At 70.4% G+C, this 40,929-nt stretch carries 35 protein-coding genes and 1 pseudogene; 9 read left to right on the top strand and 27 right to left on the bottom strand.

Annotated elements, in window-relative coordinates; genetic code table 11:
• The 7 genes and pseudogenes from ACE3T5_RS11340 to rodA all read right to left on the bottom strand — a co-directional run.
• Window positions 1-403 (bottom strand): annotated as a pseudogene (locus tag ACE3T5_RS11340) (3-deoxy-7-phosphoheptulonate synthase); the annotation flags it as partial.
• A gap of 229 nt (window positions 404-632) precedes the next feature.
• Entirely contained in the window at window positions 633-1,202 is a 570-nt protein-coding gene (locus ACE3T5_RS11335) for a hypothetical protein (protein ID WP_374667614.1), read from the bottom strand.
• An 11-nt stretch (window positions 1,203-1,213) separates the two neighbouring features.
• Window positions 1,214-2,674, bottom strand: coding sequence for a metalloprotease TldD (gene tldD / locus ACE3T5_RS11330; protein ID WP_374667612.1), 1,461 nt, complete (start codon window positions 2,672-2,674; stop codon window positions 1,214-1,216).
• A 64-nt stretch (window positions 2,675-2,738) separates the two neighbouring features.
• A complete protein-coding gene (locus ACE3T5_RS11325; protein WP_374667610.1) occupies window positions 2,739-4,847 on the bottom strand; it encodes a protein kinase in 2,109 nt (702 codons plus the stop codon).
• Between the two features lie 100 nt (window positions 4,848-4,947).
• Entirely contained in the window at window positions 4,948-6,522 is a 1,575-nt protein-coding gene (locus ACE3T5_RS11320; protein ID WP_374667608.1) for an ABC transporter substrate-binding protein, read from the bottom strand.
• Between the two features lie 66 nt (window positions 6,523-6,588).
• Entirely contained in the window at window positions 6,589-7,491 is a 903-nt protein-coding gene (locus ACE3T5_RS11315; protein ID WP_374667606.1) for an NAD(P)-dependent oxidoreductase, read from the bottom strand.
• Entirely contained in the window at window positions 7,488-8,642 is a 1,155-nt protein-coding gene (rodA, locus tag ACE3T5_RS11310; protein ID WP_374667604.1) for a rod shape-determining protein RodA, read from the bottom strand. The genes ACE3T5_RS11315 and rodA overlap by 4 nt, the downstream gene beginning before the upstream one ends.
• Window positions 8,643-8,685: 43 nt before the next feature.
• On the opposite strand from rodA, the gene ACE3T5_RS11305 reads away from it, so the two are divergent.
• The 9 genes from ACE3T5_RS11305 (at window position 8,686) to ACE3T5_RS11265 (ending at window position 18,281) form a co-directional block, all read left to right on the top strand.
• Complete coding sequence (locus ACE3T5_RS11305) at window positions 8,686-9,303, top strand: YqiA/YcfP family alpha/beta fold hydrolase (protein WP_374667602.1); 618 nt, start codon at window positions 8,686-8,688, stop codon at window positions 9,301-9,303.
• Between the two features lie 25 nt (window positions 9,304-9,328).
• Window positions 9,329-11,383 carry a ribonuclease catalytic domain-containing protein gene (locus ACE3T5_RS11300; protein WP_374667600.1) on the top strand — a complete coding sequence of 685 codons (2,055 nt, stop codon included), beginning with the start codon at window positions 9,329-9,331 and terminating at the stop codon, window positions 11,381-11,383.
• A gap of 18 nt (window positions 11,384-11,401) precedes the next feature.
• Window positions 11,402-12,250, top strand: a complete 849-nt coding sequence (locus ACE3T5_RS11295; RefSeq protein WP_374667616.1) for an energy transducer TonB — start codon at window positions 11,402-11,404, stop codon at window positions 12,248-12,250.
• A 9-nt stretch (window positions 12,251-12,259) separates the two neighbouring features.
• The gene (gene aroE / locus ACE3T5_RS11290) at window positions 12,260-13,093 is read left to right on the top strand and encodes a shikimate dehydrogenase (RefSeq protein WP_374667598.1); all 834 of its coding nucleotides are present in this window, start codon (window positions 12,260-12,262) and stop codon (window positions 13,091-13,093) included.
• Entirely contained in the window at window positions 13,090-13,821 is a 732-nt protein-coding gene (gene mtgA, locus ACE3T5_RS11285; RefSeq protein WP_374667596.1) for a monofunctional biosynthetic peptidoglycan transglycosylase, read from the top strand. The genes aroE and mtgA overlap by 4 nt, the downstream gene beginning before the upstream one ends.
• On the top strand, window positions 13,818-14,450 hold the full coding sequence (locus ACE3T5_RS11280) for a lysophospholipid acyltransferase family protein (protein WP_374667594.1): 633 nt from the start codon (window positions 13,818-13,820) through the stop codon (window positions 14,448-14,450). The genes mtgA and ACE3T5_RS11280 overlap by 4 nt, the downstream gene beginning before the upstream one ends.
• A gap of 13 nt (window positions 14,451-14,463) precedes the next feature.
• Entirely contained in the window at window positions 14,464-15,465 is a 1,002-nt protein-coding gene (locus ACE3T5_RS11275; protein ID WP_374667592.1) for a phosphatidate cytidylyltransferase, read from the top strand.
• 3 nt (window positions 15,466-15,468) lie between these two features.
• Window positions 15,469-16,020, top strand: a complete 552-nt coding sequence (gene ruvC, locus ACE3T5_RS11270) for a crossover junction endodeoxyribonuclease RuvC (RefSeq protein WP_374667590.1) — start codon at window positions 15,469-15,471, stop codon at window positions 16,018-16,020.
• A gap of 71 nt (window positions 16,021-16,091) precedes the next feature.
• Entirely contained in the window at window positions 16,092-18,281 is a 2,190-nt protein-coding gene (locus ACE3T5_RS11265) for a prolyl oligopeptidase family serine peptidase (protein WP_374667588.1), read from the top strand.
• Window positions 18,282-18,305: 24 nt separating this feature from the next.
• On the opposite strand, the gene ACE3T5_RS11260 is transcribed toward ACE3T5_RS11265, so the two are convergent.
• From ACE3T5_RS11260 to ACE3T5_RS11165, 20 genes are all read right to left on the bottom strand, one after another.
• Window positions 18,306-18,482 (bottom strand): hypothetical protein, encoded by a 177-nt coding sequence (locus ACE3T5_RS11260; RefSeq protein WP_374667586.1) that lies wholly within the window; start codon window positions 18,480-18,482, stop codon window positions 18,306-18,308.
• A gap of 10 nt (window positions 18,483-18,492) precedes the next feature.
• Complete coding sequence (gene lpxC, locus ACE3T5_RS11255; RefSeq protein WP_374667584.1) at window positions 18,493-19,416, bottom strand: UDP-3-O-acyl-N-acetylglucosamine deacetylase; 924 nt, start codon at window positions 19,414-19,416, stop codon at window positions 18,493-18,495.
• Between the two features lie 443 nt (window positions 19,417-19,859).
• Window positions 19,860-21,104, bottom strand: a complete 1,245-nt coding sequence (gene ftsZ / locus ACE3T5_RS11250) for a cell division protein FtsZ (RefSeq protein WP_374667582.1) — start codon at window positions 21,102-21,104, stop codon at window positions 19,860-19,862.
• 145 nt (window positions 21,105-21,249) lie between these two features.
• On the bottom strand, window positions 21,250-22,479 hold the full coding sequence (gene ftsA, locus ACE3T5_RS11245; protein WP_374667580.1) for a cell division protein FtsA: 1,230 nt from the start codon (window positions 22,477-22,479) through the stop codon (window positions 21,250-21,252).
• 18 nt (window positions 22,480-22,497) lie between these two features.
• Window positions 22,498-23,286: a cell division protein FtsQ/DivIB gene (locus tag ACE3T5_RS11240; protein WP_374667578.1), complete on the bottom strand. Its 789-nt coding sequence runs from the start codon at window positions 23,284-23,286 to the stop codon at window positions 22,498-22,500.
• Window positions 23,283-24,245, bottom strand: coding sequence for a D-alanine--D-alanine ligase (locus ACE3T5_RS11235; RefSeq protein ID WP_374667575.1), 963 nt, complete (start codon window positions 24,243-24,245; stop codon window positions 23,283-23,285). Before ACE3T5_RS11235 ends, ACE3T5_RS11240 begins: the two co-directional genes overlap by 4 nt.
• Window positions 24,242-25,648 (bottom strand): UDP-N-acetylmuramate--L-alanine ligase, encoded by a 1,407-nt coding sequence (murC, locus tag ACE3T5_RS11230; protein ID WP_374667573.1) that lies wholly within the window; start codon window positions 25,646-25,648, stop codon window positions 24,242-24,244. The genes ACE3T5_RS11235 and murC overlap by 4 nt, the downstream gene beginning before the upstream one ends.
• Before the next feature lie 37 nt (window positions 25,649-25,685).
• On the bottom strand, window positions 25,686-26,747 hold the full coding sequence (murG, locus tag ACE3T5_RS11225) for an undecaprenyldiphospho-muramoylpentapeptide beta-N-acetylglucosaminyltransferase (RefSeq protein WP_374667571.1): 1,062 nt from the start codon (window positions 26,745-26,747) through the stop codon (window positions 25,686-25,688).
• The gene (gene ftsW / locus ACE3T5_RS11220; protein WP_374667569.1) at window positions 26,744-27,952 is read right to left on the bottom strand and encodes a putative lipid II flippase FtsW; all 1,209 of its coding nucleotides are present in this window, start codon (window positions 27,950-27,952) and stop codon (window positions 26,744-26,746) included. The genes murG and ftsW overlap by 4 nt, the downstream gene beginning before the upstream one ends.
• Entirely contained in the window at window positions 27,949-29,460 is a 1,512-nt protein-coding gene (gene murD, locus ACE3T5_RS11215; RefSeq protein WP_374667567.1) for a UDP-N-acetylmuramoyl-L-alanine--D-glutamate ligase, read from the bottom strand. Before murD ends, ftsW begins: the two co-directional genes overlap by 4 nt.
• A gap of 5 nt (window positions 29,461-29,465) precedes the next feature.
• Window positions 29,466-30,644 carry a phospho-N-acetylmuramoyl-pentapeptide-transferase gene (gene mraY / locus ACE3T5_RS11210; RefSeq protein ID WP_374667565.1) on the bottom strand — a complete coding sequence of 393 codons (1,179 nt, stop codon included), beginning with the start codon at window positions 30,642-30,644 and terminating at the stop codon, window positions 29,466-29,468.
• The gene (gene murF, locus ACE3T5_RS11205) at window positions 30,634-32,034 is read right to left on the bottom strand and encodes a UDP-N-acetylmuramoyl-tripeptide--D-alanyl-D-alanine ligase (RefSeq protein WP_374667563.1); all 1,401 of its coding nucleotides are present in this window, start codon (window positions 32,032-32,034) and stop codon (window positions 30,634-30,636) included. Before murF ends, mraY begins: the two co-directional genes overlap by 11 nt.
• The gene (locus tag ACE3T5_RS11200) at window positions 32,031-33,518 is read right to left on the bottom strand and encodes a UDP-N-acetylmuramoyl-L-alanyl-D-glutamate--2,6-diaminopimelate ligase (RefSeq protein WP_374667561.1); all 1,488 of its coding nucleotides are present in this window, start codon (window positions 33,516-33,518) and stop codon (window positions 32,031-32,033) included. Before ACE3T5_RS11200 ends, murF begins: the two co-directional genes overlap by 4 nt.
• Window positions 33,518-35,257, bottom strand: a complete 1,740-nt coding sequence (locus tag ACE3T5_RS11195; protein ID WP_374667559.1) for a peptidoglycan D,D-transpeptidase FtsI family protein — start codon at window positions 35,255-35,257, stop codon at window positions 33,518-33,520. Before ACE3T5_RS11195 ends, ACE3T5_RS11200 begins: the two co-directional genes overlap by 1 nt.
• Complete coding sequence (gene ftsL / locus ACE3T5_RS11190; protein WP_374667557.1) at window positions 35,254-35,541, bottom strand: cell division protein FtsL; 288 nt, start codon at window positions 35,539-35,541, stop codon at window positions 35,254-35,256. Before ftsL ends, ACE3T5_RS11195 begins: the two co-directional genes overlap by 4 nt.
• The gene (gene rsmH, locus ACE3T5_RS11185) at window positions 35,538-36,461 is read right to left on the bottom strand and encodes a 16S rRNA (cytosine(1402)-N(4))-methyltransferase RsmH (RefSeq protein ID WP_374667555.1); all 924 of its coding nucleotides are present in this window, start codon (window positions 36,459-36,461) and stop codon (window positions 35,538-35,540) included. The genes ftsL and rsmH overlap by 4 nt, the downstream gene beginning before the upstream one ends.
• Window positions 36,462-36,470: 9 nt before the next feature.
• On the bottom strand, window positions 36,471-36,899 hold the full coding sequence (mraZ, locus tag ACE3T5_RS11180; protein ID WP_374667553.1) for a division/cell wall cluster transcriptional repressor MraZ: 429 nt from the start codon (window positions 36,897-36,899) through the stop codon (window positions 36,471-36,473).
• A gap of 246 nt (window positions 36,900-37,145) precedes the next feature.
• Window positions 37,146-38,498, bottom strand: coding sequence for an ATP-dependent protease ATPase subunit HslU (hslU, locus tag ACE3T5_RS11175; RefSeq protein WP_374667551.1), 1,353 nt, complete (start codon window positions 38,496-38,498; stop codon window positions 37,146-37,148).
• Window positions 38,453-39,004 carry an ATP-dependent protease subunit HslV gene (gene hslV, locus ACE3T5_RS11170; protein ID WP_374667549.1) on the bottom strand — a complete coding sequence of 184 codons (552 nt, stop codon included), beginning with the start codon at window positions 39,002-39,004 and terminating at the stop codon, window positions 38,453-38,455. Before hslV ends, hslU begins: the two co-directional genes overlap by 46 nt.
• Before the next feature lie 117 nt (window positions 39,005-39,121).
• Window positions 39,122-40,929: STAS domain-containing protein (locus ACE3T5_RS11165; protein ID WP_374667547.1), on the bottom strand; the 1,808-nt coding region annotated here is incomplete at its 5' end.

Here is a 40,929-nt window from a genome sequence, read left to right as displayed (position 1 = left end):
TCTCGTCGAGGTAGGGGTCGTTGATCAGGCCCTTCCAGCCGACCGTGGTGCGCGGCTTCTCGAAGTACACGCGCATCACCACCTCCAGCGTGTCCTTGTGCTTCTCGCGCGCCTCCTTCAGGCGGCGCGCGTAGTCCAGCGCGGCGGCCGGGTCGTGGATCGAGCACGGCCCGATCACCACCAGCAGGCGGTCGTCCTTGCCGTGCATGATGTCCTGGATCGACCGGCGGGTGCGCGTGATCAGGGCCTCCACCGCGGTGCCGCGGATCGGGAAGAAGCGGATCAGGTGTTCGGGAGGGGGCAGCACGGTGATGTCCTTGATGCGTTGGTCGTCGGTCTGGCTGGTCTTGTCGACGGGGCGCGCATACCAGGCATCGGCGGCGGCAGTGGCTTTGGCGGTCATGGACGGGTTTCTCCGTGGGGGGTCTTTGTGAAGCGCCCAAGAAAAAACCGCCGGGGTGGCCGGCGGTTTTTTCGAGGTTCTTTGCGTTTGTCGCGGGTACGCTCAGATCTCTCTTCCGCCGGGGGCGCTGGAGAACCAAAAGTAGCCAAAGAAGAAGGCGCGAACGGGACGCATGCGTGCAATGTAGCACAGCAGGCCGCATGGCCGGCTGCCGGCGCGGGCCGGCGTGTCAAAGCCGCAACTTCTGCCACCACTGCAGGGCGCGCTCGACCTGCGGCTCGGTCGCCGCGGCGGGCCCCGGGCCCGGACCGGTCTCGGGCGCCTCACTGGCCAGCCACTGCTCGTACATGTCGATCAGCAGCAAGCCCTCGCCCAGCGTGCGCCAGGCGACCAGCTCGAAATCCTCCGGCGAGAGCGGCAGTTCGCGCTGGGCGGCGCCGCCCTGCAGCAGCCACTGGCCGATCAGCACCCGCAGGTTGTTCAGGGCCTGCAGGTAGGCCGGGTACTCGTACAGGCCGCGCCAGGCCAGGCCCAGGTTGACGACCATGGCCCGATGGTCCCGCAGCACGGTCATCAGGTCCATCAGCATCGGCGCCACGGCTTCGCGGTTGCGGTCCTCCCGCAGGCGCTGCACGATGGCCTCGACCTGCGCGGCGAGTTCACCCATGCCCTCGGAGAAGATGCGCGTGTCCTCGTCGGCGACCGCGCTGCGCAGGAAGTGGCTGAGCTCCCCGAACGTGTGGATGCTCGGCAGGTTCGTGTTCGGGTCGATCGGCAGGCGGGCGGACTTGCGGCTCACCGGGCCAGTATTCAGGCCGTGCCGCCGACCGTCAAGCCGTCGATGCGCAGGGTGGGCTGGCCCACGCCCACCGGCACGCTCTGGCCTTCCTTGCCGCAGGTGCCCACGCCGGTGTCGAGCCGCATGTCGTTGCCGATCATCGACACCCGGGTCAGCGCGTCCGGGCCGTTGCCCACGATGGTGGCGCCCTTCACCGGGTACTGGATGCGACCGTTCTCGACCCAGAAGGCCTCGCTCGCGGAGAACACGAACTTGCCGGAGGTGATGTCCACCTGGCCGCCGCCGAAATTGGTGGCGTACAGCCCGCGCTGGATGCTGGCCACGATCTCCTGCGGATCCTTGTCGCCGCCCAGCATGTAGGTGTTGGTCATGCGGGGCATGGGGATGTGGGCATAGCTCTCGCGCCGGCCATTGCCGGTGGGCGCCACCTTCATCAGGCGCGCGTTCATCGCGTCCTGGATGTAGCCGCGCAGGATGCCGTCCTCGATCAGCACGTTGCGCTGCGTGGCATGGCCCTCGTCGTCCACGTTGAGCGAGCCGCGGCGGTCGGCGATGGTGCCGTCGTCGAGCACGGTCACGCCCCTGGCCGCCACGCGCTCGCCGATGCGTCCGCTGAACGCGCTGGAGCCCTTGCGGTTGAAGTCACCCTCCAGGCCATGGCCCACCGCCTCGTGCAGCAGCACGCCGGGCCAGCCCGGGCCCAGCACCACCGTCATCTCGCCGGCCGGGGCCGGGCGGGACTCGAGGTTGGTGAGCGCGGCACCGACGGCATCGTCGACGTACGACTGCAGGCGAGCCGTGTCGAAGTAGGCCAGGCCGAAGCGGCCACCGCCACCGGCGGAGCCCATCTCGCGTCGGCCGTTCTGCTCGGCGATGACCGTGACCGACAGGCGCACCCGCGGCCGCACATCGGCCGCCAGCGTGCCATCGGCGCGCGCCACCAGCACCACGTCGTGCTCGGCGGCCAGGCCGGCCATCACCTGCACGATGCGCGGGTCCTTGGCGCGCGCCATGCGTTCGGCCTGCTCCAGCAGCGCCACCTTGGCGGTGCTGTCCAGCGTGCCGATCGGATCCACGCCGGGGTAGAGCGAGCGGCTCGGCGCCACGCGGTGGGCCGGCAGCTTCACCCGCGCGGTGCGGCTGGCACTGGCAATGGCGCGCACGGTGCGCGCGGCGTCCAGCAAGGAGGCCTCGGAGATGTCGTCCGAGTAGGCGAAGGCGGTCTTCTCGCCGCTCACGGCGCGCACGCCCACGCCCTGGTCGATGCTGAAGCTGCCGGTCTTGACGATGCCCTCCTCCAGGCTCCAGCCCTCGCTGCGGGTGGACTGGAAGTACAGATCGGCGTCGTCGACACGATGCGCCCGGATCTCGGCCAGGGCACGCGCCAGGTGCGATTCGTCCAGGCCGAAGGGTTCCAGCAGCAGCGCGCGGGCCGTGGCCAGACGCTCGAGGGTGGGTTCTCGGGAGATCATTGATTCATTGTAGGGCGGGCACCCAGACCCTGCGGCCACGCGGGGCGGCGCGCCCCGGGCCGCCTCAGGCAGCGGGCGGACGGGCCGGCGCCTGGCTGGCGCCCGCCACGGTGCGCAACAGCGAGCGCTGCGCCAGCGCCTCCAGCAGGGCGGCAGCCGAGGGATAGCGGTCCTCGGGGCGCTTGGCCATCAGCCGCTCCACGATCGGCTGCAGGCCTTCGTGCTCCAGCGGCAGCTTGGGCGTGGGTGCCGTGAGGTGCCGCGCCAGCAGCTGCTCCAGCGAGTCGGCGCGGTAGGGCCGCTGGCCGGTGAGCATCTCGAACATCATCACGCCCAGGCTGTACAGGTCGGTGGCGGGCGTCACGCCATGGCCGGTGGCCTGCTCCGGGCTCAGGTAGTAGGGCGTGCCCACGACGTCGCCATGGCGCGTCTCGGTCAGCGGGGTGTTCTCCGCCTGCATCGACTTGGCCACGCCGAAATCGGCCAGCGCCACCGTGCCGTCGACGCGGATCATGATGTTCTCGGGCTTCAGGTCCCGGTGCACGATGCCGCGCTCGTGGATGGCCTGCAGGGCCTGCGTGACCTGGGTCAGCACGTCCAGCACGCGCTCCTTGGTCATCGGGCCGCGGTTGAGCTCCTTGCGCAGGTCGCCGCACTCGAAATACTCCATCGCGATGTACGCGTGGTCGTCGGTGAAGCCCTGGTCGTAGATGCGGATGACGTGCGGATCGTGGATGCGCGAGAGCAGCGCGTATTCCTGGATGAAGCGCGACAGGTTCTCGCCGGCGGTCTTGCCCGCGGCCTCCAGCACCTTCAGCACCACCGGCAGGCCGTCTTCCTCGCGCACCGCCAAGTAGACCTCGGTCATGCCGCCGGAGCCGATCTTGCGGGTGAGGCGATAGCCCTTGAGCCGCAGCGGCGACTCCCCGGGGTGGAAGCTGTGGTCCTTGAACTTGGACAGCTGGTTGCTCAGCGCGCCCTTGACGGCCCGCGCGGTGATCTCGGAGTTGACCTGCACCGCGGCGCGGATCTCGGCCGCGCGCTCGGTCAGCGTGGCCATGCCGTGGCGCTTGTCGTCCAGGTTGGTGACCAGGCCGGTGATCTCGGCCACGTCGACCCACCCATTGCGCCCCCGCACCTCGATCGACGTCATGCCCCCGGTCTGCACGCCCTCGCCCGACGCGTTCAGCGTGGCGTGGCTGGCCACCACGGTCCAGCCCAGCTCCTTGCTGGCGGCCTCCAGGCGGGCCGCGGTGTTGACCGTGTCGCCGATGGGCGTGGTCTCGCGGTTCTGCATGGTGCCCAGGCGGCAGATCGTGACTTCGCCCGTGTGCAGGCCCACGCCGATGGCAAACGGCGGCAGGCCGCGCTGGGCGAAGCGCTGCTCCAGCCAGCTGCGGAACTCATGCGTGGCCAGTGCCATGGCCAGCGCCGCCGAGACGGCCCGGCGCGCGGCCGGCAGCGGCGAGCCGCCGGCGGTGTCGGAGAACACGGCCATCAGGCCGTCGCCGATGAACTTGAGGTGCCGGCCGCCGTTGGTGAGCACCGGCTCGCAGGTGCGCTCGAAGTAGCGCGTCAGCAGCTCGGCGACCTCGCTGGAACTCAGCTTCTCGGCCAGCGAGGTGAAGTTGCGGATGTCGGAGAACAGCACCGTGGCCTGGATCACCTGGTCGGCCACCGCGCCTTCGGGCGCGTCCAGGCCGAAGCGGTCGGTCACGTGCATCCCGCCCAGGCTCTGGGTGAAGGCCTGGCGCAGGTTTTCCTCGCGCAGCTGCACGGCGGTCTGGATCGAGTCCTCGATGCGCCCGCGCTTCCTGAGCAGGCTGCCCAGCGCCTCCAGCAGCTCGACGCGGGTGAAGGGCTTGGCCAGGTAGTCGTCGGCGCCGGCCGTCATGCCGCGGCGCATGCTGGCGCGGTCGTCCAGCGCGGTGAGCAGCATGAAGGGGGTGGTGGCCAGCACCGGATCGGCGCGCACGGCCTCCAGCAGGGCGAAGCCGTCCATCTCGGGCATGCTGATGTCGCTGATCACCACGTCCGGGGCCACCTGGCGCATGCGTTCCAGCCCCTCGCGGCCGTTCACCGCGGAGGCGATGTCATACCCCTCCAGCTTCAGGAGCCGGACGATGTTGGTACGAATCGCGTCGTCGTCCTCGACGATCAGGATGGTGGTCATGGGACGGGCGGTCGCACCAGCGCGACACCGCCTCGTGCACCGAGTGTAGCGGCTGCGGGCGCCCGGTGGCGGCCAGCCGGACGGCCCGGCCGCCGGAGCGTCAGCGCGGCCCCACGGTCACCCACTGCCATTCGAGCCAGTTGTCGGCACGATGGACGACGTTCACGTTGGCGCGCGCCGCCCAGGGGATGACCTGCCGGTGCAGGGGGATGTGGTGCACCTGCTCGTTGTGCTCCTTCAGCGCGGCCTTGACGAGCTGCTCGCGCTTGGCCGGATCGGGCTCCTTGCCGGAGGCGACCGCCAGTTCGTCGAGCTTCGGGTTCTTGAAGTTGCCCCAGTTGTAGTAGCCCACCCCGCCCTCGCCGCGCGAGCGCATGATGGGCGTGAGCGTGGTCTCGGCATCGGTGATGGCGCCGCCCCAGCCCAGCATGTACATCGACACGTCCAGCTTCTCGGCCTTGGGGAAGTAGGTGGCGCGCGGCTGCGCCACCACCTTCACCTTCACGCCGATCTGCGACCACATCGCGGCCAGGGAGGTGCAGATCTCCTCGTCGTTGATGTAGCGGTTGTTCGGGCAGTCCAGCTGCACTTCGAAGCCATTCGGGTAGCCCGCCTCGGCCATGAGCGCCTTGGCGCGGGCCAGGTCGAAGGGCAGGCGCTTCTCGATCTCCGGGTCGTTGTAGCCGCCCAGCGGGGAGGGCGTGATGGAGCCGGTGGGCAGCGCCTGGCCGCGCATCAGCCGGGTCTTGATGGCCTCGATGTCCACCGCGTGGTAGAGCGCCCGGCGCACGCGGACATCCTTGAACGGGTTCTTGCCCTTCACGCTGCTGTACAGCAGTTCGTCGCGGGCCTGGTCCATGCCGATGAAGATGGCGCGGTTCTCCAGGCCGTCGATCACCTTCACGCCCGGCGTCTGCCGCATGCGCGGGATGTCCTGCGGCACCGGGTCAAGCACGAAGTCGACCTCGCCGGAGATGAGCGCCGCGGTGCGGGTGGCGTCGCTCTTGATGGGGGTGTAGACCACCTCCTGCACGTTGCCCTCGATGCGGCCCCAGTAGGCCGGGTTGCGGCGGAAGGTGGTGCGCGTGTCGGGCTGCCGCGAGACCAGCATGTACGGTCCGGTGCCGTTCATGTTGGTGTTGGTGTACTTGTCTTCCTTGTTCTTGAAGTCCAGCGGCGCGGCAGCGTTGTTCTTCTCGCTCCACGCCTTGCTCATGATGTAGATCGTGGTCGCGTGCTGCAGGAAGATCGGGTTGAACTGCTGCAGGGCGAACTCCACCGTCAGGTTGTCCACCTTGCGCGGCGCACCCAGCGCGACCGCGTAGGCGCGGAAGGGCGAGGCCGAGTGCGCGGCGCGCTGCACCGAGAACACCACGTCGTCGGCGGTGAAGGGCGTGCCGTCATGGAACTTGACGTTCGGCCGCAGCTTCATGCGCCACAAGGTGGGGGTGACCTGGGTCCACTCGGTGGCCAGGGCAGGCGCGATGCCGAGCTGCTTGTCGCGCGTGACCAGCGTGTCGTAGACCTGCCCGTTGATCGAGTTGGTGAGCAGCTCGTTCTGCGAGTGCGGGTCCATCGTCTGGGCATCGCCCTGGCTGGCCCAGCGAAGGGTCTGGGCCTGGGCCGCGAAGGCCAGGGTGATGGCCGCCAGGGCAGCGGCGTGACGCAGCTTCATCGTGTTCTCCTACGGTCGGGGTGCAGGGATTGTGGGAATCGGACAGCCCGCCGGCACCCGTTCAAATCAGCTTGACGCTGGCGGCGGTTTGTGCAAACCCGCGAGCAGCAAGAAGAGTGCCGCGTCATCCCGATCGGCCAGGCCGGCGTGCGCCGCGGCCTCGTAGACACCGTGCGCGGCAGGCCCCAGCGGCCCCTGGAAGCCGGCCGCCTGCCCGGCCTGCAGCGCCAGGCCGGTGTCCTTGCGCAGCAGCGTCACGTGGGCGCGCGGCTCGTAGTCGCCCGCCACCGCGCGGCGCATGCGGTCCAGGCCGATCCAGCTCTGGCCGCTGCTCTGCTCGATCACGTCCAAGGTGCGGCCGAGATCCAGGCCCAGGGCGCGCGCCAGGGCCAGCGCTTCGGCCGCGCCGGCCAGGTTGATGCCCGCCAGCAGGTTGTTCACCAGCTTCGTGCGCGCGCCGTCGCCCAGCCGCTCACCCACCCGGAACAGGCGCGCGCTCAGGTCGCGCAGCAAGGCCTCGTGCCGCGTGAACACGGCGTCCGCGCAGGCGACCATGAGGCTCATGCTGCCGTCGCGGGCCCGCGCGGGGCCGCCGGACATCGGCGCGTCGACCACGGCCAGGCCGGCCTGCGCCAGCCTCTTGCCAAGGGCCTCCACGTCCGCCGGCGCGATGGTGGGGCACAACAGCACCGCGGCACCCGGCGCGAGCGCGGCGGCTGCCCCCTGCGCGCCGAACAGCACCTCGGCCGTCTGGTCGGCGTCGACCACGCAGACGATCAGCGCGTCCGCGCCGCCGGCGGCATCGGCCGGGCGGGCCGCGGCCTCGGCGCCCTGCGCCACCAGTGCGTCGACGCGGGCAGCGACGAGATCGCAGGCGCGCACGCGCCAGCCCTGGTCCAGCAGGCGGGCGGCCATGCCGCCGCCCATGTTGCCCACGCCCACGACACCGACCATGCCCTTGGGCGTCATGTCTGCACCAGCCGCTTGGCCTTGGCGATGGACATCAGGATGCCCAGCCCCATGCCCAGGGTCACCATCGCCGTGCCGCCGTAGCTGATGAAGGGCAGCGGCACGCCCACCACCGGCAGGATGCCGCTGACCATGCCCATGTTCACGAAGGCGTAGGTGAAGAAGATCATGGTCACCGCGCCGGCCAGCAGGCGCGAGAACAGCGTGGAGGCCTCCAGCGCGATGGTCAGGCCGCGGAAGATGAGGAACAGGAAGGCCGCCAGCAGGCACAGGTTGCCCAGCAGGCCGAATTCCTCGGAGAAGGCGGCGAATATGAAGTCCGTCGTGCGCTCGGGAATGAACTCCAGGTGGGTCTGCGTGCCCTGCATGAAGCCCTTGCCCAGCCAGCCGCCGGAGCCGATGGCGATCATGCCCTGGATGATGTGGAAGCCCTTGCCCAGCGGATCGCGCGTGGGATCCAGCAGGGTGCAGATGCGCTGCTGCTGGTAGTCGTGCAGCACCGGCCAGCGCACGCCCTCGGCGCACAGCCGCGGCTCGAAGATCACCAGCAGCACGATGCCCACCAGCCCCAGCGCCACCGGCGGCACGATCAGCTTCCAGGGCAGGCCGGCGAAGAAGATCACCGACAGGCCGGCCGCCAGCACCAGCAGCGAGGTGCCCAGGTCGGGCTGCTTCATGATCAGGCCCACCGGCACCGCCAGCAGCACGCCGGCCACCAGGAAGTCCAGCGGGCGCAGCTGGCCCTCGCGCTTCTGGAACCACCAGGCCAGCATCAGCGGCATGGCGATCTTCAGGATCTCGCTCGGCTGGATGACGATGCCCACGTTCACCCAGCGCCGGGCGCCCTTCTTGGTGATGCCGAAGATCGCCACCGCGATCAGCAGCGCCACGCCGGCCACGTACAGCGGCACCGCGAAGCTCATCAGCCGCTGCGGCGGCACCTGCGCCACCACGAACATGATGGCGCCGGCCAGCAGCATGTTGCGGCCATGGTCGTAGAACCGCGTGCCGTGGTCGAAGCCCGACGAATACATGATCAGCAGCCCGGCGCAGGCCAGCAGGAACACCGCGAAGGCCAACGGCCCGTCGAAGCCCTGCAGCAGCGGCGAGATGCGCTGGCGCAGGGTGGGCTGCTCGAACACGGCGGACATGGCGCGGAATTATCGCCGCTGGCACCGGTGGCAAGATGCCGCCATGCCCGCTGCCCCTGCCGCCGAACCGCCCATCACGCACCTACTGTACCTGCACGGCTTCCGCTCCTCGCCGCGGTCCTTCAAGGCGCAGCGCATGGCGGGCGTGATCCAGGCACGCCATCCGGGCGTCACCTGGTGGTGCCCGCAGCTGCCGCCCTCGCCGCGCGAGGCCATGACGATGGTGCTGGACGGCATCGCCGCCTGGCCGCGCGAGCACATGGCGGTGATCGGCTCCTCGCTCGGCGGCTTCTACGCCCTGCACGTGGCTGGCACCACCGCCTGCCGCTCGGTGCTGCTCAACCCGGCGGTACATCCGGCGCGCGACCTGGCGCGTCACATCGGCGAGCAGGTCGCCTGGCACGACCCGGCCGAGCGCTTCTTCTTCCACCCAGGCTATGTGGAGGAGCTGCAGGTGCTGGAGGCCGGCCCCGCGGCCCCGCTCACCCGCTGCCTGGCGATCATCGCCCAGGGCGACGAGGTGCTGGACTGGCGCGAGATGACGGCCCGCTGCGCCGGCGCGCGCATCCGCCTGCTCGAGGGCGGCGACCATGCCCTGTCGGACTTCGACACGCACCTGCCCGAGGTGCTGGCCTTCCTGGGCCTGGGCGCGCCGGACTGAACGCAAACCCTGGGACAATCGCCGCATGTTCGCTTTGTATGAGGATGCCGGCAAGTTCCATGCGGGCCGGGTGCTGTCGGAGGCCGAGAGCTCCCTGCAGGTGGAGCTGGAGAGCGGCAAGCGCGTGAAGGTGAAGGCCGCGCACGTGCTGCTGCGCTTCGAGAAGCCGCACCCCGCCGAGCTGCTGCGCGAGGCGCAGGCGGTGGCGCAGACCATCGAGCTCGACCTCGCCTGGGAGTTCGCCCCCGAAGAGGAGTTCGGCTTCGCCGACCTGGCACGCGACTATTTCAGTGCCCAGGCCACGCAGGTGCAGCAGGCCGGTGCGCTGCTGCGGCTGTTCGAGGCGCCGCACTATTTCCGCCGTGCTGGCAAGGGGCGCTTCCGCAAGGCGCCGGCCGAGGTGGTGCAGCAGGCGCTGGCCGCCATCGAGAAGAAAAAGCAGGTGCAGGCGCAGATCGAGGCCTGGGCGGCCGAGCTGGTCGCCGGGGCCTGCCCGGAGCCGGTGCGCGCGCAGCTGTTCCGCATTCTCTTCAAGCCCGACAAGAACGCGCCCGAGTACAAGGCGGTGGTGGAGGCTTCGCGCGCCGCGCAGGAGGCCCCGCTCGCCCTGCTGCAACGCGCCGGCGCCATCGCCTCGCCCTACCAGTTCCACTGGCAGCGCTTCCTGTTCGACTACTTCCCGCGCGGCACCGGCTTCGCGCCGATGGCTGCGCCCGCCATCCGCGACGAGCTGCCGGTGGCGCCGGTGCAGGCCTTCTCGGTCGACGACTCCAGCACCACCGAGATCGACGACGCCCTGTCGGTGCAGGGCCTGGGCAGCGGCACCGTGACCCTGGGCATCCACATCGCGGCGCCCGGCCTGGCGCTGGCGCCCGGCTCCCCGCTCGACCAGGTGGCGCGCCAGCGCCTGTCCACGGTCTACATGCCCGGCCACAAGATCACCATGCTGCCGGATGAAGTGGTGCAGACCTACACGCTGATGGAGGGGCGCGACTGCCCCGCCGTCTCGCTCTACCTGCGCATCGACGAGGCCAGCCTCGCGATCCAGGCCAGCGAGACGCGGCTGGAGCGCGTGCCGATCCGCGCCAACCTGCGGCACGACCAGCTCGACGCCTTCCTCGACGAAGCCTGGCTCACCAGCGCCGACGGCGCCTCGGCGCACGACGTGCCGGAGCCGGCGCGCCACCTGCATGGCGAACTGGCCTTCCTGTTCCGGCTGGCGCAGCACCTGAAGGCGGCGCGCGAGGTGGTGCGCGGCAAGCCCGAGACCTTCAACCGCCCCGACTACAGCTTCCGCCTGCCCGATGCCACCGGCGAGCCGACCGGCCACGAGACGGTGGAGATCACCGTGCGCCGCCGGGGCGCCCCGCTGGACCTGATGGTCTCCGAGGCGATGATCCTCGCCAACAGCACCTGGGGCCAGTGGCTGGCCGAGCTGGGCGTGCCCGCCATCTACCGCAGCCAGGCCAGCCTGGCGCCGGGGGTGAAGGTGCGCATGGGCACCAAGGCGCTGCCGCACGCCGGCATCGGCGTGAAGTGCTACGCCTGGAGCACCTCGCCCCTGCGCCGCTACACCGACCTGGTGAACCAGTGGCAGATCATCGCCTGCGCGCGCCATGGCCGGACCGCCGCGCTGGCCGCACCGTTCAAGCCCAAGGATGCGGAGCTGTTCTCCGTGATCTCGGCCTTCGACGCCGCCTACTCCGCCTACAACGGCTACCAGGCCGGCATGGAGCGCTTCTGGACCCTGCGCCACCTGCAGCAGCAGGGCGTGCGGGAACTGGAGGCCACGGTGTTCAAGGAGGGGCTGGCGCGCGCGGACACCTTGCCGCTGGTGCTGCCGGTGCTGGGCGCGGCCGACCTGCCGCGCGGCAGCCGGGTGCGGCTGCGGCTGGGCGACATCGACCTCATCACGCTCGACGTCGCCGGCACGGTGATCCAGCGGCTGGACGCACCGCCGGCCGATGCGGGCACCGCCGAGGAGGAGGAAGACGACACCGCCGTCGCCGGCCCGATCGCCATCGCGGTGGACGTGGACGAAGCCCCGGAGGCACCTGCCGCCGAGGCCGCGGCCGATTGATAATCCGCATCCGTGAACCTGAAGTCCCTGAGCACCCTGCAGATCGCGCTGGGCGTGTCCGTCGTCGTGCACGCGGCCCTGCTCACGGTGCGCTTCGTGGATCCGGAGAGCTTCAACCGCGTCTTCCAGGACACCCCGCTGGAGGTGGTGCTGGTCAACGCCCGCAGCAACGAGAAGGTGGAGCGCCCGCAGGCCATTGCCCAGGCGGCGCTGGCCGGCGGCGGCGAAGCCGAGAAGGGCCGCGCCACCTCCCCCCTGCCGCCCTCGGCGCTCACCTCGCTCGGCGACGCCGCGGAAGACGCGCAGCGCAAGATCGAGGCGATGCAGGAGCAGCAGATGATGCTGCTCGCGCAGTTGAAAAAGACGCTCGCGGCGATGCCGCCGCCCGACCCCAAGCTGGCCCAGACCAACCCCGAGGCCGCCGCGCGCGAGGAGAAGCGCCGCCAGCTCATCAAGCTGCTGGCGGAGATCGAGCGGCGCATCAATGAAGAAAACGCCCGGCCCAAGAAGCGCTATATCAGCCCCTCCACCCGCGAGGAGGTGTACGCCGTCTACTACGACCGCCTGCGGCGCAAGATCGAGGACCGCGGCACGCAGAACTTCCCGGAGCTGGCGGGCCGCAAGCTGTATGGCGAGCTGACCATGATCGTCACCGTCAACCACGACGGCCGCGTGCTCGACACCGAGGTGGTCGAGACCTCCGGCAACACCACGCTGGACCGCCGCGCCGTGGGCATCGCCCGCGCTGCCGGCCCCTTCGGCCCGTTCTCACCCGAGATGCGGCGCCGCGCCGACCAGATCGTGGTGGTGTCGCGCTTCAAGTTCACCCACGAGGAAACGCTGGAGACCAAGCTCACCTCCCGGTGAGACGCGACCATGGACCTGTATTGCGTCATGGGCCATCCCGTGGCCCACAGCAAGTCGCCGTGGATCCACGCCCGCTTCGCCCAGCTCACCGGCGAACCCGTCGCCTATGAGCGGCGGCTGATCCCGCTGGACGGCTTTGCCGAGGGCGTGCGCGCCTTCCGCGCCGAAGGCGGCCGCGGCTGCAACGTGACGGTGCCGTTCAAGTTCCAGGCGCCCGCGCTGGCCGATCACGTCAGCGCGCGCGGCCGGCAGGCCGGCGCCTGCAACACGCTGCGCTTCGACGCTGACGGCGTGCATGCGGACAACACCGACGGCGTGGGCCTCGTGGCCGACCTGCGGGACAACGCGGGCGCGGTGCTGCAGGGCGCCACCATCCTGCTGGTGGGCGCGGGCGGCGCGGCGGCCGGCGTGCTGGGCCCGCTGCTGCAGGCCCGCCCCGCCGCGCTGACCATCGCCAACCGCTCGCCCGACAAGGCGCGTGCGCTGGTGGCCTCGCATGCCGCGCTGGCGCATGACTGCGGCGTGGCCCTGTCGGCCTGCGGGCTGGAAGAGGTGCCCTCGGCCCTCGACATCGTCATCAACGGCACCGCTGCCAGCCTGGGCGGCGATGGCATCCCCGTGCCGGCGCGCGTGCTGCGGCCCGGCACGCTGGCGGTGGACATGATGTACGGCCCGGCAGCGCAGCCCTTCCTGGACTGGGCCGCGGCCCACGGTGCCGTGGGCCGTGACGGCCTGGGCATGCTGGTGGAGCAGGCGGCCGAGGCCTTCGCCTTCTGGCGCGGCGTGCGTCCGCCCTCTGCCCAGGTGCTGCGCGAACTGCGCGCGGAGTTGGCCCGCCCATGAGGCCGGTGCTGCGGTGGCTCGGCCTGGTGGCCCTGGCGGCCATCGCGCTGCAACTTTTCTTCTTGCTATGGATCGCCGGCATGACGGTGATCGATCCGCGCACCACCGCCTTCCAGCGCTCCGAGGCCTGGCGCATCGCCACGCAGAAGGACAAGCTGCGCTGGCGCCAGCAGTGGGTGCCCTACGAAGCCATCTCCGATCACCTCAAGCGCGCCGTGATCGCCTCGGAAGACGGCAGCTTCGCCCAGCACGACGGCGTGGACTGGGAGGCCCTGGAGAAGGCGTGGGAACGCAATGCCAAGGCGGAGCAGCAGGCCGCGCGCCGCGCCCCCGCGGGCAAGGCGCCTGCGAAGCCCCCCAAAGTGGTGGGCGGCTCCACCATCACGCAGCAGCTCGCCAAGAACCTGCTGCTATCGGGTGAGCGCACGCTGCTGCGCAAGGGCCAGGAGTTCGTGCTCACCCTCACGCTGGAGGCGCTGCTCTCCAAGCGGCGCATCCTGGAGATCTATCTCAACAGCGTGGAGTGGGGCGAAGGCGTGTTCGGCGCCGAGGCCGCCGCGCAGCACTACTGGCGCAAGCCGGCAGCCAAGCTCACGCCCTATGAGGCCGCGCGGCTGGCCGTGATGCTGCCGCGGCCCAAGTTCTTCGAGCTGCGGCCGCAGTCCGGCTACCTGGCGGAACGCGCCAACACCATCGTCGCGCGCATGCGCGACGCGGAGCTGCCATGAAGGAATCGCTCTCGCCCCTGGCCGCCAAGGCCATGGGCCTGTTCCTGCTGAACCTGATCCGCCTGCTCACCGGCGCGCAGGCCCGCTGGACCGGCTGCCCGCCCAAGGCGGAGCAGCGCATCTACTTCGCCAACCACCAGAGCCACGCCGACCTGGTGATGATCTGGGCCGCCCTGCCGGAGGAGCTGCGCAGCATCACGCGCCCGATCGCCGCGCGCGACTACTGGACCAAGACGCCGTTCAAGCAGTGGATCACCACCGCCGTCTTCAACGCGGTGTACGTGGAGCGCGAGCGCAAGGAGGGCGTGGACCCGCTCGCGCCGCTGATCGAGGCGCTGGAAAGCGGCGACTCCATCATCATCTTTCCGGAGGGCACGCGCGGCTTCGGCGAGGAGCCGCAGCCCTTCAAGTCGGGCCTGTACAGCCTGGCGCAGAAGTTTCCGCACGTGGTGCTGGTGCCGGCCTGGATCGACAACATCCAGCGCGTCATGCCCAAGGGCGAGGTGGTGCCGGTGCCCATCCTGTGTTCCGTGACCTTCGGCGCGCCGATCCGGCTGGAGGAAGGCGAGGAGCGCCGTGCCTTCCTGGACCGCGCGCGGGCGGCGGTGATCGCCCTGCGCGACCTGTGAGGCGAGACGCACCATGAACCAGTTCCTGCGCAGCCTCTCCGCCACCCAGCAGGTCGGCGCCCTGTTCCTCTTGGTGTTCGGCGTGCTGGCCATCGCCAGTGTGACGGCCTTCCTGCTCACCCTGCGCGAGCGCCGCTCGCCACAGGACGAGGTGCACCACGAACGCCTGCGCCACTTCCGCCAGCTGCTGGGCACCTCGTGGGCCATGGTGGCGCTGTTCTGGCTGGGCTGGGCGCTGGGCAACACCGCGGCCACGGTGCTGTTCGCGCTGATCGCCTTCTTCGCGCTGCGTGAGTTCATCACGCTCTCGCCCACGCGCCGCGGGGATCACCGCAGCCTGGTGCTGGCCTTCTTCATCGTGCTGCCGGTGCAGTTCTGGCTGGTGGGCACACGGCACTTCGACCTGTTCACCGTGTTCATCCCGGTCTACGTGTTCCTGGCGATCCCGGTGGCCAGTGCCATCGCAGGCGACCCGCAGCGCTTCCTGGAACGCAACGCCAAGCTGCAGTGGGGCATCATGGTCTGCGTGTACGGCATGAGCCACGTGCCGGCGCTGCTGCTGCTGGACTTCCCGGGCCGCAACTACGCGGGCAAGCAGGCCTTCCTGGTGTTCTTCCTGGTGCTGGTGGTGCAGACCTGCATGCTGGTGCAGCACCTGGTGACGCGACACCTGGCCCGGCCGCCCAGCCTGCCGGAGATCAGCCAGAGCTTCAACTGGTACCCCTGGTTCCTGGGCATGCTGGTGGGCAGCATCTTCGGCGGCCTGCTCTCCTTCATCACGCCCTTCAAGCCGGGGCAGGCGCTGGGCATGGCCTTCGTGGCCTGCGTCGCGGGGTCGATGGGGCACCTGGTGATGAAGGCGCTCAAGCGGGATCGCGGCGTCACCGCGTGGGGGCCGCGCGGCGTGTCGGTCACCGGCGCCAACGGCCTGCTGGATCGCGTCGATGCGCTGTGCTTTGCCGCGCCCATCTTCTTCCACGCCGTGCGCTGGTACTTCGGCGTGGACGCAGGCTAGGCCATGCCGCGCATCCTGGGCATCGACCCCGGCCTGCAGACCACCGGCTTCGGCGTGATCGACGTCGCCGGCCATCAGCTCACCTACGTGGCCAGCGGCACCATCACCACCACCCACCTGGACCGCGGGGACCTGCCGGCGCGGCTGAAGGTGCTGTACGACGGCATCTGCGAAGTGCGCAAGCGCTACGAGCCGGACAGCGCCGCCATCGAGATCGTCTTCGTCAACGCCAATCCGCAGGCTACGCTGCTGCTGGGCCAGGCGCGCGGCGCCTGCCTCACCACCCTGGTGTCGCTGGGCCTGCCGGTGGCGGAGTACACCGCGCTGCAGATGAAGCAGGCCGTGGCTGGCTATGGCAAGGCCGGCAAGGCGGAGGTGCAGGAGATGGTGCGCCGCCTGCTGCAGTTGCCCGGCCTGCCGGGCAAGGACGCCGCCGATGCCCTGGGCCTGGCGATCACGCACGCGCACGCCGGCGCGTCGATGGCGCGCATCGCGCAGGCGACCAGCACGGCGCGCCGCACGACGGGCATGTATCGGGGCGGGCGCACGCACTGATACCCGTCGTCCGTGCGCAGACGGGGATTCCGGCGTTTGCTGCGCGCCCGCTCCACCGCGACAATCAGCCGATGCACGAAGCTGCCTCCCCTGCCCGCTGCCTGATCCAGGCCCTCGCCTGCGCACTGGCCCTGCTGAGCCCCGCCGCCTGGGCCCAGCCCGCTCCGGTGCAGGCCGTCACCGAAACGCTGCATGGCACGACGGTCACCGACCCTTACCGGTACATGGAGGACGCGGCCGATCCCCGCGCGCGCACGTGGATGCAGTCGCAAGGCCAGGCCGCGCGCGCCACGCTCGACCGCATCGAAGGCCGCGCGGCGCTGCTGGCCCGGCTGGATGAACTGAACCGCGGCCAGGGTGACCGCCACCAGGGCCTGGTGCGCCTCGCCGCGGGCGCGGTGTTCTACCTGCTGCGGCCGGCTGGCGCGCGCCAGTTCAAGCTGGTCACGCGCCCGTCGCTGGAGGGCGCGCCGCGCGTGCTGGTGGATCCGGAAGACCTGGCCCGGCGCACCGGCACGCCGCACGCCATCAACTACTTCGAGCCGTCATGGGACGGCCGATACGTGGCCTACGGCATCTCCGCCGGCGGCTCCGAAGACGCCTCGCTGTACGTGCTGGACGTGCGCACGGGCGAGGTGGTGGGCGCGCCCATTCCGCGCGTGCCGCACGGCGGCGTGAGCTGGCTGCCAGACAGCCGCAGCCTCGCCTTCAACCAGTTGCGTGCCCTGCCCGCCGGCACGCCTGACGCCGAGACCTACCTGGATACGACCGTGCGCGTGCTGCGCGTTGGCGACCCTGAAGCGCAGGCACGCGCGGTCTACGGCCCGCTGGCCACGCCGACCCTGGGCCTCTCGCGCCTGGACAATGGCCGATTGATCTTCGCGCCCGACAGCCAGTGGGTGATCGCCGCCAGCAACGACACCACGCAGCGCGAAGGCCCGGTGTTCGTGGCGCGCGTCGCCGATCTGCGCAGCAACCCGGTGCCCTGGAAGCGCATCGCCCGCTTCGAGGACCACCTGGTGGACCTGCAGCTCAAGGGCCATCACCTGTACGTGCGCACCAAGGCCGGCGCGCCCCGCTTCGAGGTGCGCCGCGTCGATCTGCGCCAACCGGATCTTGCCAAGGCCGAGCGCGTGGCCCAGGCGCCCGCCGATGGCCTGATCGAGGGCTTCGAGATCGGCCGCGACCAGGTGATCACGCGCGTGCGGCAGGGCGCCACCATCGGCCTGCGGCTGCATGCCCGTGGCGACACGGCGGGCCAGCCGGTGGCTCTGCCCTTCGCCGGTGCAGCCTGGCTGGCCGATGACGCGGCCCATGCACACCGCGACTTCGTCTATGCGCTGGCCGGCTGGTCGCAGCCCAGTGCCGGGTTCCTGCTGCGGCCCGACGGCACCTCGCAGCCGCTGCCGCAGTTCACCACCGCGCTCAGCACCCGCCTGCCCGATCTGGAGGTGCAGGACGTGCAGGTGCGCAGCCACGACGGCGTGGCGGTGCCGGTGACGCTGCTGCATCGCAAGGGCCTGCCGCGCGACGGCCGCAACCCGGCCCTGGTGCTCGGCTACGGCTCCTACGGCCTGACGATGACGGCCGGCTTCCGCCCTTCGGACATGGTCTGGATCGAACAGGGCGGCGTGCTGGCCGTCGCCAACGTGCGCGGCAGCGGCGTGCTGGGCGATCCCTGGCGCCAGGCCGGCACGCGTGCCACCAAGCCCAACACCTGGAAGGATGGCATCGCGGTGGCGCAGTACCTCATCGACCAGGGCTATGCCTCGCCCGCCACGATGGCCGTGGCCGGCGGCAGCGCCGGCGGCATCTTCGCCGGCCGTGCGATCACCGAAGCACCGCAGCTCTTTGCCGCCGCCGTCATCCACGTGGGGCTGCTGGACGCGCTGCGCGCCGAGACCACCGCCAACGGCATCACCAACATCTCGGAGTTCGGCAGCGTGAAGGACGAGGCGGGCTTCAGGAGCCTGCTGGCGATGAGCACCTACCACCAGATCCGCGACGGCACGCCCTACCCCGCCGTGATGTTCGTGCATGGCCTGAACGACCGCCGGGTGGACGCCTGGCACAGCGCCAAGACGGCCGCGCGCCTGCAGGCCGCCAACCCGGGCGGCAAGCCGGTGCTGCTGCGCCTGGATGCGCAGGATGGCCACGGCATCGGCCGCACCGCCAGCCAGGCCAACGCCATCGCGGCGGACCAGATCAGCTTCCTGCTGTGGCAGATGGGGCGGCGCGTGCTGGCACCCGCGGCGCAGTGACCGCACCGCACGGCGCGGGCCACCTCAGGCCAGCCGCTCGATCACCAGCACCAGGAAGAAGCCCAGCGCCGCGATCACCGTCCACTTGAAGATGGCGAGGCCGAAGCGCTTGTAGCGCGGGTTGCCGGTGCCGGCGTAGAGGGCGAAGCTCACGCCCGCGGCCAGCAGCAGGAGCATCACTGCCCAGCGGAACAGCAGCATGGGCGATGTCCTACCAGGCCCGCGCGGGCAGGCCGAAGCCGGTGGGCGCCTCGCGCTCGTCGTCGAAGCTCACCAGCTCGAAGGCCTGCGGGTCCGCCAGCAGCGCGCGGATCAGCTGGTTGTTCATCGCGTGGCCGGAGCGGAAGGCGCTGTAGGCGGCCAGCAGGGGCTTGCCCAGCAGGTACAGATCCCCCATCGCATCCAGGATCTTGTGCTTCACGAACTCGTCGTCGTAGCGCAGGCCGTCGGCGTTGAGCACGCGGTAGTCGTCCATGACGATGGCGTTGTCCATGCCGGCGCCCAGGCCCAGTCCGTTGGCGCGCATCATCTCCACGTCCTTGGTGAAGCCGAAGGTGCGGGCGCGCGCGATGTCGCGGCTGTAGTGGCCGCTGCCCAGGTCGAACACGTAGCGCTGGCCAGTGGCGTTGACCACGCGATGCGCGAAGTCGATCTCGAAGCTGAGCTTGTAGCCGTGGTACGGATCGAGCCGCGCCCACTTGAGGTTCTCACCCTCGCCCTCGCGCACCTCCACCGGCTTGCGCACCCGCAGGAAGCGCCGCGGCGCGTTCTGCTGATCGATGCCCGCGCTCTGCAGCAGGTACACGAAGGAGGCCGAGGAGCCGTCGAGGATGGGCACCTCTTCCGCCGTGATGTCCACGTACAGGTTGTCGATGCCCAGCCCGGCACAGGCCGAGAGCAGGTGCTCCACCGTGCGCACCTTGGCGCCGCCGTTGGCGATGGTGGAGGCCAGCCGCAGATCCGATGCGGCCGTGGCCGACACCGGAATGTCCACCGGCAGCGGCAGATCGACCCGGCGGAACACGATGCCCGTGTCCGGCTGCGCGGGCCGCAGCGTCAACTCCACCCGCTGGCCGCTGTGCAGGCCCACGCCCACGGCCTTGGTGAGGGTCTTGAGGGTGCGTTGGCGGAGCATCCGGCGATTCTACGGTGCGGGGGCGCGGGGACGTTGTGGATTGTGGCAATGGCGGCGATAGGGGCGGGGCTGCCGGCGTGGCGCGGCTGGGCACGGAGAGCCGCTTCAGCGCGAGAGCGTTTCGCCCTGGAAACGACACTGTCTGGCCGAGGCTACTTGCGCCACATCGGGCAATGGCAACGGGCTGGGTTTACAACAACGGGGAACACTGAGAACGCATAGGGCTCTGATCGCCGCGGCGTTTGTGAAGATTGAAGAAAATTTCTTCAATCTTCACATCCTGCGCCGCCAACAAAAAGGGGATGGACTGCCTGGTCCATCCCCCAATCCTCCCCCTGGAGAACACCTTGTGAGAACTGCGAAAACGGTTGCGTCTTTCCCGTAGTTCCTGCTTGCCTTCTTTCTTCGTTCTGGTGAATGCGATGTCCCGGTCCGAGCGGGCCTCAGTCAGCCTGCTTGCGCAGGAAGGCCGGGATCTCGAAGTCGTCCATGCCGCCGCTGGACAGGGCGTCCACCTTGGCCGCGGCCTGGGTGCGGTTGGTGCGCCACACGCTGGGCACGGCCAGGCCGCCGTAGTCGGGCTGGGCGGGCATCGCACCGGTGGAGGCCATGGCGGCCTGCGCGCCGGGGCCGGCGATGGCGTTGCTGATGGTGGGCACGTTGATCGGCACGTTGTCGGTGCCGGTGCGCAGCACCTGCAGCGGCGGCGCGGTGCGGCGCTGCTGGCCGTGGCGCGACAGGCCGGTGGCCACCACCGTCACGCGCACCTGGTCGCCCAGCTCGTCGTCGTAGGCGGTGCCGTAGATCACGTGCGCGTCGGGCGAGGCGTAGGCGCGGATGGTGTTCATCGCCAGCTTCGATTCGCTCAGCTTCAGGCTGCCCTTGGCGGCGGTGATGAGCACCAGCACGCCCTTGGCGCCCGAGAGGTCGATGCCTTCCAGCAGCGGGCAGGCCACGGCCTGCTCGGCGGCGATGCGCGCGCGGTCCGGCCCGTTGGCCAGCGCGGTGCCCATCATCGCCTTGCCCGGCTCGCCCATCACCGTGCGCACGTCCTCGAAGTCCACGTTCACGTGGCCGGGCACGTTGATGATCTCGGCGATGCCGCCCACGGCGTTCTTCAGCACGTCGTTGGCGTGCGCGAAGGCCTCGTCCTGGGAGATGTCGTCGCCCAGCACCTCCAGCAGCTTCTCGTTCAGCACCACGATGAGCGAGTCGACGTTCGCCTCCAGCTCGGCCAGGCCGGCGTCGGCATTCGTCATGCGGCGGCCGCCCTCCCAGTCGAAGGGCTTGGTGACCACGCCCACGGTGAGGATGCCCATCTCCTTGGCCACGCGCGCGATCACCGGCGCGGCGCCGGTGCCGGTGCCGCCGCCCATGCCGGCGGTGATGAAGAGCATGTGCGCGCCCTCGATGGCCTGGCGGATGTCCTCCACCGCGGCCTCGGCGCACTCACGGCCCTTCTCGGGCTTGCTGCCGGCGCCCAGGCCGGTGCCGCCCAGCTGGATGTGCTTGTGCGCCGGGCTGCGGGCCAGCGCCTGCGCGTCGGTGTTGGCGCAGATGAACTCCACGCCCTGCACGTTGCGGTCGATCATGTGCGCCACGGCGTTGCCGCCGCCACCGCCCACGCCGATCACCTTGATCTGCGTGCCCTGGTGGAACTCCTCGACTTCGATCATTTCGATGCTCATGTGATTCTCCTGAATTCGGTTGCAGTTGCCTTTGCTGTCTGTTGTCGTTGGCCTCGGTCGCCAGGCGGTGGCCCGGCGCAGCGCCATCGCTGCCGCCTGCGGTGGGGCGGCGATCCGCGCGCCAGCCAGAGCTTGTAGCGCGTCATCAGAAGTTCCCCACGATGAAGTCCTTGAAGCGGCCGAAGGCCGTCTTCATGGAGCCGTTCTTCTGCGCCACCTTCAGCCCGCGCACGCGGGCCAGGCGCGCTTCTTCCAGCAGGCCCATGACGGTGGCCGCGCGCGGCTGCGCCACCATGTCGGCCAGCGCGCCGGTGTACTTGGGCATGCCGCGGCGCACCGGCTTCAGGAAGATGTCCTCGCCCAGCTCCACCATGCCGGGCATCACCGCGCTGCCGCCGGTGATGACCACGCCAGAGGAGAGCACCTCCTCGTAGCCCGACTCGCGCACCACCTGCTGCACGAGCGAGAAGATCTCTTCCACCCGCGGCTCGATGACACCGGCCAGGGCCTGCTTGCTCAGCATGCGCGGGCCGCGGTCGCCCAGGCCCGGCACCTCCACCTGCGTCTCGGGGTCGGCCAGCAGCTGCTTGGCGTAGCCCGACTCCACCTTGATGTCCTCGGCGTCCTTGGTCGGCGTGCGCAGCGCCATGGCGATGTCGCTGGTGATCAGGTCGCCCGCGATCGGGATCACGGCCGTGTGCCGGATCGCGCCGCCGGTGAAGATGGCCACGTCGGTGGTACCGGCGCCGATGTCCACCAGCGCCACGCCCAGCTCCTTCTCGTCGTCGGTCAGCACGGCCTGGCTGGAGGCCAGCGGATTCAGCAGCAGGTGCTCCACCTCCAGCCCGCAGCGGCGCACGCACTTGATGATGTTCTCGGCCGCGCTCTGGGCGCCGGTCACGATGTGCACCTTGGCCTCGAGCCGGATGCCGCTCATGCCGATCGGCTCCTTCACGTCCTGGCCGTCGATCACGAACTCCTGCGGCTCCACCAGCAGCAGGCGCTGGTCGGTGGAGATGTTGATGGCACGCGCCGTCTCCACCACCCGCGCCACGTCGGCGGGTGTCACCTCGCGGTCCTTCACCGCCACCATGCCGCTGCTGTTGATGCCGCGGATGTGGCTGCCGGTGATGCCGGTGTACACGCGCGTGATCTTGCAGTCGGCCATCAGCTCGGCCTCCTTCAGGGCCTGCTGAATGCACTGCACCGTGGCGTCGATGTTCACCACCACGCCGCGCTTCAGGCCGGTGGAGGGCGCCACGCCCAGGCCCGCGAGCTTGAGCTCGCCGCCGGGCATCACCTCGGCCACCACCGCCATCACCTTGGCGGTGCCGATGTCCAGGCCGACGACGAGATCCTTGTAGTCCTTTGCCATGTCGTTCTCTCGTTGTCCTCAGTTCCTGCGCGGCGGCTGCGCGTCCGTCGTCGCCACGCCGCGCAGCCGCACGGCATAGCCGTCGCCATGCCGCAGGTCGGCCGACACCAGGGCGTCGGGCCGGCGGCCGAAGCGCTGCGCCACCTGGGTGAGCGTGCGCACGAAGCGCTGCGCGCGCGCCTGCACTTCCTCCGTCGAGCCACGTCCCAGTTCCACCACCGCGCCGGTGTCCAGCTGTGCCGTCCAGCCGCCGCGCACCGACAGCGTGAGCTGCTCCACCGACAGGTCCAGCGGCTCGAACAGCGGTGCCAGCGCGCGGTGCATCGCCAGTACCTGCGAGGCGCTGCCCTCGGGGCCGGCCAGGCGCGGCAGCACCTCCGCATCCACATCACCCGGGTTGGCCTCGAACACCTCGCCGAAGGTGTTGACGAGGCGCGATTCGCTGTCGGCGCCCCAGTAGGCGGCGGCATGGTGTTCCTGCAGCTCCACGCGCAGGCGGTTCGGAAACTGCCGACGCACCACCGCGCGCCGCACCCAGGGCACGGCCTCGAAGGCCTCGCGCGAGCGCTGCAGGTCGGTGGTGAAGAAGTTGCCGGCCAGCCGCGGCGCCACGTTGGCGCGCAGCGTGGCCACGTTGTTATGGGCCACCTCGCCATGCACCGTGATGCCGCCGATGGCAAAGAGCGGATGGCGCAGCGCCCACCACACGGCGGCGGCGGCCAGCAGCACGCCGAACGCCGCGTAGAGCAGCGCTGCGGCGGCGTTCATCAGCCGCACGTCGATGGGGGTGGGCAGCGCTTCGCTCATGCGGGGACGCCCTCCTGGTCCAGGCTGGCGGAGGCCAGCAGCTGCAGGCACAGATCTTCGTAGCTGATGCCGGCAGCGCGCGCCGACATGGGCACCAGCGAATGGCCCGTCATGCCGGGGGAGGTGTTCAGCTCCAGCAGGTACGGCTTGCGGGTGGTGGCGTCGATCATCACGTCCACCCGGCCCCAGCCGCGGCAGCCCAGCACGCGGTAGGCCTTGAGCACCAGCGCCTGGATGGCAGCCTCCTCGCCCTCGGGCAGGCCGCAGGGCACCAGGTACTTGGTGTCGTCGGTGAAGTACTTGTTCTGGTAGTCGTAGTTGCCCTCGGGCGCCACGATGCGGATCACCGGCAGCGCACGCGCGGTATCGCCCGTGCCCAGCACGGGACAGGTGACCTCGTCACCGGCGATGAACTGCTCGCACAGCACGTCGGCATCCAGCGCCGCGGCCGCCTCCACCGCGCCCTGCATCTCCGAATAGCCCTGCACCTTGGCCACGCCGATCGAGGAGCCCTCGCGCGCCGGCTTCACGATCAGCGGCAGGCCCAGCTCGTCGGGCATGCCGATCACGCGTTCGCGGCCCAGGTCCCCGCGGCGCAGCAGCGCGTAGCGCGGGGTCGGGATGCCCTCGGCGATCCACACCCGCTTGGTCATGACCTTGTCGATGGCGATGGCCGAGGCCATCACGCCCGAGCCCGTGTACGGGATGCCTAGCAGCTCCAGCGCCCCCTGCACCGTGCCGTCTTCGCCGAAGCGGCCGTGCAGCGCGATGAAGCAGCGGCGGAACCCCTTCTTCTTCAGCTCCGCCAGGTCGCGCTCGGCCGGGTCGAAGGCGTGGGCGTCCACACCGCGCGACTGCAGCGCCTTCAGCACGCCGCTGCCGGACATGAGCGAGACCTCGCGCTCGGCGGAACGCCCGCCCATGAGCACGGCCACCTTGCCGAACGAGGCGGCGCTCATCGGGCGGCCTCCACCAGCTTCGCGGGCACGCCACCGATGGAGCCCGCGCCCATGCACATCACCACGTCGCCGTCGCGCGCGAAGTCCAGCACCGCCTGCGGCATGCCGGCGATGTCGCCCACGAACACCGGCTCCACCTTGCCGGCCACGCGCACGGCCCGCGCGAGGGAGCGGCCATCGGCGGCCACGATCGGCTCCTCGCCGGCGGCATACACCTCCGACAGCAGCACGGCGTCGGCCTGGCCGAGCACCTGCACGAAGTCCTCGAAGCAGTCGCGCGTGCGGGTGTAGCGGTGCGGCTGGAAGGCCAGCACGATGCGGCGGCCCGGGAAGGCCCCGCGCGCGGCGGCGAGCGTGGCGGCCATCTCCACCGGGTGATGGCCATAGTCCTCGATCACGGTGAAGCGGCCGCCGCCGTGCGCGGCCGGCACCGGCAGATCCCCATGGCTCTGGAAGCGGCGGCCCACGCCCTTGAACTCCGCCAGCGCCTTCTGTACCGCCGCGTCGGGGACATTGAGTTCCACCGCGATCGCGATCGCGGCCAGCGCGTTCAGCACGTTGTGCCGGCCAGTGAGGTTGAGCGTGACCGGCAGGTCCGGCAGCGTGACGCCATTGCGGCGCTGCGCGGTGAAGCGCATCTGCGTGCCCTCGGCGCGCACATCCACCGCGCGCACCTGCGCCTCGGCGTGGAAGCCGTAGCTGGTGATCGGGCACTGCACGTCGGGCAGGATGGAGCGGATCGCCTCGTCATCGGTGCACAGCACCGCCGTGCCGTAGAAGGGCATGCGGTGCAGGAAGTCCACGAAGGCCTTCTTCAGCCGGCCGAAATCGTGACCGTAGGTCTCCATGTGGTCGGCGTCGATGTTGGTCACCACCGCCATCACCGGCATCAGGTTCAGGAACGAGGCGTCGGACTCGTCCGCCTCCACCACGATGTAGTCACCGCCGCCCAGCCGCGCGTTGGCGCCGGCACTGTTGAGCCGACCGCCGATCACGAACGTGGGGTCCATGCCGCCTTCGGCCAGCACGCTCGCCACCAGGCTGGTGGTGGTCGTCTTGCCGTGCGTGCCGGCCACCGCGATGCCCTGCTTCAGGCGCATCAGCTCGGCCAGCATCATGGCGCGCGGCACCACCGGGATGCGCCGCTTGCGCGCGGCCAGCACCTCGGGGTTGTCAGGCTGCACCGCGGTGGAGGTCACCACCGCGTCGGCATCCGTCACGTGCGATTCGGCATGGCCGACATGGGTGCGGATGCCCAGCGATTGCAGGCGGCGCAGCGTGGCGCTGTCGGACAGGTCGGAGCCCGAGACCTCGTAGCCCAGGTTGCGCAGCACCTCGGCGATGCCGGACATGCCGGCCCCGCCGATGCCGACGAAGTGGATGTGGCGAACGGCGTGCTTCATGCGGCGCCTCCGGCCAGTGGGTTCATTCGGTTCGGTGTCATCGCGCAGCCAATGCCTCGCAGGCGGCCACCAGGTCTTCGGTGGCGTGGGTCTTTTCCATCCGCTTGGCGGCCTCGGCGCGCGCCAGCAGGGTGTTGCGGTCCAGCGACCGCAGCAGGTCGGCCAGGCCTTGCGGCGTGAGCTCGCGCTGCTGGATCAGCCAGCCGCCGCCCGCGTCCACCAGGAAGCGGGCGTTCGTGGTCTGGTGGTCGTCCACCGCGAACGGGAACGGCACATACAGGGCCGGCACGCCCACGGCGGCCAGCTCGGTGACCGTGCTGGCACCCGCGCGGCAGATCACCAGATCGGCCTGCGCGAAGGCGGCCGCGGTGTCCTCGATGAAGGGCACGAGTTCGGCCTCGACACCGGCACGCGCGTAGTTCGCCCGCAGCTCGTCGATCTGCTTCTCGCCGCCCTGGTGCGTGACGACCGGCCGCACCTCGGCCGGGATCAGCGCCAGCGCCTGCGGCACGATCTCGTTCAGCGCCTTGGCGCCCAGGCTGCCGCCCACCACCAGCAGGCGCAGCGGGCCGGTGCGGCCGGCATAGCGCTCGGCCGGTGGCGGCTGCCGCAGGAAGGCCTCGCGCAGCGGGTTGCCCACCCATTCGGCCTTGGGCAGCACGCCGGGGAAGGCGGTGAACACGCGGTCGGCCACGCCCGCCAGCACCTTGTTGGCCAGGCCGGCGCGCGAGTTCTGCTCGTGCAGCACCAGGGGCCGGCCCAGCAGCACGCCCATCATGCCGCCCGGAAAGGTGATGTAGCCGCCCAGGCCCAGCACCACGTGCGGCTGCACGCGCCGCACGACCCCGATGCTCTGCCAGAACGCGCGCAGCAGCCGCAGCGGCAGCAGCGCCAGCGTGAGCGCGCCCTTGCCGCGCACGCCGCCGAAGTCGATGGTCTCCAGCGCGAAGCCGCGCGGCGGCACCAGCCGGGTTTCCATGCTGCCGGGCGCGCCCAGCCAGTGCACGCGCCAGCCGCGGCTGCGCAGCGCCTCGGCCACCGCGAGGCCTGGGAAGATGTGGCCGCCCGTGCCACCCGCCATGACGAGCGCGCACTTCATGCGCGTCCTCCCCGCATCAGCACCCGGTTCTCATGGTCGATGCGCAGCACCACCACGATGGCGATCACGTTCATCAGCACGGCGGAGCCGCCATAGCTCATGAGCGGCAGGGTCAGCCCCTTGGTCGGCAGCGCGCCCAGGTTCACGCCCATGTTGATGAAGGCCTGGAAGCCGATCCAGATGCCCACGCCCTGCGCCACCAGACCGGCGAACACGCGGTCCAGCGCAATGGCCTGGCGGCCGATGTGCATGATGCGGCGGGTCATCCAGAAGAAGCAGCCGATCAGCGTGAGCACGCCGACGAGGCCGAACTCCTCGCCGATCACCGCCAGCAGGAAGTCGGTGTGCGCCTCGGGCAGCCAGTGCAGCTTCTCCACGCTGCCGCCCAGGCCGACGCCGAAGATCTCGCCGCGGCCGATGGCGATGAGCGAGTGCGACAGCTGGTAGCCCTTGCCCAGCGCATGCTTCTCGCTCCACGGATCCAGGTAGGCGAAGATGCGCTCGCGTCGCCACTCGGACAGCGCGATCATCAGCACGAAAGCCACCAGCATGACCGCGGCGATGAGGAAGAACATGCGCGCGTTCACGCCACCCAGGAACAGGATGCCCATGGCGATGACGGCAATGACCATGAAGGCGCCCATGTCCGGCTCGGCCAGCAGCAGCAGGCCCACCACCGCCACCGCGCCGGCCATCGGCAGCACGGCGCGGAAGAAGCGCTCCTTCACCTCCATCTTGCGCACCATGTAGTCGGCCGCATACAGCAGCACGGCGAACTTCGCCAGCTCCGACGGCTGGAACGACATTGGCCCCAGCACGATCCAGCGCCGCGCGCCGTTCACGCCCTTGCCGATGCCGGGGATCAGCACCACGATCAGCAGCAGCAGCGCCAGCACGAACAGCCAGGGCGCCCAGCGCTCCCACACCGACATCGGCACCTGGAAGGCCAGCAGGCCGGCCAGGAAGGCCAGCCCCAGGAAGAGCGCGTGCCGCATCAGGAAGTGGTTGTGCGCGTAGCGGCCGAACTTGGGGTTGTCGGGCAGCGCGATGGAGGCGGAGTACACCATCACCAGGCCCCAGGCCAGCAGCGCCACCATGACCCACAACAGCGCCTGGTCGAAGCCGCGCAGCGGCGCGCTGCCGGTGGCGTCGAGCCGCGCGCGCTGGCCCGGCAGCCAGCTCTTGAGGGTGGCCGCGAAGGTCATCCAGCCTCCCCTTCCAGCATCGTGCCCGCCTCGTCGGCGAGTGCGTGCACCGCGGCGCGGAACACCTCCGCGCGGTGCGGGTAGTTGCGGAACATGTCGAAGCTGGCACAGGCCGGTGACAGCAGCACGGCGTCGCTCGAGTGGGCGCGGGCCGCGCAGGCGCGCACGGCGTCCTCCATCGTGGCGGCGTCCTGCAGCGGCACGCCGGTGGATTCGATGGCGGCGCGGATCAGCGGCGCGTCACGCCCGATCAGCACCACGGCACGCGCGAAGCGGGCCACCGGCACGGCCAGCGGGCTGAAGTCCTGCCCCTTGCCGTCGCCGCCCAGGATGACGACCACGCGCCGTTCGGCACCCAGGCCCTGCAGCGCGGCCACGGTGGCGCCGACGTTGGTGCCCTTGCTGTCGTCGAAGTACTCGACCTCGCGCACGATGCCCACCGGCTCCACCCGGTGCGGCTCGCCGCGGTATTCGCGCAGGCCGTACAGCATGGGCGCCAGCGGGCAGCCCGCGGCGGTGGCCAACGCGAGCGCGGCCAGCGCATTCACCGCGTTGTGCCGGCCGCGGATGCGCAGCGCGTCGGCCGGCATCAGCCGCTGCAGGTGGATCTCTTCGGCCTCGTCGCGGCGGCGCTTGAGGGTCTCGTCGGCCTCGTGCGCGCGCACCAGCCAGGTCATGCCGTGCACGGTCTCGATGCCGAAGTCGCCCGGCCGCTGCGGCAGGTCGGCGCCAAAGCAGACGTGCGCACGCTGCTCCATGCGGCCGCCCTTCAGGCGCACTGGCGCCGGCAGCATGGCCATCACCTGCGGGTCGTCGCGGTTCAGCACCATCAGGCCGCGCGTGCCGAAGATGCGCGCCTTGGCCGCCGCATAGGCCTGCATGTCCCCATGCCAGTCCAGATGGTCCTGGCTCAGGTTCAGCACGGTGGCCGCGGTGGGCTCGAAGCCTTCCACGCCATGCAGCTGGAAGCTGGAGAGCTCCAGCACCCACACCTCGGGCAGCGCGCCGGCATCGGCCTTCGCCGCCAGCGTATCCAGCAGCGTCGGGCCGATGTTGCCGGCCACGGCCACCGAGCGGCCCGCGCGCTCCACCAGCAGGCCGGTGAGCGCGGTGACCGTGGTCTTGCCGTTGGTGCCGGTCACCGCCAGGATGCGCGGCATGGCTTCCGGGTCAGCGTGCAGCGCGGCCAGGCCCTCGATGAACAGGGCCAGCTCGCCCTGCACCGGAATGCCCTGCGCCTGTGCCTCGGCCTCCACCGCCGCCGCCTGCGCCGGCGGCAGGCCCGGGCTGCGCAGCACACGCGCGGCGCCCTGCACCAAGGCGGCGTCGAACGGGCCGGCCACGAAGCGCGCCTGCGGCAGCTCGGCGCGCAGCGTCTCCAGCTTCGGCGGCGCCTCTCGCGTGTCGGCCACGGTCACCTGAGCGCCGTGCCGCGCGCACCAGCGCGCCATGGCCAGGCCCGATTCGCCGCAGCCGAGGATGAGAACGTGACGATCTTGCAAGTCCATCGCGTTCACCGGAGCTTCAAGGTGGACAGGCCCACGAGGCACAGGAGCATGGTGATGATCCAGAAACGCACCACGACCTGCGTCTCCTTCCAGCCGGACTTCTCGAAGTGGTGGTGCAGCGGCGCCATCTTCAGGATGCGCCGGCCTTCGCCGTATTTCTTCTTCGTGTACTTGAACCACGCGACCTGCGCCATCACCGACAGCGCCTCCACCACGAAGATGCCGCCCATGATGGCCAGCACGATCTCCTGCCGCACGATCACGGCGATGGTGCCGAGCGCGCCGCCCAGGGCCAGCGCACCCACGTCACCCATGAACACCTGCGCCGGATGGGCGTTGAACCAGAGGAAGGCCAGCCCGGCGCCCGCCATGGCGGCGCAGAAGATCAGCAGCTCGCCCGCGCCGGGGATGTAGGGAAACAGCAGGTACTTCGAGTACACCGCGCTGCCGGTGACGTAGGCGAAGACGCCCAGGGCCGAGCCCACCATCACCACCGGCATGATCGCCAGGCCGTCCAGGCCGTCGGTGAGGTTGACCGCGTTGCTCGCGCCCACGATCACCAGGTAGGTCATGATGACGAAGCCGAACACGCCCAGCGGGTACGCCACTTCCTTGAAGAAGGGCAGCCACAGGCCGGCCTTGGGCGGCAGGTCCACGTCGAAGCCGGAGACGACCCAGTTGAAGAACAGGTCCAGCACGCGCGCGTTGGAGCTCTCCGAGATGCTGAACACCAGGTACAGCGCCGCCACCAGGCCGATGACCGACTGCCAGAAGTACTTCTCGCGCGAGCGCATGCCCTCGGGGTCCTTGTTGACGACCTTGCGCCAGTCGTCCACCCAGCCGATGGCGCCGAAGCCCAGCGTGACCACCAGCACGATCCACACGAAGCGGTTGGTCCATTCGAACCACAGCAGGGTCGAGATGGCGATGGCCATCAGGATCAGCACGCCGCCCATGGTGGGCGTGCCGCTCTTCTGCAGGTGCGTCTGCATCGCATAGCCGCGCACCGGCTGGCCGATCTTCAGCTCGGTCAGGCGGCGGATCACCCACGGGCCGAGGGCGATGCCGATCAGCAGCGCCGTCATGGCCGCCATGACGGCACGGAAGGTGAGGTACTGCACCACGCGCAGGAAGCCGAACTCGGGCCCGAGCGTCTGCATCCAGGCAGCCAGGCTAACGAGCATGGGTGTTCTCCGCGGATCGTTGTTGTTCGGGCGGGCAGGCGGCGGCCTGCACCGCCTCCACCACGCGCTCCATGCGCATGAAGCGCGAGCCCTTCACCAGCACGCTGGCCACCCCCGGCAGCGCGGCCCGCACGGCGGCCAGCAGGGTGTCCATGTCGGCGAAGTGGCGCGCACCCATGTGCGTGGCCAGCTCACCCAGCGTGAACACCTGATCGATGCCCCGCTCGCGCGCGTGCGCGCCCACCTCGGCGTGGAACGCCGGCCCCTGGCTGCCCACTTCCCCCATGTCCCCCAGCACCGCAAGGCGCGGGCCGGGCAGCTCCGCCAGCACGTCGAGGGCGGCGCGCACCGAGTCCGGGTTGGCGTTGTAGCTGTCATCCACCAGCGTGAGGGGGCGGCCATCCAGCTGCAGCGCGATGGCGCGCGAGCGGCCCTTCACCGGCTCGAAGGCGCGCAGCCCGACCTCGATGGCAGCCAGCGGCACGCCCGCGGCGAGCGCGCACGCCGTGGCGGCGAGCGCATTGCGCACGTTGTGCCGGCCCGCGATGCGCAGGTGCAGGCTCAGCAGGCCCGCCGGGGTGACCGCATGCGCGAGCCATTGGTCGCCGCGCCATTCGGCCTCGGCCAGCGCCACGTCGGCACCGGCCTCGCCGAAGGTGACGCAGGGCCGGCCGGCGGCCAGGTCACCCCAGAGCGCGGTGTAGGCGTCCCCGTGCGGGAACACCGCCACGCCGTCGTCGGCCAGCGCTGCCAGCACGCTGCCGTTCTCGCGCGCCACCGCCTCCACCGAGGCCATGAATTCCTGGTGCTCGCGCTGGGCGTTGTTCACCAGCGCCACCGTCGGCCGGGTGAGACCGGCCAGGTAGGCGATCTCGCCCGGGTGGTTCATGCCCAGCTCCACCACCGCGATGCGATGCGACGCGCGCAACCGCAGCAGCGTGAGGGGCAGGCCCACCTCGTTGTTCAGATTGCCCTGCGTCGCCAGCGCGGCCTCGCCCGCGTGCGCGCGCAGGATGGCGGCGATCATCTGCGTGACGGTGGTCTTGCCGTTGCTGCCGGTCACCGCGATCACCGGCAGCGCGTACTGCGCACGCCAGGCGGCCGCGAGCTGGCCCAGCGCCAGCCGGGTGTCGTCCACCTCCAGGCCCGGCAGGCCGGCCGGCAGGCACCCGCGATGCGCGATGGCGGCGACGGCCCCCTGCGCGCGTGCCTGCTCCAGGAAGTCGTTGGCATCGAAGGTCTCGCCCTTCAGCGCCACGAACAGGTCACCCGGCTGCAGCGTGCGCGTGTCGGTGTGCACGCGGGCCACCGGCACCGATGCATCGCCGCGCAGGGTGGCGCCCGGCAACCACGCCTGCGCCTGACCCAGCGTGAACAGGCCGGCCGTCATGCGGCCTCCTTGCGGGCGGCCAGCGCCGCGCGTGCATGCGCCACATCGGAGAAGGGCAGCTTCTGGCCCGCGATCTCCTGGTAGTCCTCATGGCCCTTGCCGGCCACCAGCACCACATCCTGCGGGGCCGCGGCGGCCACCGTCTCGGCGATGGCGCGGGCGCGGTCGGCCTGCACCTCCACGCAGCGCGCGTGCGACAGGCCCAGCAGGATCTGGCTGATGATGGCCTGCGGGTTCTCGCCGCGCGGGTTGTCACTGGTGACCACCACGCGGTCGGCGTTCTTCTCCGCCACCGCTGCCATCAGCGGGCGCTTGTTGGGGTCGCGCTCGCCGCCGCAGCCGAACACGCACCACAGGCGTCCGCCGCGCTGCGCGGTCAGCGGCCGCAGCGCCTGCAGGCCCTTGTCCAGTGCGTCCGGCGTGTGGGCATAGTCCACCGCCACCAGCGGCTGGCCCGGTTCGTTGAGACGCTCCATGCGGCCTGGCACCGGCAGCAGGTCGGCGCAGGCCTGCACCGCGGCGGCCAGCGGCACGCCCACGGCGCGCATCATGCCCAGCACGCCCAGCAGGTTGGACACGTTGTACTGGCCGATCAGCTGCGTCTGCAGCGCATGGCGCTCGGCGCCCTCCACCACCTCGAAGCGCAGGCCGGCGGCGGTGTAGCCGATGGCTTGCGCGGCGAGCCGCGCCTCCCGCACGCAGGAGACCGTCCACAGGTCCAGCCCCTGGTCGCGCAGGGCATCGTTCAGCTCGGGGCCACGCGCGTCGTCGAGGTTGATCACCGCGGCGCGCAGGCCGGGCCATCCGAACAGCTCGCGCTTGGCGGCCCAGTAGGCCTCCATGGTGCCGTGGTAGTCCAGGTGGTCCTGGGTGAAGTTGGTGAACGCGGCCACACGGATCTGCGTGCCGTCGAGCCGGCGCTCCACGATGCCCACCGAGGAGGCCTCGATGGCGCAGGCCCGCAGGCCCTCGTCGCGGAAGCGGCGGAACTGGCGCTGCAGCAGCACCGGATCGGGCGTGGTCAGGCCGGTGTGCTCCACGTTCGGCGGCCGGCCGGTACCCAGCGTGCCGATCAGGCCGCAGGGCACCGCATGAGCGCCAGGCACCTGCGACAGCGCCTGGGCCAGCCACCACGCGGTGGACGTCTTGCCGTTGGTGCCGGTCACCGCCAGCACGTCAAGCTGCTGGCTCGGCTCGTCGTGGTACAGGGCGGCAATGGGGCCGGTGGCGGCCTTGAGGCCGGCGTAGGCCGCCACGGCCTCGCCGCTGAAGCCGAAGGCCTCGCAGTCCTCGCGCTCGACCAGGCAGGCGCTCGCCCCCTGCGCCAGCGCCGCGGGCACGAAGCGGCGGCCGTCGGTGGCGGCGCCGGGCCAGGCGATGAAGCCGTCGCCCGCGCCCACCTTGCGGCTGTCGCAGTGCAGGGCGCCGCGCACGCGGGCGCGCAGCCAGTCGGCCGCCTCGCGGGGGGTGGTGAGGGTACGCATCAGAACGACTCCTCCACCGCCTGCACCACGATCTGCGGCTTGACGTTCATGTCGGGCTGCACGCCCAGCATGCGCAGGCTCTGCTGCACCGTGGCGCTGAACACCGGCGCGGCCACGTCGCCACCGTAGTAGCGGCCGTTGCTGGGCTCGTCGACCATCACCGCCACCACGATGCGCGGCTTCTCCACCGGCGCCAGGCCGACGAAGAAGCTGCGGTACTTCTTGTCGGCGTAGCCCTTGCCCTCCTGCTTGTGCGCGGTACCGGTCTTGCCGCCGACCGAGTAGCCCAGGGCCTGCGCCTTGGGCGCGGTGCCACCGCTCTGCGTGGCCAGGTGCAGCATGTGGCGCACCTGCTGCGCCGTCTGCGGCTGCAGCACACGCACGCCCGGCGCGGGGCCGTCGGCCTTCTGCAGCGTCACGGGCACCAGCTCGCCGTCGCGCGCGAACACGCTGTAGGCACGCGCGAGCTGGAACAGGCTGACCGAGAGGCCGTAGCCATAGCTCATGGTGGCCTGCTCGATGGGCCGCCAGGTCTTCCACGCGCGCAGCTTGCCGCTGACGGTACCGGGGAAGGGCAGCTGCGGGCGCTGGCCGAAGCCGACCTCGCTGTACAGGTCCCACATCTCGCGCGGCTGCATCTGCATCGCCATCTTGACGGTGCCGACGTTGCTGGACTTCTGGATCACCTGTTCCACCGTCAGCACGCCATGCGGATGCGCATCGCTGATGGTGGAGCCGGTAATGGTGATGCGCCCGGGCGCCGTCTGGATCGGCGACTGCGGGGTGACCATGCCCTTCTCCAGCGCCAGGGCGGCCACGAAGGGCTTCATGGTGGAGCCGGGCTCGAAGGTGTCGGTGAGCGCGCGGTTGCGCAGCTGCGCGCCGGACAGGTTGACGCGCCTGCCCGGGTTGTACGAGGGGTAGTTGGCCAGCGCCAGCACCTCGCCCGTCTCGACGTCCAGCACCACCACGCTGCCGCCCTTGGCCTTGTGCTCGGTCACCGCGTCGCGCAGCTTCTGCCAGGCGAAGAACTGCACCTTGCTGTCGATCGACAGCTGCAGGTCGCGGCCATCCACGGGCGGCACCTGCTCGCCCACGTCCTCGACGATCCGGCCCAGGCGGTCCTTGATGACGCGGCGCGATCCGGCGCGGCCCGCCAGGTCCTTGTGGAAGGCGAGCTCGACGCCCTCCTGGCCATGATCCTCCACGTTGGTGAAGCCCACCACGTGCGCGGCCGCCTCGCCCTCGGGGTACTGGCGGCGGTATTCCTTGCGCTGGTAGACGCCGCTGATGCCCAGCTCGGCGATGCGGCGCGCCACCTCGTCGTCGACCTGGCGCTTGAGCCAGACGAAGGTCTTGTCCTCGTTGTCCAGCCGGCGGTTCAGATCGGCCAGCGGCATCTCGAGCAGGCGGGCGAGCTCGGCGCGCTTCCTGGGATCGGCGTCCACGTCTTCGGGAATCGCCCAGATGCTGGGCGCCGGCACGCTGGTGGCCAGCAGCAGGCCGTTGCGGTCGAAGATGCGGCCCCGGTTGGCGGGCAGCTCCAGCGTGCGGGCGAAGCGCACCTCGCCCTGCTTGCGGAAGAACTCGTTGCCGAACACCTGGATCCAGGCGGCGCGGCCGGCCAGCACCAGGAAGCCGGCGGCGATGCCGGCCACGATGAGCTTGCTGCGCCACACCGGCGTGCGGCTGGCCAGCAGCGGGCTGGAGGTGTAGGCGAGGGAGCGGGCGCTGCTCACTTCGCGGCCTCCTGCGGCGTGTCGCGCAGCGTCACGTACTGCGTGATGGCGGGGCTGGCCGCGCGCATCTGCAGCTGCTCGCGCGCGAGGCGCTCCACGCGCCCGGGTGTGGCCTGGGCACGCTTCTCGACCTGCAGCCGCTCGTGCTCCACCTCGAGATGGCGGAACTCGGACTGCGCCTTCTCGATCTCCGTGTACAGGCGACGCGATTCGTACTGCACCCGCACCAGGTACAGCGCGCTCGCGATCACCGCGGCCAGGAGCACGAGGTTGAGGCGGGTCATGCGGTCGTCCTCTCCGCCACCCGCATGATCGCGCTGCGCGAGCGCGGGTTGGCCGCCACCTCGTCGGCGGAGGGCTTCACGCGGGCCAGCGCGCGCAGCTTCATCGGCCGCGGCGGCGCGAAAGGCGCGCGCCGATCCACCTCGTCACGCGAGTGTCGCGCGATGAACTGCTTGACGATGCGGTCTTCCAGCGAATGGAAGCTGATCACCACCAGGCGGCCGAGGGGGGCGAGCACGTCCAAGCTGGCCTCTAGCGCTTCTTGCAGCTCTTCAAGCTCGGCGTTGACGAAAATCCGAAGAGCCTGAAATGTGCGCGTAGCAGGGTCCTGGCCCGGCTCGCGGGTTTTGACCGCACGAGCCACGAGCTCGGCCAGTTCGCCGGTGGTTGCAAGAGGGCCCCGTTCCTGTCGGCGAGCTGCAATCGCCTTTGCAATCTGAACAGCAAACCGTTCTTCGCCGTAGTCACGGATCACCTCCGCCATCTGCTCCACCGGGGCGGTGGCAAGCCATTCCGCGGCGCTGGTGCCGCGCGTGGGATCCATGCGCATGTCCAGCGGGCCGTCGGCACGAAAGGAAAAACCCCTTGCGGGGTTGTCGATCTGGGGGGAGCTCACGCCCAGGTCCAGCAGCACGCCGGCCAGGCTGCCGGGCGGCAAGGTGCCCAGGGCCCGGAAGCCTTCGTGGCGGATCGACAGGCGCGGGTCGGCGATGCGCGCCGCCTCGGCCACCGCCTCCGGATCCTTGTCGAAGGCGATCAGCCGGCCGGCTGCCGGCAGCCGCGACAGGATCAGGCGGCTGTGGCCGCCGCGGCCGAAGGTCGCGTCCACGTAGGTGGGCACCGTCTTGCTGGAAACATCCGCCAGGAGGGCGTCGACTGCTTCGTTCAACAAGACGGTGGTGTGTTGCCATGTGCCTGCCACCGCCCGCCTTCAGAAGGAAAAGTCCTGGAAGGCCTCGGGCATGCCTGCGCGCATGGCCTCGGCCTCCTGGGCCTCGTAGGTGGCCCGGTCCCAGAGCTCGAAGTGGTTGCCCATGCCGAGCAGCATGGTCTCGCGCTCGATGCCGGCCGCTGTGCGCAGCTCGGGGGAGATGAGCACGCGGCCGGTGCCGTCGAGCTCCACATCCATCGCATTGCCCAGGAAGATGCGCTTCCACCACTGGGCCGACATCGGCAGCTGGGCGATGCGCTGGCGGAAGGCCTCCCACTCGGGCCGCGGGAAGATCATGAGGCAGCCGTGCGGATGCTTGGTGACGGTGAGCTGGTTGTTCGCCGTGGCCGCGAGCACGTCACGATGCCGGGTCGGCATGGACAGCCGCCCCTTGGCATCGAGACTCAGCGACGACGCGCCCTGGAACACCTGCTACGGCCCTCGGATGGTGGAAAGATCGGCAAGGAGGCGTGCGAATGCACTTTCCCCCACTTAATTGCACTTTTTTCCACTGTAGCAGGAAAACGCAGCGAAGCAAGCGCCAACATGTGGCGCTTTTCACAATGAAATCAATGACTTAGAAGCGGTTTTGCAGCCGATTCCTCGGCAAAAACCCTTCAAAAGCAAGCACTTACAGCGCGGTCTGCAAGTGCTTCCTGAGACTCATCCAGCTTGTTAGAGGATGTAGCGCGAGCGGTCTTCGTCGCGGCTCAGGCCCGCCAGCCGTGCCTCGACATACGCAGCGTCGATGCGGATCGTCTGCCCTTCGTGCCGGGTGGCGTGGAAGCTCAGCTCGTCCAGCAGGCGCTCCATCACCGTGGCGAGGCGGCGCGCACCGATGTTCTCGGTGCGCTCGTTCACCTCGCAAGCGATCTGCGCCAGCCGGGTCACGCCCTCGGGCGTGAAGTCCAGCGTGACGCCCTCGGTGGCCAGCAGCGCCTGGTACTGGCGCACCAGCGATGCGTCGGTGCTGGTCAGGATCGCCTCGAAATCGCCCACGGTGAGCGACTGCAGCTCCACGCGGATCGGAAAGCGGCCCTGCAGCTCCGGGATCAGGTCGCTGGGCTTGGCAAGGTGAAACGCGCCACTGGCGATGAAGAGGATGTGGTCGGTCTTGATCGGCCCGTACTTGGTGGAAACGGTGGAGCCTTCCACCAGCGGCAGCAGGTCGCGCTGCACGCCCTGGCGCGAGACCTCGGCGCCAGAGGAACCCTCGGCGCGCGAGGTGACCTTGTCGATCTCGTCGATGAACACGATGCCGTTCTGCTCGGCGCTGGTGATCGCCTCGGCGCGGATCTCCTCCTCGTTGACGAGCCGCGCGGCCTCTTCCTCGACCAGCATCGTCATCGCCTCACGGATCTTCATGCGCCGGCTGCGGCGACGCGCATTGCCCATCTGGCTGAACAGGCCGCGCAGCTGCTCGGTCATCTCCTCCATGCCGGGCGGGCTCATGATCTCCACCTGCGACCGTGCCTCGGCGACCTCGATGTCGATCTCCTTGTCGTCGAGCTGGCCCTCGCGCAGCTTCTTGCGGAACACCTGCCGCGCGGCGCTGTCACCGGGCGGCTCGTCACCGCGTGCACCGGGAATGAGCGCGTTGAGCACGCGCTCCTCGGCGGCGTCCTCGGCGCGGGTGCGCACCTTGCGCATCGCCGCCTGCCGCGTCTGCTTGACGGCCACCTCAGCCAGGTCGCGGATGATGCTGTCCACGTCCTTGCCCACGTAGCCGACCTCGGTGAACTTGGTCGCCTCCACCTTCAGGAAGGGTGCGTCGGCCAGCCGCGCCAGGCGCCGCGCGATCTCGGTCTTGCCCACGCCGGTGGGACCGATCATCAGGATGTTCTTGGGCGTGATCTCGGCGCGCAGCTTCTCCTCCACCTGCTGGCGGCGCCAGCGGTTGCGCAGCGCGATGGCCACCGCGCGCTTGGCCTCGGCCTGGCCCACGATGTGGCGGTCGAGTTCGGAGACGATTTCCTGCGGGGTCAACCCAGCTCCTCGATGGTGTGTTGCATGTTGGTGTAGATGCACAGCTCGCCGGCGATGCCCAGCGCACTGGCCACCACCTCGCGCGCACCCAGTTCGGTGTGGGCGATCAGCGCGCGCGCCGCAGCCTGCGCATAGGCGCCGCCGGAGCCGATGGCCACGATGCCGTGCTCGGGCTCCAGCACGTCGCCGTTGCCGGTGATGATGAGCGAGGCCTCGCGGTCGGCCACGGCCAGCATGGCCTCCAGCCGGCGCAGCACGCGATCCGTGCGCCAGTCGCGGGTGAGCTCCACCGCCGCGCGCACCAGATGACCCTGGTGCTTCTCCAGCTTGGCCTCGAAGCGCTCGAACAGGGTGAAGGCATCGGCCGTGGCGCCGGCGAAGCCCGCGAGCACCTGGCCGTGATGGATCTTGCGCACCTTGCGCGCCGAGCCCTTGACGACGATGTTGCCGAGCGTGACCTGCCCGTCCCCGCCCATGGCCACGCGCCATTGGCCGTCGGGGGCCTGGCGGCGGACGCTGAGGATGGTGGTGCCGTGGAACTGTTCCATGCGGATTCGAGAGAAGTGGGAGAGCTGGGGTTCCCTTCGGTCACCACCAGCCTACGGGATCGGGGTACGTGGTAGGCTGGGGTGGAGCGCCAGCGCAACCCCAGCGATCATCGTCACTCAATCATGCCGCACGATGATCCGGGCGTGCTCGCTGATGCCGATGACGTTGAAGAACGCGGCCACCAGCCGGTGCACGTCGACGAACTGCACCTGGCGGCCCTCGGCCTGACGGGCCGTCACCCAGTTCAGCAGCGTGCCGGCGGCCGTGAGGTCGATGCGCATCAGCCGGGCGCACGAGATGATCATCACGTCGGCGCCCTGCATGCGGGTCTCCAGCTTGTGCAGGGCCTCCGACGCATCCCCGAGGATCTGGCCGGCCAGCTCCACCGTGGCGACGTTCGACATCTGCGAATGCATGAGCGTGCTGTCGCCGTAGCCGGTGGTCATGCCTGAGGCGATGGAGTCGCGGAAGGCCTCGCCGATGATGGTGTGGCCGGCCGCGTAGCTGCCATCCGCCTGCAGCGGCTTGTATTCGCAGCGGGCGCTCTCCCACGACGGGGGCGACACCTCGTAGGTCACGCAGTAGTCCAGCGCCACCAGCTCGAATTCGTCCGGTCGGTGCATGACACGCAGCACCTCCATGCGCAGCTTCCACCACGCCGGGTTGACACCGCGGTCCCCCGAGGGCGTGGCGTCGCGCAGCACCTTCTCCAGCACGTCGGCGCCGATGAAGCGCAGCTGCATCGTCTGCCCCGCCCACTGGGTGAACGTGCGGGTGAGCGGCTCCACGGCCGACTCGACGATGGAGGTGAGCTTGGACCAGTTGAGCCGGAACGGCGGCGTGGCCTTGACCAGCGCGGCGTTGAGCGCGGCCAGCGACTGCGTGCCGAAGATGGCGGGGCTGGTCCAGTCGGCGATGCCCTGCGGGCCGGTAGCCGCCGGCGCAGGCGCCGGCGCGCTCATGCGGCCCACGATCTCCGGCAGCGAGAACCACTGCGGCGCCGAACGACCGAAGCGGCTGGCAAAGTCGATGGCGGCGTTCTCGAAGCGGTCCTGCCGGCCGGTGGCCCGGTACAGGTCGAACAGCGTGAGCCAGGTCTCGTCGTGGTTCACGCGCGTGCCGGTGGGCGCCAGCACCTCCAGCAGGCCGGCCTCGGCGCCTTCGTCATCGCCGTTGGCGAAGCGGATGGAGGCCTCCTCCAGCTCGGGGTCGTGGGCGAACTCCTCCACGTCGATGGCAAACAGCTTGGACGACGAGAAGGCGCTGGCGGGCGACTCCGACACCGGCCCCTGCCGGGACGCGGGGGAAGCCGGCACGGGTGCCGGCGGCGGTGGTGGCGTCTGCGCCATCGTCGCCCCCGGCACCATCGGTGGCGGCGCCATGGGCGCCGGCGGCGGCGCCTGGCGCGCCAGTTCGTCCTCAGGGAAGTCCTCGGAGGTGAACTCCAGCGGCGCGGCCTCGGTGCGGTCCTCCGGCTCCACGCGCATGCGCCGGGGCGTGACCGACTCCATCAGGGGCGCCTGCTCCGTGCGCACCTCGCCGGACTGCGGCGCCAGCGGTGCGGGCTCGGTGCGGATGTAGGCCGTGGGGCTGGCCGGCGGCTCGGAGTGGCGGCCGATCGCGTCCGGCGGCATGTGCGACGACACCGGGAAGTTGGTGCTGCTGCCCAGGCGCGAGGAGTTGTCGCCATGCTTGGTCTTCCACCACTGCATGGACATCTGCGCCTCGATCTCGTCGATCTTCTTCAGCGTGGTGGCGCGGTCGTCCGGCTTGGACGGCATCGAGCTCTGGAAGAAGGAGGGCCGCGCGGCCGGGTCCTGCCCGGCCAGCACCTCGCTGCGGCGCATCTTGCGCAGCATGTCGAACTCACGCTTGCGGACGAAGTCGTTGCGCCGCTTGCGCTCGATCATCTCCTTGAGCATCT

The organism is Ramlibacter sp. (assembly GCF_041916345.1).
GTDB lineage: Bacteria > Pseudomonadota > Gammaproteobacteria > Burkholderiales > Burkholderiaceae_C > Ramlibacter.
The sequence above is the reverse complement of the archived record's forward strand: the minus strand, read 5'-3'. Positions and strand labels throughout refer to the sequence as shown.

What these genes read in the sequence shown, in the direction of transcription:
- murF (WP_374667563.1), bottom strand. Translation starts at nt 32,034, where the DNA reads ATGACGGCCGGCCTGTTCACGCTGGGTCAGGCGCAGGCGTGGTTGCCG.
- hslV (WP_374667549.1), bottom strand. Translation starts at nt 39,004, where the DNA reads ATGGAACAGTTCCACGGCACCACCATCCTCAGCGTCCGCCGCCAGGCC.
- ACE3T5_RS11275 (WP_374667592.1), top strand. Translation starts at nt 14,464, where the DNA reads ATGAACCAGTTCCTGCGCAGCCTCTCCGCCACCCAGCAGGTCGGCGCC.
- ACE3T5_RS11235 (WP_374667575.1), bottom strand. Translation starts at nt 24,245, where the DNA reads ATGAGCGCCGCCTCGTTCGGCAAGGTGGCCGTGCTCATGGGCGGGCGT.
- murG (WP_374667571.1), bottom strand. Translation starts at nt 26,747, where the DNA reads ATGAAGTGCGCGCTCGTCATGGCGGGTGGCACGGGCGGCCACATCTTC.
- ACE3T5_RS11305 (WP_374667602.1), top strand. Translation starts at nt 8,686, where the DNA reads ATGCCCGCTGCCCCTGCCGCCGAACCGCCCATCACGCACCTACTGTAC.
- mraY (WP_374667565.1), bottom strand. Translation starts at nt 30,644, where the DNA reads ATGCTCGTTAGCCTGGCTGCCTGGATGCAGACGCTCGGGCCCGAGTTC.
- ACE3T5_RS11315 (WP_374667606.1), bottom strand. Translation starts at nt 7,491, where the DNA reads ATGACGCCCAAGGGCATGGTCGGTGTCGTGGGCGTGGGCAACATGGGC.
- ftsW (WP_374667569.1), bottom strand. Translation starts at nt 27,952, where the DNA reads ATGACCTTCGCGGCCACCCTCAAGAGCTGGCTGCCGGGCCAGCGCGCG.
- ACE3T5_RS11240 (WP_374667578.1), bottom strand. Translation starts at nt 23,286, where the DNA reads ATGAGCGAAGCGCTGCCCACCCCCATCGACGTGCGGCTGATGAACGCC.
- aroE (WP_374667598.1), top strand. Translation starts at nt 12,260, where the DNA reads ATGGACCTGTATTGCGTCATGGGCCATCCCGTGGCCCACAGCAAGTCG.
- ACE3T5_RS11325 (WP_374667610.1), bottom strand. Translation starts at nt 4,847, where the DNA reads ATGACCACCATCCTGATCGTCGAGGACGACGACGCGATTCGTACCAAC.
- murC (WP_374667573.1), bottom strand. Translation starts at nt 25,648, where the DNA reads ATGAAGCACGCCGTTCGCCACATCCACTTCGTCGGCATCGGCGGGGCC.
- ACE3T5_RS11300 (WP_374667600.1), top strand. Translation starts at nt 9,329, where the DNA reads ATGTTCGCTTTGTATGAGGATGCCGGCAAGTTCCATGCGGGCCGGGTG.
- ACE3T5_RS11200 (WP_374667561.1), bottom strand. Translation starts at nt 33,518, where the DNA reads ATGCGTACCCTCACCACCCCCCGCGAGGCGGCCGACTGGCTGCGCGCC.
- lpxC (WP_374667584.1), bottom strand. Translation starts at nt 19,416, where the DNA reads ATGCTCCGCCAACGCACCCTCAAGACCCTCACCAAGGCCGTGGGCGTG.
- ruvC (WP_374667590.1), top strand. Translation starts at nt 15,469, where the DNA reads ATGCCGCGCATCCTGGGCATCGACCCCGGCCTGCAGACCACCGGCTTC.
- ACE3T5_RS11265 (WP_374667588.1), top strand. Translation starts at nt 16,092, where the DNA reads ATGCACGAAGCTGCCTCCCCTGCCCGCTGCCTGATCCAGGCCCTCGCC.
- tldD (WP_374667612.1), bottom strand. Translation starts at nt 2,674, where the DNA reads ATGATCTCCCGAGAACCCACCCTCGAGCGTCTGGCCACGGCCCGCGCG.
- ftsL (WP_374667557.1), bottom strand. Translation starts at nt 35,541, where the DNA reads ATGACCCGCCTCAACCTCGTGCTCCTGGCCGCGGTGATCGCGAGCGCG.
- ACE3T5_RS11280 (WP_374667594.1), top strand. Translation starts at nt 13,818, where the DNA reads ATGAAGGAATCGCTCTCGCCCCTGGCCGCCAAGGCCATGGGCCTGTTC.
- murD (WP_374667567.1), bottom strand. Translation starts at nt 29,460, where the DNA reads ATGGACTTGCAAGATCGTCACGTTCTCATCCTCGGCTGCGGCGAATCG.
- rodA (WP_374667604.1), bottom strand. Translation starts at nt 8,642, where the DNA reads ATGTCCGCCGTGTTCGAGCAGCCCACCCTGCGCCAGCGCATCTCGCCG.
- mtgA (WP_374667596.1), top strand. Translation starts at nt 13,090, where the DNA reads ATGAGGCCGGTGCTGCGGTGGCTCGGCCTGGTGGCCCTGGCGGCCATC.
- ACE3T5_RS11260 (WP_374667586.1), bottom strand. Translation starts at nt 18,482, where the DNA reads ATGCTGCTGTTCCGCTGGGCAGTGATGCTCCTGCTGCTGGCCGCGGGC.
- ACE3T5_RS11320 (WP_374667608.1), bottom strand. Translation starts at nt 6,522, where the DNA reads ATGAAGCTGCGTCACGCCGCTGCCCTGGCGGCCATCACCCTGGCCTTC.
- ftsZ (WP_374667582.1), bottom strand. Translation starts at nt 21,104, where the DNA reads ATGAGCATCGAAATGATCGAAGTCGAGGAGTTCCACCAGGGCACGCAG.
- ftsA (WP_374667580.1), bottom strand. Translation starts at nt 22,479, where the DNA reads ATGGCAAAGGACTACAAGGATCTCGTCGTCGGCCTGGACATCGGCACC.